Genomic DNA, 55810 nt, shown 5'->3' with positions numbered 1-55810 from the left:
CCAGCGTGCTCTTGCCGGCGCCGTTCTCGCCCAGCAGCGCATGCACGGTGCCGGGCGCCACGTGCATCGTCACGCGGTCCATCGCGGTGAAGCTGCCGAAGCGCTTGGTCAGCTCGTAGGTGTCGAGCGCCAGCGCGCCGGTGGCGGCGGGTGTCGGGTGGACCGGTGCGATCATCGTGCGGCTCTCCGTTCTATTGGGGCGGCAGCGCGTCGAGCAGCGCCGTCGAGCTCGCATGGGCGCCGAACACGCCGCCCTGCATGGTGATCATCTTCAGTGCCGCCAGGTGGTTGCCGTGGTCGGTGGCCGCGGTGCAGTCCGACAGCAGCAGGCATTCGAAGCCGCGGTCGTTGGCGTCGCGCATCGTCGTGTGGACGCAGACGTCGGTCGTGATGCCGGCCAGGATCAGGTTCTCGATGCCGCGCGTGTGCAGCACCAGCTCGAGGTCGGTGGCATAGAAAGAGCCCTTGCCGGGCTTGTCGATCACCACCTCGCCGGCGAGCGGCGCCAGCGCCGGGATGATCTCCCAGCCCGGCTCGCCGCGCACCAGGATGCGCCCGCACGGGCCGGCGTCGCCGATGCCGACGCCGTTGGCGCCGATCTGCCGCGAGCGCCAGCGCTTGTTGGCCGGCAGGTCGGCCAGGTCGCGGCGGTGCCCTTCGCGCGTGTGGATGATGTGGAAACCCAGCGGCCTCAGGCGCGCCAGCGTGCGCGCGATCGGCTCGATCGGCGCCTGCACCAGCGACAGGTCGTAGCCCATCACGTCGACGTACCCGCCCTGGCCGCAGAAGTCGGTCTGCATGTCGATCACGATCAGCGCCGTGTTGTCGGGCCGCAGCGCGCCGTTGTACGGCCAGCGGTACGGGTCGGCGGAAACGTAGGTGGTGCTCATGCGGATGAACTCGGGTTCGACTTCCTTGGGGATCAACGCGTGGATGACAGTTCGCCCGGGCTGCCGACCGCCACGCTGCCCGGCTTGCAGGTCAGCACCAGGATCACCAGCGTGAGCACGTAGGGCACGGTGTTGAAGAGGTGATAACCCCAGCCGACGCCGATCGACTGCAGGGCCGGACCGATCGCGCCGGCGCCGCCGAACAGCAGCGCCGCGCCGATGCAGCGCAGCGGGCTCCAGCGCGCGAAGATCACCAGCGCCACCGCGATCAGGCCCTGCCCGCTCGAGATGCCCTCGTTCCAGCTGCCCGGATAGAACAACGTGAGCGAGGCGCCGCCGAGCCCGGCGATGAAGCCGCCGGCGGTGGTGGCCGCGATGCGCAGGCCGGCCACCGAGTAGCCGAGCGCGCGCGTCGCGTTGGCTGAATCGCCCGCCATGCGCACCAGCAGGCCGGCGCGCGTGCGCGCGAAGCCCCACCACAGGAACACCGCCAACACGATGCCGACCGGCACCAGCGCGTTGACCTGCAGCGCCGATCGGATGACCGGGTTGTCGCTCCAGTTGCCCAGCGGGATCGCCGGCAGCTGCGGCGCCTGCGGCTGGATCAGCGGCTTGCCCAGGTAGAAGGCGAGGCCGGTGCCGAACAGCATCAGCGCGATGCCGGTGGCGACGTCGTTTACGCGGTCGAGCGAGCACAGGAGCCCATGCAGCAGCGCCAGCAGCGCGCCCGCGGCGCCGCCGATCAGCACGCCGAGCCAGGCCGAGCCGGTGAGCCAGGCGCCGCCGAAGGAGGCCATGGCCGAGAGCACCAGCACGCCTTCGAGGCCGAGGTTGATGCGGCCCGACTTTTCGGTCAGGCATTCGCCGAGGCTCACGAAAAGAAAGGGCGCGCCGACGCGCAGCGCGCCGCCGACGATCCCCGCCACGAGCGCGATCCACTGGTCGGCGGTCATGGCGCAAGCTCCGCGCCGCGCGCTGCGGTATGCGACTTGGGAGCGGCCCGATGTCTCATGCAACCTCCTTCGTCAGACTCGGCTGCACCGCGCGTGGCATGCGGTTCTTCAGCAGCGTCTTCCAGTCGATCATGCGCAGGCCCTCGCTCGCGAGGATCAGCACGAATGCCATGCCCTGCAGCACCAGTACCGAGGCGTCCGGCAGCCCCAGACGGCGTTGCAGCAGGCTGCCCGCGGCGCCGAAGCCGCCGAAAAGAATCGCCACCGGGATCACCGCCACCGGGTTGTGGCGGGCGATGAAGGACACCAGGATGCCGGCATAGCCGTAGCCCGCAATCAGCGAGGCATTGGCATTGGTGTGCACCGCCGCCACCTCCACCGCGCCGGCCACGCCCGCGCAGGCGCCGCCGATCCCGCAGGCGGCCAGGATCAGCCTGCTGGCCGGCAGGCCCACCAGCTGGGCGGTGCGCGGATTGCCGCCGACCACGCGGACCGAGAAGCCCGAGGCGGTGGCACGCAGCCAGAGGCCCGAGACCAGGCAGGCGACGATCCCGATCACCAGGCCCCAGTGGACGTCGGAGCCGCCGATGCCGCCGATCCCGAGCCCTTCGGCGATCGAGCGCGTGGCCGGCTTGTTGAGGCTCGCCGGGTCGCGCAGCACGCCTTCGACCAGGTGCTTGAAGAGCCCGATCGCGATGTAGGCCAGCAGCAGGCTGCTGATGGTCTCGTTGATGCCGCGGTACTGCCGCAGCCAGCCCGCCAGTGCGATCCAGGCGGCGCCGGCGATGGCGCCGGCCACGCACAGCGCGACAGAGCCCACGAGGTTCGCCGGCAGCGGCAGCGCATAGGGCAGCGCCGCTGCGGCCAGCCCGCCGAGCACCAGCGCGCCCTCGCCGCCGATGATCACCAGCCCGGCGCGCGCCGGAATCGCGACGCACAGCGCGGTCAGCATCAGCGGCGCGGCGCGCTGCAGCGTGTTCTGCCACGAGAACCAGTCACCGAAGGCCCCCTTGAAGAGGATGACCCAGACCTCCAGCGGACTCACGCCGGCGAACCAGACGAAGACGCCGAAGAGAAGCAATGCCGCCGCAATGGCGAACACCGGCAATCCGACTTCCCGAAGGATGTTCCGCATCGTCATATCCCTTCACAAGTCCGCGGATTCCGCCGACCGGCGCAGCCCGGCCCGTTGGTGAAACACCGTGGAACCGGCTTCGCCGGGCCACCGGTGTTGCCCCCGGCAGGGGGCTGAGGGGCCGCGGCTCCAAGCCTGCCTGCGCAGGCTTGGACGGCCCCGAAGAGCCGCTGCCTCTGGCAGCGACTCGAGGCGCCCGGACACGAAGTGCCGGGCAACCTGGGGGCGAGTCACCCAACACTTCCGACGACGCCTTCGACCAGGTAGTTCATCTTCTCGAGTTCGAGGTCGGTCTGCTTGAGCGCCTTGCCGGCCGGGATCACGACCGTGCCCTTGTTGTCCTTGAGCCCGCCGACGAAGATGTCGAAGCTGCCCGCCAGCATCTTGGCCTTGACCTCGTCGGCGTTTTTCTTCGCGGCGTCGGTGACCATCGGGCCGTAGGGCGACATCTTCACGTAGCCTTCCTTGAGGCCGCCGCGCAGGAAGTTCGGATGTGGCTTGCCGGCCTGGGCGGCATCGACGATCGTCTTGTAGGCCGTGACCCAGTTCCACTCGGCGCCGGTCAGGTAGGCATTGGGCGCCAGCTTGGCCTGGCTCGCGTGGTAGCCGCAGACCATCTTGCCGCGCTTGGCCGCGGTCTCGACCACCACCTTGGGGCCGTCGACGTGCATCGTGAAGACGTCGCAGCCCTGGTCGGCCAGGCTGTTGGTGGCCTCGGCCTCCTTCACGGCCATCGACCAGTCGCCCGTGAAGATCACGCTGCAGGTGATGTTCGGCTTGACCGAGCGCGCACCCAGCGTGAAGGCATTGATGTTGCGCAGCACCTGCGGGATCGGCTTGGCGGCGACGAAGGCGATCTTGTTGCTCTTCGTCATGTGGCCGGCGATGACCCCGTTGAGGAACTGGCACTCGTCGATGTAGCCGAAGAAGCTGCCGACGTTCTTGGGATGCTTGCCCTCGGTCCACAGGCCGCCGCAATGCGAGAAACGGACGTCGGGGTTCTTCGGCGCCACCGCCAGGATGTGCGGGTCGAAGTAGCCGAAGGAGGTCGGGAACAGCAGCTTGGCGCCGTCCTGCGAGATCATCCCGGTCATGGTCTTCTGTACCGCCGCGGTCTCGGGCACGTTCTCTTCCTCGACCACCTTGAGGCCCGGCATCTTCTTGAGTTCGGCCGCGGCCAGCGCGTGCGACTGGTTGTAGCCATAGTCGTCGCGCGGGCCGACATAGATGACGCCGACGGTCAGCGGCTTCTGCGCGCTGGCCAGCGCGCTCCAGCCGCCCAGGGTGGTGGCGGAGGCCAGGGCGGCCAGGGACTTGAGGGAATCGCGACGGTTGAACTGGCTCATGGTGCTTACTCCAGGTGATTGAGGAATCAGGGGGGCCGGGATGTCCTGTCTTGGATACAAGATGGTGTGCATAAACCGTACCAGCGCTTTGGCGGCCAAATCCGCCCGCGGCGCGCCAGCGTTGTGCGGGACGCGCGCCGCGTTCGCGCGGGCGCCCCGTCTTTGTGCTTTTCAGGCGCCGTCGCACATCAGACCAGCGGAGCCACGGGCGAATGCACCGCGCCCGCGGATTCGAGCGCTGCAGCCACCCGCAGCACCAGGTCCTCGCGCCACGGCGCCGCGATCACCTGGACGCCGATCGGCAGCGCCGGATGGGCACCCCAGACCGGCACCGCGCACACCGGCAGGCCGACGCACGAGATCGGCTGCGTCAGCAAGCCCATGTTGGGCCGCACCGGCAACCGGTGGCCATTGATCTCGAAGGACTCGGCACCGATCGGCGTCGCCGCCGAGGGCGTCGCGGCTGCCAGCAGGATGTCGAAGCGCTCGAACACTTGCGCCACCTGCTCCGCATAGAGTCGCCGCACGCGCTGCGCCCGCGCCACCCAGGCGGCCGGCAGCAGCGCGCCGGCCAGGAAGCGGTCGCGCGACAGCGGTTCGAAGTCCTGCGCGCGGCGGCGCAGGTCGGGCAGGTGCAGCGCGGCACCTTCGGAGTTGGTGACCAGGAAGGCCGCGGCCCGGCCGGCCTCGACCATCGGCAGTTCGACCGTGCGGCTGGCGCCCAGCGCCTGCGCCACGGCGTCGACCGCGGTCAGCGCCTCGGGCTGGGCATGCTGGCGGAAGTAGCCGCCGAGCACGCCGATGCGCAGCCCCTGCGCGCCCAGCGCCAGTGCTGCGCTGACCGGCTCGACCGCGCGCTGCGCGCAGCCGGGGTCGTGCGGGCCGCGGCCCTCGGGGCCCTGCATCGCGTCGTAGGCCAGCGCCAGGTCGCGCGCCGAGCGCGCGAACGGGCCCAGGTGGTCGAGGCTCGACACGAAGGGATAACTGCCGGTGCGCGGCAGCCGTCCGAAAGTCGGCTTGAGACCGAACACGCCGCACAGCGACGAGGGCACGCGGATCGAGCCGTTGGTGTCGGAGCCCAGCGTCAACGGCACCTGGCCGGCCGCGACCGCGGCGCCCGAGCCGCCCGAGGAACCGCCCGCGATCCGCGCCAGGTCGTGCGGGTTGCGGGTCGGGCCGGCGTGGCTGTTCTCGGTGGTGAAGCCGTAGGCGTACTCGTCCATGTTGAGCGCACCGACCAGCACCGCGCCCGCGCTCTCCAGCCGCCGCACCAGCGCCGCGTCGTCGCGCGGCGGCGTGCTCCCGCGCTCGATCTTCGAGCCCGCGAGGGTCGCGAGGCCGGCGATGTCGAACAGGTTCTTGACCGCGAAAGGCACGCCCAGCAGCGGCAGTTCGCGGGTGCGTGCGCCGTGGGCCGAGGCGAGCGAGGCATCGACCTGCGCGGCCCGCCGCAGCGCGCGCTCGCGCAGCACCGCGGTGAAGGCGTTGACGCGGCCGTCGGTGGCACCGATGCGGTCCAGGCTGGCCTGCACCAGCGCCACCGCGCTGACCGCGTTGCCGCGCACGGCATCGACCATCGCGGATGCGTCCTGCGCGAGCAGGGCAGCGGCGCTCATTCTTCCTTCTCCCTGGGCGACACCGGCGAGAAGCTCAGCGCCGGTTCATCGCGATCGCCGAGCGGCACCGCATCCACCAGCGCGGCGAACTCCGCCGCCAGCGTGAAGTAGCGCAGCACGCCCGGCCGCTGGTCGGCCCTGAGCCTCAGGCCGAGCACGGCCGCCGATGCATCGACATAGGCTTCGATCTCCGAAGGCGTCATGGTTGCGGCTCCTAGCGGCGCACTTCGCGCTGGAAGATCTCCAGGCTCAGCTTCTTCATGGCCACGAAGCTGGCCGAGCTCAGCGTCTCGAGCGTGCGCGGCCGCTCGTCGCGGTAGTCGAGGATCTCGGCCACCTTGGTCGGCCGCTTGGTCAAGAGCAGCACCTGGTCGGCGAGGTACACCGCCTCCTCGAGGTCGTGCGACACCAGCAGCATCGTGGTGCCGGTCTTCATGAACACCTCCTGCAGTTTCTCGCGGATGAACAGCGTCATCTCGAAGTCGAGCGCCGAGAACGGCTCGTCGAGGAACAGCACCTCGGGGTTCGGCGCCAGCGCCCGCATGATCGACGCCGTCTGCTGCTGGCCGCCCGACAACTCGTAGGGATAGCGCTTCAAGTCGAACTTGACATCGAAGGAGGCCACCAGTTCCTCCATGCGCCGGTCCACCTCGGCCTTCGATCGGCCTTCGAGCTTCAGCGGGTAGGCGATGTTGTCGATGGTCCGCATCCAAGGGAACATCGCTTCGCGGTAGTTCTGGAACACGTAGCCGATCTTGGTGTCGGCGAGCGACTTGCCATCGAACAGGATCTCGCCCGCGTCGATCGGGATCAGGCCCGCGATCATGTTGATCAGGGTCGACTTGCCGCAGCCGTTGGGGCCGAACACCGAGACGATCTTGTGCTTCGGGATGTCGAGGTCGAAGTTCTCGTACAGCGGCCAGCCCGCGAAGTACTTGGTCAAGCCGCGGATCGTGATGTGGGTGCCGGCCGGCCCCGGGGTGAAGACCGGCTTCGGCACGTCGGCATACACCGGGCCGTCGATGACTTTTTCCACGGTGGCTCTCATCTTCCGCTCCAGTGCACGATGCGGCGCTCGGCCACGAGGAAAAGAATGTTCAGCGCATAGCCCAGCGCACCGGCGGCGAGGATCGAGGCGTACATGTCCTTGACGTTCATCACCTGCTGCGAGTTGATGATGCGGTGGCCGAGCCCGCTGTCGGAGCCGATGAACATCTCGGCCACGATGACGATCACCAGCGCCATCGAGACCGCCGAGCGCAGGCCGACGAAGGTCGGCTGCAGGCTCTCCCAGACCAGCACGTCGCGAAAGATCTGCCAGCGCGAAGCCCCCATCACCTTGGCCGCCATGACGCGCTGCTTGCGCGCGTTCATCACGCCGTAGGCGCTGTTGAAGACCACGATCAGCAGGGCACCGAAGGCCGCGATCGCGACCTTGTTGACGTCCGAGACGCCGAAGATCATGAGGAACAGCGGGATCAGGGCCGAAGACGGCGTCGAGCGGAAGAAGTCGATCAGGAACTCGACGCTGCGGTAGGCCTTTTCGTTGCTGCCGAGCAGCACCCCGAGCGGCACGCCCACGATGGCCGCGATCAGGAAGGCCTGCAGCGTGCGCCAGACCGTGACCGCGAAGTCGCCGAGCAGTGCGCCGCCGGCCAGGCCCGACAGCAGCGTGAGCAGCGTGTCGCCCGGCATCGGCAGCAGGATGGCCTTGATCAGGCCGAAGCGCACCACCAGGTCCCAGACGATGAACAGCACCACCGGGCCGATGAAGGGCAGCGCCTTGACCCAGTGCGATTCGCGCGGCGGCGCGGAGGCGGATGCGTTGGCGGCAGGCGGCGACCAGGGCGCCGTGGGCGTGGGGGTGCTCATGGCCTCAGCCCTTGTAGAGCATCGAGTCGACCATCAGGCGCGACGAGAAGATGCCCTTGTCCGAGAACAGGTCGAAGAACTTCTGGAAGTAGGCGATGTCGCCGGGCGTGAACTCGTTGTACATCGTGTAGGCCGCCAGCGGCACCTCGCCGGTCAGCGGGCCCTCGATCGCGGTGTAGCCCTTGAGGTACTGGCGCGCTTCGGCCGGCTTGCTGCGCACGAAGGCCACGCCCTGCCCGTAGGCGGTGATGAACTTCTTCGCCGCCTCGGGATTCTTCTTGATCAGCGCCGAGGTCAGCGAGGCCGAGCCGCCGAACCACGGCGCCATCGGATCGCCCAGCACGTATTTCGCGATCACGCCGGCTTCCAGCACCCGCGTGCTGCCGTTGAGCCGTCCGATGGTGCCGGTCGGCTCCAGCGTGTAGCAGCCATCGACCTGCCCCGCGGCGAGCGCCGCCACGTGCTGGCCGATCGGCAGTTCGACCACCGTCGCACCGGTAGCGCCGCCGCGTTCGAGCACCGCCTTGGCCAGCGTCACGTTCTGGATGCCGGGACCCGAGGCGACCCGCTTGCCCTTCAGGTCGGCCATCACCTTGGCGGTGCTCGCGGTCGGCACCAGCACCTGGTCGAGCACGTTCTTCACGTTGCTCGGGTTGGAGCAGAAGATCTTGAAGCTGCCGGGCGCCGCGATCTCGCCGATCGCGATGTTGGCCGAGCCGGTGCCGTTGGCGCTGCCGTCGCAGCGGTCGGCCAGCATCGCTTCCATGATCTGCTGCGCGCCGGCATAGCGCTGCACCTCGACATCGAGGCCGGCGGCCTTGAAGTAGCCCAGTTCGACCGCGGAATAGAAGGGCAGGCCGGCCGCGATCGGCCAGTAGCCGATGCGGATCTTCGGTGCGCCCTGGGCCCGCACGATGGCCGGCGCGGCGAGCACCGCCAGTCCGGCGGCACCGGCCTGCAGCAGCTGGCGCCGCGAAGCCGGGGTGGCGAGGGTCAGGGGTTTCTTGCTGGGGGCCATGGGTACTCCGGATGAAGGTGAAGAGGAGGAATCAGTTCGCGGCGGCGCTGCGCGCGGCGATGTAGGCGCGCCAGCCGCCGAGCCCGGTGATGTCGTCGGCGCCGGCCACCGCCAGCGCCTCGCAGAGGAAGCCCTGCACGCTGCGGCCGTCGGCCAGCAGCAGGCTGCCAATGCCCAGCGGCGCCGGGATCAGGGCGACGAAGCTGCCGTAGTGCGTCGTCGGCATTTCCCATATCTCGAGCGCGATCGCCGCGCCCTCGCCGGCGGCCACGCGCAGCAGCCCGGGCTTGGGCGGCACAGTGCCTGGCAGCGCATAGAGCCGGTAGTCCGGCGCGGTGTGCGTGGCGGCGATCAGGCGGGCGCCGCGCTCGGTCAGCTGGCCGTTCAGCGGCATGCCCGACAAGTGGGCGCCGACCACCGCGACCTGGACCGTCGGCACCGCGGCGATCAGCGGCAGGTCTTGCAGCGGGGGCAGCGGCTCGCGCGTGGCGCCGAGCGGCAGCCCGGTGGCATGGTGGAAGCGCTGGCCAAGCTCGGCCAGCTGGAAGTCGCTGCCGGCACGGCCGATCAGCGTGATGCCGAAGGGCAGCCCGTCGGCGCGCAGGCTGGCGGGCACCGAGATCGCCGCGTAGTCGAGCAGGTTCACGAAGTTCGTGTACTCGCCAAGGTTGCGGTTGAGCGCCACCGGATCGGCCTGCATCGCCTCGATCGTGTAGTGGGCCGGCGCGGTGGGCACCAGCAGCACGTCGATGTCGCTCCACATCGCGGCGGCGCGCTGGCCCAGCGCGTGCAGCCGGGTGCGGGCATCGACGAAGTCGGCGGCGCTGTAGCCGCGGCCCTGCGCCAGGATGCCGCGCACCGGCGCCACCACCTCGGCTTCGTGGGCGTCGAAGAACGCGCGCACCGCGGCGTAGCGTTCGGCGACCAGCGCACTGTCGTAGAGCAGCGCGGCTGCATTGGCGAGCGGCGCGTAGTCGATCTCGACCGGCGTGCCGCCCAGGGCGCGCAGCTGCTCGATCGCGCGCTCGAAGGCGGCCTGCGACTGCGCGTCGCCGAAGAAGTTCAACGCCGAAGGCAGGCCGAAGCGGAAGGCCGCGGGCAGCGGCCGGGTCGCGAGCGCCAGCTTGCGGCCGTAGGGGTCCTCCGGGTCGTAGCCCATCGCCGCGTGCAGCACGCGGGCCGCGACCGCGACCGTGCGCGCGAAGATCGAGACGCAGTCGACGCTCTGCGCCGCCGGCACCACGCCGCGCGCGCTCAGCAGCCCGCGCGAGGGCTTGATGCCGACGATGTTGTTGAGCCCGGCCGGCACCCGGCCCGAGCCCGCGGTGTCGGTGCCGAGCGCGAAGTCGGCCTGCGCAGTCGCCACCACATAAGCCGAACCCGAGCTCGAGCCACCCGACACGTAGCGCGGATCGAAGCTGTTGGGCACCGCGCCATAAGGGGAGCGGGTGCCGTTCAGTCCGCAGGCGAACTGGTCGAGGTTGGTCTTGCCCAGCAGCGCCGCACCGGCATCGAGCAGACGCTGCACCACGTGGGCGTGCGCCGCGGGCGTCCGGGCGAAGGCGGGACAGGCCGCCGTGGTGGGCACGCCGGCGACGTCGATGTTGTCCTTGGCGGCGAAGCCCAGGCCGGCCAGCGGCCCGGCTGCGGCACCGGCCAGGGGCGCCGCGAGCCGCGTGATCCACGCCGCGGCGGCCCGGCCTTCCAACTGTGGCTTGGCATCGCCCGGACGCTCTACCTGTTCATGCACCATCATCAAGCATCCTGTCTTGTGTACAAGATGCCTTGCAAAGGATGTGCCAGCTGCGCCGCCGGCATCGGTGGCGCATGCGGGAATAATGCAGGGCCTCAACCTCCCGCACCGAATGTCCGCACCGCAGGCTGCCGAAGCCCCCCCGTCCCTGCCCTGGCGCGACGCGCTCAAGGTCTATCTCGAACCCGCCTCGCTGCGCATGCTGGCGCTCGGCTTCTCGGCCGGCCTGCCGCTGCTGCTGGTGCTGGGCACGCTGAGCTTCCGCCTGCGCGAGGCCGGCATCGACCGATCCACCATCGGCTTCCTGAGCTGGGTCGGCCTCGCCTATGGCTTCAAATGGGTCTGGGCGCCGCTGGTCGACCGCCTGCCGGTGCCGCCGCTGACCACCCTGCTCGGCCGCCGCCGCGGCTGGCTGCTGCTGGCCCAGATGGCGGTGATCGCCGGGCTGGCCGGCATGGCCTTCAACGATCCGCGCGACGGCCTGCCGCCGCTGGTCTGGTGCGCGCTGCTGGTGGCCTTCGGCTCGGCGACACAGGACATCGCGCTGGACGCCTTCCGCATCGAGTCGGCTGCCACCCGCAAGCAGGCCGCGCTGGCCGCCTGCTACCAGACCGGTTATCGCCTGGCGATGATCTGGGCCGGGGCCGGCGTGCTGTGGGTCGCCGCCTGGGCCGAACTGCCCGGTGTCGCCGGCTACCAGAACGGCGCCTGGAAGACCGCCTACCTGGTGATGGCGGGCTCGATGGCGATCGGCATCCTGACGGTGCTGCTGTCGCCCGAACCGGTGCGCGTCACGCTGCCGCAGCCCCGGGGGGCCCGCGAATGGCTGCAAAGCGTGCTGGTCGAGCCCTTCGCCGACTTCATCCGCCGCTACCGCTGGCAGGCGGTGCTGATCCTGTCGCTGATCGCGGTCTACCGCATCAGCGACGTGGTGATGGGCATCATGGCCAACCCCTTCTATGTCGACATGGGCTTCACCAAGGACGAGGTCGCCACGGTCAGCAAGATCTACGGCGTGGTGATGACGCTGGCCGGCGCCTTCGTCGGCGGCGTGCTGTCGATGAAGCTGGGCGTGATGCGGGTGCTGATGCTCGGCGCGGTGCTCAGCGCCGCCAGCAACCTGCTGTTCGCCGGCCTGGCCTCGCGCGGGCACGACCTTTCGGCGCTGGTGCTGGTGGTGTCGGCCGACAACCTGGCCGGCGGCATCGCCTCGGCGGCATTCATCGCCTACCTGTCGAGCCTGACCAACATCAACTATTCGGCCACCCAGTACGCGCTGTTCAGCTCGCTGATGCTGCTGCTGCCGAAGTTCATCGCCGGCTATTCCGGCGTCTTCGTGGACAACTTCGGCTACAGCGCCTTCTTCATCGGCACCGCGGTGCTGGGGGTGCCGGTGCTGCTGCTGGTGGCGCTGGCGTCGCGGGCGGCCGGGAACGGCAACGGCAACGGCAAGGCCACCGGCCCGGCACCCGCGCAGGAGGCCGCGCCAGGCTCGCCGCGGCCGCGCAAGCCCACCTGAGCGCCCTGCCCTGCGCGTTCGGGGCCGCAAGGTCGCGGCTTCGGCCGACCCGAAGGGTATCGCCCAACTGGTAGGCTGTCGTGTTTTAGACATCTCACCCTGCCCAACGTGACACCTTCACGCATTCCCCCCCTGCAGATCAGCGCCTACACCGCGACCTCGGCCGTCGGTGTGGGCAAGGCCGCCCTCAGCGACGCGCTCGAACAATCGCGCAGCGGCCTGCGCGCCAACAACTTCGGCGCCTCGCCGCTGCCAACCTGGATCGGCCGTGTCGACGGCCTCGAGTCGCTCCGGCTGCCCGAGGAACTCGCGCCCTGGGATTGCCGCAACAACCGGCTGGCCTGGCTGGGCCTGCAGGCCGACGGCTTCATGGAAGCGGTCGCCGCCGCGCGCAAGCGCTACGGCCCGACCCGCATCGCGCTGATCCTCGGCACCTCGACCTCCAGCATCGGCGAGACCGAGGATGCCTACACCCAGCTGGTCGATGGCGCCTTCCCGGCCGACCAGCAGCGCCCGAAGGTGCACACGCCGCATTCGCTCGCCCTCTTCGTGCAACAGGCGCTGGGCCTCGAAGGCCCGGCCGAGACCATCTCCACGGCCTGCTCGTCGAGCGCCAAGGTGTTCGCCTCGGCCGAACGGCTGATCCGCCTCGGCCTGGTCGATGCGGCCGTGGTGGGCGGCGTCGACACGCTGTGCGGCAGCGTGCTGTTCGGCTTCAACTCGCTCGAACTGGTGTCGCCCGAGCCTTGCCGGCCCTTCGATGCCGCCCGCAACGGCATCAGCCTCGGCGAAGCGGCGGGCTTCGCGCTGGTCGAACGCGGCCGCGGCCCGCTCGAGCTGCTGGGCTACGGCGAGGCCAGCGACGCCCACCACATGTCCACCCCGCACCCCCAGGGCCTGGGCGCCGAGAAGGCGCTCGACGACGCACTGGCCCGCGCCGGCCTCGGCGCCGACGCCATCGACTACATCAACATGCACGGCACCGCCAGCACCAAGAACGACGAAGTCGAAGGCGCGATGGTGGCGCGGCGCTTCCCCGACACCACGCACGCCAGCTCGACCAAGGGCTTCACCGGCCACACGCTGGGCGCGGCCGGCATCGTCGAGGCCGTGATCAGCCTGCTGGCGATCGAGACCGGCCTGAAGCCGGGCAACGTCAACACCACCACGCTCGATGCCGGGTGCGGCCCGCAGATCCAGCTGCGGCCCGCGCGCGGCGAGGTGCGCTACGCGCTGAGCAATTCGTTCGGATTCGGCGGCAACAACTGCTCGCTGGTCTTCGGCAAGGGAGCCGCAGCATGAGCGCCGCCCGGCCGCCCGAAGGCGCTCGCACCGCAGTGCGAAGCACGAAGGTACCCCAATGAGCACCGCCCCCAAGACCCCCACCCTCTACATCGAAGGACCGGCCTTCTGGTCGGCGACGCTGCCGGGCTGGGAGACCGCCAGCGCGGTCTTCCGCGGCGAGGCCGCGCCAGCCGACCCGCCGGCCAAGCGGCCCTCGCCCCAGCTGCTGGCGCCGGCCGAACGCCGGCGCGCACCCGACACGGTGGCATTGGCGCTCGAAGTGGCGGCCGCGGCCGTGGCCGCTTCCGGCCGCAATGGCGCCGACCTGCCCTGCGTCTTCGCTTCGGCGCACGGCGACCTCGGCATCAACGACTACATGTGCGGCACGCTGGCCACCGACCCGCTGCTGCTGTCGCCGATCAAGTTCCACAACTCGGTGCACAACGCCGCGGTCGGCTACTGGACCATCGGCACCGGCTGCATGGCGGCCAGCAACTCGCTCGCGGCCTACGAGAGCAGCTTCGCATCCGGCCTGCTGGAAGCGGCCGCGCAGTGCGCCGCCGACCAGCGCGCCGTGCTGCTGGCCGGCTACGACATGCCGGCGGTCGGCGCGCTGGCCTCGGTCACCACCAGCCGCGAGATGCTGGCCGTGGCCCTGGTGCTGTCGCCCACGCGCACCGCCCGCACCGTGGCCGCCTTCGAATGGACGCTGGCGGACGGCGCCCCGCCGGCCACGCGCGCCCGCTCCGAGGCGGCCCGCGCGCTGGAGGTCAACGCGATGGCCGATGCCCTGCCGCTGTTCGAGGCGCTGGCGCGCGGCGAACCGGAGTCGCTGAGTCTCCCGCTCTCGGCCACGCTGTCGCTGCAGCTGCAGCTGCAGCCCGACGTGCAGCTCGAAGCGCAAGGCTGAGGACCGACGGAGGCCCGCCGCCACGCCGGCAGCCGCTGCTGCGCGCCCCGTCACCAAGGTTTACCCATCTTTACGAAGCGTTCAACCCTGCGCGACCGCGCGGGAGGAAGCTCGGGCCCTGAGCACAACCACCGTGGCACGCCGCACGCAGACACACCGATGAGCACTCCGCAACTCCTGATGATCGAAGACGACATCCGCCTGGCGCAGATGGTGGGCGAGTACCTGACGCAATCGGGTTTCGGCTTCGCGCACGCGGCCGACGGCGCCAGCGGGCTCGCGATGCTGCAGCAGCGCTCGCCCGACCTCGTGATCCTCGACCTGATGCTGCCCGACACCGACGGCCTCGACATCTGCCGCCGGATCCGCGCGCTGCCCAACGGGCTCGCCAAGGTGTCGGTGCTCATGCTCACCGCCAAGGGCGACCCGATGGACCGCATCATCGGCCTCGAGATCGGCGCCGACGACTACCTGCCCAAGCCCTTCGAGCCGCGCGAATTGCTGGCGCGCATCCGCGCCGTGCTGCGCCGCCGCGGCGAGACCGCCGGCGAGGCCGAGGGGCCCGCCGTGATGCGCTTCGGCTCGCTGGACATCGACCGCAATGCGCGCTGCGTCACGGTCGGCGGCGAGCCTGCCGACCTCACCTCCTACCAGTTCGACCTGCTGGTCGCGATGGCCGAGCGCGCCGGGCGCGTGCTCACGCGCGACCAGATCATGGAAGCCGTGCGCGGCCGCGAGCTCGAGGCCTTCGACCGCTCGATCGACGTCCACATGGGCCGCATCCGCGCCGCCATCGAGGTCGACGCCAAGAACCCGAAGCGCATCCTCACGGTGCGCGGCGTCGGCTACGTCTTCGCCAAGCAGCAAGACTAGAAGATGGCCCCCACGCTCCTCACTTCGTGKACTCGCTGCCCCCCGAGGGGGCCGCGTCCGCCTTGGGGCGGCCCGGCGGCGGACATGGCCCCCACGCTCCTCACTTCGTGGACTCGCTGCCCCCCGAGGGGGCCSMGTCCGCCTTGGGGCGGCCCGGCGGCGGACTGACATGCTCCTCAAACTCTACCGCCGGCACCTCTACGTCCGCATCTGGCTGGCGGTGGTGGCCGGCGTCTTCATCCTCACGCTCACGGCCAACTGGATCGTGCGCGAGGCCGCCGAGAGCGAGCGCGAACGGCTGGCGCCGGTGCCGCGCGAGGTCGTGGTGCTCGATTCGGACGACAAGCCGATCGGCGCCGGCAAGGCGCTGCGCGTGCCGGGCCAGGGCCTGGAGTTCGACGTCACGCTGGGCGACGGCCGGGCGATCACGCTGCGGGTGGCGCCGCGCGAGCGTTTCCCCGGCGGCCCGCCGCCGATGTCGCCGTGGCGCACCCCCTTCGGGCTCGGCTGGATGGTGGCGCTGGTCGGCGTCATCGTGGCACTGGGCGTCTACCCGATCGTTCGCCGGCTCACCAAGCGGCTCGAAGTGCTGCAGCGCGGCGTGCAGCGCTGGGGCGAGGGCGACCTGTCGGTGCGCGTGGCCGAGGAAGGCCAGGACGAGGTGGCCGACCTCTCCAACGGCTTCAATGCCGCGGCGGCCCGCATCGAGCAGCTGGTGCGTTCGCACAAGTCGTTGTTGGCCAATGCGTCGCACGAGCTGCGCTCGCCGTTGACGCGCATCCGCATGAGCCTCGAGCTGATGGGCGAGCGGCCCAACCCGGCGGCACGCGAGGAAATCTCGCGCAACATCGCCGAGCTGGACCAGCTGATCGACGAGATCCTGCTGGCCAGCCGGCTCGACGCCAAGGAAGCCGACATGGGCACGATCGAGGCCGTCGACCTGACCGGCCTCGCGGCCGAGGAGTGCGCCCGCGTCGATGCCGACCTCGAAGTCCGGGAAGGCACCGACAGCAACGCCCTCACGGTGCGCGGCGTGCCGCGCCTGCTGCGCCGCGCCATCCGCAACCTGCTCGAGAACGCCGGCCGCTACGGTGCCGGCGAGATCAACCTGCAGATCGGCAGCCATGCCGGCCAGGCCGAGATCCGGGTCAACGACCGCGGCCCGGGCGTGCCGGCGGCGCAGCGCGAACGCATCTTCGAGCCCTTCTACCGGCTGCCGGGCGCCAGCGAGCGCCACGGCGGCGTCGGGCTCGGCCTGGCGCTGGTGAAATCGATCACCGAGCGCCACGGCGGCAGCGTGCGCTGCGAGGATCGCCCAGGCGGCGGCGCCAGTTTCGTCATTTCGTTGCCGCACTGAGGCCGCCTCGGGCGGCCTCCTAAAATCCGCCCCTATGCAGAGATCGCACATCGTTCGGCCCGCGGCCATGTTCTGGGGTCTGACGGTGTTCATGCCGGTCGGCGTGACCTACCTCTCGGCCCTGCTGCTGATGGTCGCGCTGCTGGTCGCCGGCGGCTGGCGCGAGCGGGCAGTCCGGCTGCGCCGCAACCCGATGTGGTGGCCGGTGGTGGCCTACGTGGTCTGGACCCTGGTCATCCTGGCGACCGGACCCCACTACCCCGAGACCGCGTCGAACCTGGTGCACGGGCTGCGCATCGCGGCCACCGTGCTGATGGCGCTGGCGCTCACGCGCGAGGAGGCGATCTGGGCCGTGCGCGGCTTCTGGATCACCGGGCTCGTGAACATCGTGATGATCGCGCTCTACTACACCGTCGGTTTCCCGATGCTGGAGCCCTGGCGCGGCGTGCTGATCCTGGTCGGCAACAAGTCGATCAGCAATGCGCTGCTGTTCACGATCATGGCCGCCACGGCCGCGGTGTACGGGCTCAAGGCGCTGGTCGCGCATCGGCCCTGGCGCGCCGCCGCGGCCTTCGCGCTGGTGCCGGCGGTGATGGTGATCATCACCTTCACCCTGCCTTCGCGCACCTCGCTGCTGGCCCTGCTGCTGGTGATCCCGGCCGCCTGCGTGCACCAGTGGCGGCGGCAGCTCAAGGTGCTGGCGCTGGTGCTGATGGTCGTCGGCGCGATCGGCATCGGCGCCCTGTGGAACACGCCGGTGGTGCAGCAGAAGTTCGCGGTCGGCATCCAGGAGATCGAGGCCGCGCAGGCCGGCGAGATTTCCGAAGCCAGCTGGGTCGTGCGCTACTACATGTACCGCGACACGGCCCGCATGATCATCGACCGGCCCCTCACCGGCTGGGGCATCGGCGGCTGGACCGAGCAGTGGCACCTGCGCGGGCCCAAGCTGCTCGACTACAAGAACATGCCCCACAACGACTTCCTGTGGATGGGCGCGCAAAGCGGAGTTCCGGGCGCGCTGAGCCTGCTGGTGATCATGCTGGTCGCGGTCTGGATCGCCTGGCGCCGCGACGACCTGGCCGGGCGCCAGGCCTTCGTCGCGACGCTGATCATGCTGATCGCCACCAGCGTCAACTCGGCCCTGCGCGATGCGCAGATCGGTCTGGCGCTGCTGTGGGTCGCGATGGTCTACCTGCGGCTGGCGCAGGAGCCGGGAGAGTCCTGGCGCGGGCTGCTGCCGCCGCGGTGGAATGGGGCTGCACCGGCCGGAGCACTTGCGTCGCTCTGAATTGAAGATCAGATTACGGTCTGACGATCATTTCGGAGAATCGGATGGAACACCCGTCTCGTGCCGCACCGCAGCGCTTCGTGATCAGCCACTGGAACGAGGCCGACTTCAAGACCGGGGGCTTGCGAGCCTACTCGTCCTACCGCGATCTGGGCGTCGCGGCTGCGACCAACGGCTTGGCCAAGGCCCATGTGATCCGCATGATTGCGCCGTTCCGCACCGAACTCAGCGTACGACATCACCACGATGTGCAATTCCAGCTTGTCTATTGCCTCAAGGGCTGGTTCGAGACCGACTTCGAGGGCGTGGGACCGCAGCGGCTGGTCGCCGGGTCGTGCTGGGTCCAGCCGCCCGGCATTCGCCACACGGTCGTCGGCTGGTCGGACGACTGCGAGCTCCTCGAGATCCTCATGCCGGCTGAACACGAGACCGTCAACGACGCATAGCGTCCAGCGGCCCCAGCTCAGCCCTCGCGCCCCCGCTCATAGCCCACGAACGGGCCGAAGAACACCATCTCGCGCTCGAGACCGGCAGCGATCTCGTCCTGCGTCGGAAGCTCGCCGATGAATTCGGGCCACGACTGCGCGACGTGGCGCGACCATTCCCGCGGGTCGAGCCGGCTGACCGGTCCCTGGGTGGCCAGGAACTCGAAGCCCTTCGAGCTCAGCTTCCTGACCGCGAGCCGCGTGGCGGACTCGGGATCCGTCGCCGTGGCATAGGCCGACACATAGGCGCCGGCAAGGGTCGACGGCAGGGTGCCGTTCGAGCCCCGTCCCACCTTGACGTTGACAAGGTACAAGTCGCGCACGGGAACCCCGGAAGGCTCAGTGGTGGTGGCCCGCCGCCTCGCCGGCCTTGAGCCTGTAGACCGTGCCGCAGTACGGACACTTGGCCTCGCCGGTGCGGGCGACATCGAGGTAGACCTTGGGGTGGGCGCTCCAGAGCTGCATGTCGGCCTTGGGATTGGGGCAGAACACGCCGCCCTGGTCGTTCAGGTCCTTGGCGAGGAGTTCGATGGTGCTCTTGGGGGTGGACATCGTCTTCAGACCTTGGTGAGCCAGTGGGCGTACTTGGGATTGCGGCCGTTCACGATGTCGAAGAAGGCGCTCTGGATCTTCTCGGTGACCGGGCCGCGCGAGCCGATGCCGATCTCGACGCGGTCGAGTTCGCGGATCGGCGTGACTTCGGCCGCGGTGCCGGTGAAGAAGGCTTCCTCGGCGATGTAGACCTCGTCGCGCGTGATGCGCTTCTGCACCACCTCGATGCCGAGGTCCCTGCAGATCTGCAGGACGGTGTTGCGCGTGATGCCGTTGAGCGCGCCGGCCGACAGGTCGGGCGTGTAGACCACGCCGCCCTTGACCACGAAGATGTTCTCGCCCGCGCCTTCGGAGACGAAGCCGCTGGCGTCGAGCAGCAGCGCCTCGTCGTAGCCGTCGTCGAGCGCCTCCATGTTGGCCAGGATCGAGTTGCTGTAGTTGCTGACCGCCTTCGCCTGCGTCATCGTGATGTTGACGTGATGGCGCGTGTAGCTCGAGGTCTTGACGCGGATGCCGCGCTTCATGCCCTCTTCGCCCAGGTAGGCGCCCCAGGCCCAGGCCGCGACCATGGCGTGGATCCTGTTGCCCTTGGGGCTGACGCCAAGCTTCTCGGAGCCGATCCAGACCAGCGGGCGCAGGTAGCAGCTGTCGAGCTTGTTCTCGCGTACCACCTGTTTCTGGGCCTCGTTGACCTGCTCCTGGCTGAACGGGATCTTCATGCGCAGGATCTTGGCGCTGTTGAACAGCCGCTCGGTGTGCTCGGCCAGCCGGAAGATCGCGGTGCCGTTGACCGTGTTGTAGGCGCGCACGCCCTCGAAGACACCGCAGCCGTAGTGCAGCGTGTGGCTCAGCACGTGGATCTTGGCTTCGCGCCAGTCCACGAGTTCGCCGTCCATCCAGATCTTGCCGTCACGGTCGTCCAGTGCGGGGGGCAGTGCGCTCATGTCTTTGTCCTTCAACCGGGGGGTATGTCGCAAAAGCTTTCGATTTTACGGCCGCGGGCCGGATGCGTCGGACCGACAATGGCCGGTTTTGCCAACCCGCCAGAGAAAAGGATTTCAGTGTCCGTCTTCAAGAACGTCATCGTCTACCGCATCGAAGCCACCTGGTCGCAGTCGCTCGACCAGGTCGAGCAAGGGCTGGCCACGCAGCGCTTCGTCCCCTGCAGCCCGTCGCAGGAGAAATCCGCCGGCTGGGCCGAGCCCCGTGGCCAGGCGCACGGCCCGCTGGCCGAATCCGTCGCCGGCCAGTGGCTGCTCGACTACATGATCGAGACCAAGACCCTGCCCGCCTCCGTCGTGCGCCGCAAGGTCGAGGAGCGCGCCGCGCAGATCGAGGCCAGCACCGGCCGCAAGCCCGGCAAGAAGGAAAAGAAGGAACTCAAGGAAGACGTCACCCACGAGCTGCTGCCGCTGGCCTTCACACGCCATGCGCGGGTGGCGGTCTGGATCGACCCGAAGGCCCGCCGACTGGTGGTGAACTCGAGCAATGCCTCGCGCGCCGACGAAGTGGTCACCAGCCTCGTCAAGTCGCTCGACGGCTTCGCGGTGGCGCTGGTCAACTCGCAGGTCGAGCCGGCGGCGGCGATGTCCGAGTGGCTGTCGAGCCAGGAACCGCCTGCCGGCTTCACGATCGACCGCGAATGCGAGCTCAAGGCCACCGACGAATCGAAGGCCGTGGTGCGCTACGCCAAGCACCCGCTGGACATCGACGAGGTGCGCGAGCACATCGCCGCCGGCAAGCGCCCGACCCGGCTCGCGATGACCTGGGACGACCGCGTCTCCTTCGAGCTGACCGAGGGGCTGCAGCTGCGCAAGATCGTGTTCCTCGAAGGCACGCTGGACGACGCTCCGGCCTCGGGCAAGGAAGACGACTTCGACGCCAACGCGGCGATCGCGACCGGCGAGCTGGGCCAGCTGGTGCCCGAGCTGCTGGAAGCGCTGGGCGGGGAGATGAAGCTGGGGACGGCGGCGGCGGATGCAGCGCCTGCGGCCTCGGCGGCGCCCAGGGCCGAGGCCGAAGCGGCGCTGGAAGACGAATCGGCGCCGTTCTAGGCCTTGTTCAGACCGGCGGCCGCAGCGCGTCCGCCGCACCGGGCTTGACTGCATCGGCGCTGGGCGCCTCGGCAATGGCCTCGTCCTCGACCACCTCGGGCCGGGTCAGCTTCCACTCGGCGAGCTTGCCGCCCACGAAGGTGCAATCGACCCACGAGCCGCCGGCATCGGTCCAGCGGAAGACCTCGGGCTGTTCGTCCTTGGGCGAACGCTGCTCGCCGAGCGCGCGGGTCATCGCGATCACGTGCAGCAGGGTGGCCTTGGGCTTGAGCTTGGCGTTGAGCATCACCGCGCTGGCCACCGTGCCGACCGGCCGGTCGGCCGCGCGCTTGAGCACCTGCATCGTGCGGTTGAAGTGCATCAGCAGGAACATGACGATGGCGCCGCCGACCAGCGCCACGCCGGCCCAGCCATAACTGCGATAGGCCACGCCGAGCAGCACCAGGCCGCCGACGGGAACGAAGATTTTGCTGAGATTCATGGACGGGGATTGTCGCCCGGGCGGGGTAGCGGCATGTCAGATGTGCAGCGCCGCCAGTGCGCCGACGATGACCCCCAGCGAAGCGACACCGAGCATGCCCCACTCCAGCCACTTCTTGCGTGTGAGCAGCGCCATGGCGGCCAGTGCGATCGACACCTGGAGCGCGGTGGTCGCCTGCGCCCAGCGATGATGCTGGTGCATCTGCTGCTCGGACTTCTCGTCCCAGTCGAGGGCGTCCTTCTCGAGCTGCTGGGCGACCAGCAGGATCTCCGCCTTCTCCTTGTCATAGCGGGCGGCCTTGTCCTGCCAGGACGGCTTTCGCTCGTCCGAAGCCATGTCTCGGGCGAACTCCGCGAGCGACTGCTTCGTGCTCTTGGCCTGGTAGAAATTCCACTGGTTCGAGGCCTCGGTCTTCTTGATGCCCGCGTTGTTCTTGTAGAGGCCCGCGTTGGCCTGGGTCAGCCCGCCCATGTAAGCGAAGATCGCCCCGACCGTGGCGATGACCGCGGTGCACACCGCGATCTGGCTGGTCATGCTCTTGCGGCTGGTGCCGTCACCGGCGTCCGAATGGTGGGTCTCGTGCGAACCGGCGTGCTCGAGCTCGTGATCGTGCGGGCCATGCACGTGAAAGCCGCTTCCTGACATAGGGGTCTCCGAATCAATTGAATAAATGGGCGCGGCGCAAGTATGCCCAGCCTGAAGCGGGGTCCTGTCAGCCGCGCGAGACCTCGATGCTGTACAGCCCCCAGGGGCACAGCGCGAAGCGCTCCTTGAGCGGCTTGTCCTTGAAGGCCGCGAGCGTGTCGGCTTCGTAGATGGCCCACTGCGGGCCCAGCCCGCCGAGCGCGAGCGGCACGCCGTCCATCTCGGTGGCGACGATCATGCGGAAGCTGCGTGCATCGGCCATGCGCAGCGGCACGACATAGCCGTCCACGGCACGAAGGCCGAGCATCGCATCGCCGGCCACGCCCACCGACTCCAGCACGCTGCTGAGCAACGGGCCGGAAAGCGCATGCATCCTGGCGTCGTACTCGAGCGTCGCCTTGATGCGGACGACCGGCAGGCGGCGCAGGGCTTCGGCGTCGAGCACGTACGCCTTGTCGAACTTGACGCCGTGCTTGGTCATCAACTGATCGAGCGAGGGATCGACCGGACCGCGGTTGGTCTTGCCGACCCCCCCGCTGACGGTCAGCAGACCCGGGCCCTTCGGGACCGGGTCGGCCGCGAGGGCGCGCGTGGCAGGCAGCAGCCCGGCAAGGGTTGCGGTACCGAGAAAGCGTCGTTTGTTCATCGGGCGATTGTGGGGGGATGGGCGCGCCTCAGGCCCGTTTGCGCAGGAACACATGCGTGGCCCGCTCGCCGGCGACGCTCTCCGCGCACGTGTAGCCCAAGGCAGGCAGGTCGAGACCCTGGAAGAGCGGCTCCCCGGCCCCGAGCAGCACGGGCCGCACGGCCAGGTGCAGCTCGTCGATCAGCCCCGCGCTCAGGTACTGCCGCACCGTGGACACGCCGCCGCCGAGGCGAACATCGAGGCCGCCCGCCGCGGCCTTCGCCTGCGCCAGCGCCGCGTGGATGCCTTCGGTGACGAAGCGGAACTCCGTGCCGCCGGCCATCGCGAGCGGCGCGCGCGCATGGTGCGTGAGCACGAACACCGGCGTGTGATACGGCGGCTCGTCGCCCCACCAGCCCTTCCAGCTGTCGTCCGGCCAGGGTCCGCGCACCGGGCCGAACATGTTGCGCCCGAGGATCCACGCGCCGATGCCGTCGAAGCCCTGCTCCGCGATGCGGTTGTCGATGCCGTGCTCGCCATCGGCCTCGCCCTGCATCCGGCGCCACAGGCGGGTGGGAAAGAACCACTCCATCAACTCGGGGCCGCGCAGGCCGAGCGGGTTCTGCAGGTCCTGGCCCGGGCCGGCGCCGTAGCCGTCGAGGGAGATGGCGAAACTCTGGACGCGGAGTCTGGGCATGGGGGTTCCTTGAACTTCAGCAGGCGGAGACCCATTTTCCATTGCCGGCGCCTGGCGCGCCGCACCAATCCGGCGACCCATGCGCCACAACGGCGCGCCGCGCCCTCCCTTGCCGACCGATCGAGCCTGATTCCGAGCCGAAAGCCCTCCGAGCGCCCGGCACGGTTGTTGCTTGACACCTTCCACTGTTCCGCCGGCACCGCTGCCGCGGATTTTTGCAGTGCCTCCGCTAATGACGGCGGGATTCGAGCGAACCGAGAGCGACGACGCTGGCGGTTCGCCTGTTCCAACCCAATTCGCATCCGTTCCACGCGGGGGCCCACTGCAGGCTGTCTTTCCGACAGCCTTTCCTGTGGTCTGCACCCCGTCAGGAGACCGGCTGCGTGCAGGATCCGACATGAAGATCGCAGTGATTGGCCACGGCATGGTGGGCCACAAGTTCCTCGAGCAACTCCACGAGCTCGACCTCGCCGGTGCACAGGTCACCGTGCTGTGCGAGGAGCCGCGCCCGGCCTACGACCGGGTGCACCTGTCCGAATTCTTCGCCGGCAAGACGGCCGAAGACCTGTCGCTGGTCGAACCCGGCTTCTTCGAGCGCAGCGGCTTCACGCTGCGCCTGGCCGCCCGGGCCGTGGCCATCGAGCGGCGCAACAACACCCTCACCACCGCCGACGGCGAGCTGGTGCACTACGACAAGCTGGTGCTGGCCACCGGCTCGTCGCCCTTCGTGCCGGCGGTGCCCGGCCGCGACCGGCCCCACTGCTTCGTCTACCGCACCATCGAGGACCTCGAAGCCATGAAGGCCTGCGGCGCCCGCTCGAAAAGCGGCGTGGTCGTGGGCGGCGGCCTGCTGGGCCTCGAGTGCGCCAAGGCGCTGCGCGACATGGGCCTCGAAACCCACGTCGTCGAATTCGCGCCGCGGCTGATGGCCGTGCAGGTCGACGAAGGCGGCGGGCGGGCGCTGCGCAACAGCATCGAGGCCCTGGGCGTGCACGTGCACACCGGCCGCAACACGGTGGAGATCACCGACGGCGCGGCCGCGCGGCACCGCATGGTGTTCGCCGACGGCACCCACCTCGAGACCGACATGATCGTGTTCTCCGCCGGCATCCGCCCGCGCGACGAACTCGCGCGACAGTGCGTGCTGGCGGTCGGCCCTCGCGGCGGCGTGGCGATCGACAGCCACTGCCGCACCAGCGACCGCGACGTCTATGCGATCGGCGAATGCGCCTCGTGGAACGAACAGACCTTCGGCCTCGTCGCGCCGGGCTACGAGATGGCCCGCGTGGCCGCAAAGCACATCGCCGGGCAGGACGACGCCGCCTTCACCGGCGCCGACATGAGCACCAAGCTCAAGCTGATGGGCGTGGACGTGGCCAGCATCGGCGACGCGCACGGCAAGACGCCGAAGTCGCGCGCCTACCAGTACATCAACGAGCACAAGCAGATCTACAAGAAGATCGTGGTCAGCGAGGACGGCAAGCAGCTGCTGGGCGCGGTGCTGGTCGGCGATGCGGCCGAGTACGGCACCTTGCTGCAGATGGCGCTCAACGGCATCGCGCTGCCGGCCGATCCGGAGTTCCTGATCCTGCCGTCGAGCGACGGCAAGGCCAGGCCCGGGCTCGGCGTCGACTCGCTGCCCGACAGCGCCCAGATCTGCTCGTGCAACAGCGTCACCAAGGGACAGATCTGCGCGGCGGTCGGCGATGGCGCGTGCACCACGGCCGAACTGAAGGCCTGCACCAAGGCCGGCGCCACCTGCGGCGGCTGCGTGCCGCTGGTCACGCAGGTGATGAAGGCCGAGATGGGCAAGCGCGGCCTGGCCGTCAACAACCACCTCTGCGAGCACTTCCCCTACTCGCGCCAGGAGCTGTACCACCTGGTGCGCGTCGGCGAGATCCGCAGCTTCGAGGACCTGCTCGCGAAGCACGGCAAGGGCCTGGGCTGCCACATCTGCAAGCCCACCGCCGCCAGCATCTTCGCGTCGTGCTGGAACGAGTTCGTGCTCAAGAAAGACCTGGCCGCGCTGCAGGACAGCAACGACTACTTCCTCGGCAACATCCAGAAGGACGGCAGCTACTCCGTGGTGCCGCGCATGCCCGGCGGCGAGGTCACGCCCGAGGGGCTGATCGCGGTCGGCCAGGTGGCGAAGAAATACGGCCTCTACACCAAGATCACCGGCGGCCAGCGCGTGGACCTGTTCGGCGCCCGCGTCGAGCAGCTGCCGGCGATCTGGGAAGAGCTGATCGCCGCCGGCTTCGAATCCGGCCATGCGTACGGCAAGTCGCTGCGCACCGTGAAGAGCTGCGTCGGCTCGACCTGGTGCCGCTTCGGCGTGGCCGACAGCGTGGGCCTGGCGGTCGAGCTGGAGAACCGCTACAAGGGCCTGCGCGCACCGCACAAGATCAAGTTCGGCGTCTCGGGCTGCACCCGCGAATGCGCCGAAGCACAGGGCAAGGACGTCGGCATCATCGCCACCGACCGCGGCTGGAACCTCTACGTGTGCGGCAACGGCGGCATGAAGCCGCGCCACGCCGAGCTGATCGCCTCGGACCTCGGCAAGGAAGAGATGATCCGGCTGATCGACCGCTTCCTGATGTTCTACGTGCGCACGGCCGACCGCCTGCAGCGCACCAGCACCTGGCGCGACAACCTCGAAGGCGGCCTGGACTACCTGAAGGGCGTGCTCATCGAGGACACGCTCGGACTCGGCGCCGAGCTCGAAGCCCAGATGCAGCACGTGGTCGACACCTACCAGTGCGAGTGGAAGACCGCGGTGAACGACCCGGCGACGCGCCAGCGCTTCCGCTCCTTCGTCAACAGCGAGAAGCCCGACGAGCACATCGTCTTCGTGCAGGAGCGCGGCCAGATCCGGCCCGCCCGCGTGGAAGAACGGGACGTGGCCAGCACCGACGACGTCGCCACCGCCTGAAGGCCCGAAAAGGAGATCCAAGATGACCACCACCACCACCGAATCCCTGCACTGGACCGCTGTCTGCGCCGCCGGCGACATCCTGCCCGACACCGGCGTCTGCGCCCTGGTCGAGGGCGTGCATGTCGCGATCTTTCGCGTCGGCCGGCTACAGGCGCTCTACGCCATCGACAACGTCGACCCCAAGGCGGGGGCCAGCGTGCTCTCGCGCGGGCTGGTGGGCAGCATCGGCGAGCGCATCGTCGTCGCCTCGCCGCTCTACAAGAACCACTTCGACCTGCGCAGCGGCGAATGCCTGGAAGCGCCCGAGCACTCGGTGCGGGCCCATGCGGTACGCGTCCACGAAGGCCGCGTGCTGGTCGCGCTGGCCTGATCCGCGCCGCTCTCGCGGCTTCACGTCTTTTCAAGATCCCAAGGAATCCCCATGGCCTACCTAGTCCCTGCCGAGTTCGTGACCAAGATGGTCGACGCCGGCGAATCCAAGCTCCTGATGTCGACCCGCGACACGCTCATCCGCTCCTACATGGCCGGCGCCATCCTGGCGCTGGCGGCGGCGTTCGCCGTCACCGTCTCGGTCAATACCGGCAATGCGCTGGTCGGCGCGATGCTGTTCCCGGTCGGCTTCATCATGCTGTACCTGATGGGCTTCGACCTGCTCACCGGCGTCTTCACGCTGGTGCCACTGGCCGTGCTCGACAAGCGCCCCGGTGCCACCTGGCGCGGGTGCCTGCGCAACTGGGGGCTGGTGTTCGTCGGCAACTTCGCGGGCGCGCTGACAGTCGCGGTGTTCATGGCGATCATCTTCACCTTCGGTTTCAGCGAGGCGCCCAACGCCGTCGGCGAGAAGCTCGGCCATATCGGCGAAGGCCGCACGCTGGGCTATGCCGCGCACGGCGCCGCCGGCATGCTGACCTTGTTCATCCGGGGCGTGATGTGCAACTGGATGGTGTCCACCGGCGTGGTCGCCGCGATGATGTCCACCACGGTGTCCGGCAAGGCCATTGGCATGTGGATGCCCGTGATGATCTTCTTCTACATGGGCTTCGAGCATTCGATCGTCAACATGTTCCTGTTCCCCACCGGCCTGATGCTGGGCGGCAAGTTCACGCTGATGGACTACTTCATCTGGAACGAGCTCCCGACGGTGCTGGGCAACCTGGTCGGCGGCCTGACCTTCGTCGGCGCGACCCTGTACGCGACCCACTACAAGACCGCGCCGAAGCGCGTCCTGAGCTGAGCGCCACGCTCCGATGGGCAGCGCATTGCGCGTGACGCTCGGCCAGCACTCGCTGGCCGGGCCCCATTCGCTGAACCAGGATTTCCACGGCGCCATGCTGCCGGAGGGATCGCTGCGCATCTCCAAGGGCATCGCGGTCGCGCTGGCCGACGGCATCGGCTCCAGCCGCGTCAGCCAGGTGGCGAGCGCGGCGGCGGTGCGCGGCTTTCTCGACGACTACTACGCGACCTCGGATGCCTGGTCGGTGCGTCGCTCGGCCCAGCGGGTGCTGAGCGCCACCAACTCGTGGCTGCATGCGCAGACCATGCGCAGCGAGGCGCGCTTCGACAAGGACAGCGGCTACGTCTGCACCTTCAGCGCGCTGATCCTCAAGGGCCGCGACCTGCACCTGCTGCATGTCGGCGATGCGCGCATCCATCGCCTGCATCCGCATGCGCTGGAGCAGCTCACCGAAGACCACCGCATTCACGTGTCGTCGGTCGAGTCGTACCTGGGGCGCGCGCTGGGCGCGGCCCCCAACGTCGAGATCGACTACCGCTGCTGGCCGGCGGAAGTCGGCGAGGTCTACCTGCTGGCCACCGACGGCGCCTACGCGCACATCGATGCCGAGGCGGTGCACCACGCGCTCGCCCGGTGCGGCGACGATCTCGACGAGGCGGCCCGCCTGCTCGCGTCGGCGGCACAGGCGAAGGGCGGCGACGACGACAGCACGGTGCAGCTGCTGCGCATCGAGGAACTCCCGCTGGCCGATGCCGCGCAGCTGCAGTGGCAGCGCGAGGGCCTGGCGATCCCGCCGCCTCTGGCGCCGCGGGCAAGCTTCGAGGGATTCACGCTGGTGCGCGAACTTCACCTCAGTTCGCGCAGCCATGTGCACCTGGCGGTGGACGAGGCGACCGGCCGGCAGGTGGTGCTGAAGCTGCCTTCGGTCGACCTGCGCGACAACCCGGACTACCTCGACCGCTTCGTGCTCGAAGAATGGGTGGCGCGCCGCATCGACAGCCCCCACGTGCTGAAGGCCAGCGCGATCGATCGGCCGCGCGGCCACCTGTATGTCGCCATGGAGTACGTCGACGGCCAGACGCTGGCGCAATGGATGGTCGACCACCCCCGCCCCCCGCTGGACGACGTGCGCGGCATCGTCGAGCAGCTGGCCAAGGGCCTGCAGGCGCTGCATGGCAAGGAGATGCTGCACCAGGACCTTCGCCCCGAGAACGTGATGATCGACCGCACCGGCACCGTCAAGATCATCGACCTGGCGACGACCCACGTGGCGGGCCTGGCCGACAGCGCGCGAGACTCCCGGGCGCTCGCCATCGAAGGGAGCCTGCAGTACACCGCGCCGGAGTATTTCATCGGCCATGGCGGCAGCACGCGATCGGACCTGTTCTCGCTGGCGGTCCTCGCCTACCAGATGCTGACGGCGCAGTTGCCGTATGGTCTGCACGTCTCGCGGGTGCGGACCCGCGCCGACGCGAGCCGGCTGCGCTATGTGCCGGTGCGCCACTTCCGGCCCGACCTGCCCGCGTGGGTCGATGCGGTGCTGCAGAAGGCCCTGCACCCGGACCCGGCCAAGCGCCAGCAGGCGGTGTCCGAACTGGCGCACGACCTCAGGGCGCCGGGCCAGGAGTTCCTGCGCCCGCGGCCGGCGGCCCTGATCGAGCGGAACCCGGTGCGCTTCTGGCAGTGCACCACCGTGCTGCTGGCCGCTGCCGTGCTCGTTCTGCTGGGGCTGCGGATGGCCGGGCAGTGAGGCAGCAGCAGGCCCGGTCGTCGTGATCGTCGTGGCCGTGGCCGTTGCCGTCGCGGCGGTCGTCATGGCGGTCCTTGCCGCCAGCCTGGAACGGGCGTCAGGGTGCGTAGCTCACGCCGGGCTCGCTGCTTGCGCCGGACGGGGCCGTGGCGGTGTCGGTCTTGCTGGCGGTGCCGGTGGTCGTGGCGCCGGCGGTACCGGTCGCGCCGGTGGCCTCGCCGAGGCCGCCGCTGCCGCTGCCGCCACCGCAGGCGGTCAGGGCACAGGCCAGGAGCGACAGCGCGAGCGGCGCGCGAAAGATGGACCAGGAATACATAGAGGGAACACTCCATTGCTTGGAATCGTGGGGACTCGACGAGCGTCGAGGCCTTCCAAGACTAGGCAGCGGCCGTGACGTCGCGATGAAGCGACGATGACATCGCGCGCGACGCGCCGGGGTGTTCCTCGTGGTGCCGCGAACGCATCGATCGATAATTCGACGCGCTGCCGCGCCCTTCGCCCTTTGCCCTCCTTCCAACCCGAGCCCCTCATTCGTGACCCAGCAGAATTCCTCCGGCCGTTCGGCGCGCCGCGGCAGCGGCGGCATGACCCTCAGCGACGTCTCCAAGGTCGCGGGCGTGTCGACCATCACCGTCTCGCGGGCGCTCAACACGCCCGAGCTGGTGTCGCCGCAGACGCGCGAAAAGGTCCGCGCGGCGGTGGAGCGCACCGGCTACGTGCCCAACCGGCTGGCCGGCGGACTGGCGTCCAACCGCAGCCGGCTGGTCGCGGCGCTGGTGCCGACCATCGCCGGTCCGGTCTTCCTCGAAACCATCCAGGCCCTGACGGAGGCCCTCGACGAGAGCGGCTACCAGCTCATGCTCGGCCAGAGCGGCTACCACCACTCCCGCGAGGACGCGCTGATCGACGCCATCATCGGCCGCCGCCCCGACGGCATCGTGCTGACCGGCATCATGCGTTCGGCCGACGGCCGCCGCCGGCTGCTCGCCTCGGGCATCCCGGTGGTCGAGACCTGGGACCTGACGCCGACGCCGGTCGACATGCTGGTCGGCTTTTCCCATGAGAAGGCCGGCGCGGCCATCGCGGGTTTCCTGCATGCCAAGGGCTACCGCCACCCCGCCGTGGTGACCGGCGACGACCAGCGCGCCGACCTGCGGCGCGCGGGCTTCACCGCCGCCATGGCCGGCCTGGGCGTGGCGCAGGTGCCGGTGCACACCGTCCCGGCGCCCACCACGCTGGGCAGCGGCCGGGCCGCACTGGACGCGCTGCTGGCGGCCGCCCCGCAGACCGACGTGGTGGTCTGCAGCTCCGACGCGCTGGCCCACGGCGTGATCACCGAGGCGCATGCGCGCGGCATTCGCGTGCCGGCCGAACTCGGCGTGATGGGCTTCGGCGACCTGGCCTTCGCGCGGCATGCGTACCCCGCGATCTCGACCGTGCGCATCGACGGCACCGCGATCGGCCGCCAAGCCGCGCGCTTCATCGTCGATCGCGCCAAGGGCATCGAGGTCGCGCAGAAGATCGTCGACATCGGCTTTTCACTGATCGAACGCGACAGCGTCTGAGGCGCAGCACGCCTGCCCGCGGTGCGGCCGCGAGTCGAGGCATTCCGGCGGCCTCCGCCGGCCCTGACAGCGGAAACATTCAGATTCGTATTTCATGAATTTACCGAAGGTAAACCCTGGGTTCGAATTGAAATGACAGCGCTAACATCCGCATCTGACGAGCCGACGACCAACGACGCCCCTATGACCGACACCACGCCGCCCGCCCCGACCCCACCCGCGCCCCGCCGCAAGCAGCCCGAAGACCTCCGCTCCCACCGCTGGTACGGCGTCAAGGACCTGCGCAGCTTCGGCCACCGCTCGCGCACCGCGCAGATGGGCTTCAGCCGCGCCGACTACCTCGGCAAGCCGGTCATCGCCATCCTCAACACCTGGAGCGACATGAACTCCTGCCACACGCACTTCAAGCAGCGCGTGGAGGAGGTCAAGCGCGGCGTCTGGCAGGCCGGCGGCTTTCCGGTCGAGATCCCGGCGATGAGCCTGGGCGAGGCCTTCCAGAAGCCGACCACCATGCTCTACCGCAACCTGCTGGCGATGGAGGCCGAGGAGCTGATCCGCTCCTACCCCGCCGACGGCGTGGTGCTCATGGGCGGCTGCGACAAGACCACGCCCGGGCTGGTCATGGGCGCGCTGGCGATGAACCTGCCGACCCTCTTCATGCCCGCCGGCCCGATGCTGCGCGGCGACTACCGGGGCCAGGTGCTGGGCTCGGGCTCCGACAGCTGGAAGTACTGGGCCGAGCTGCGCGCCGGCAACATCAGCGAGAGCGACTGGCAGGAAGTCGAGGACGGCATCGCCCGCTCGGCCGGCACCTGCATGACGATGGGCACCGCCAGCACCATGACCAGCGCCGCCGAGGTGCTGGGCCTCACGCTGCCGGGCGCCTCGTCCATCCCCGCGGTCGACTCGCGCCACGCCATGATGGCCACGCACACCGGCCGCCGCATCGTCGACATGGTGTGGGAAGACCTCAAGCCGCTGGACTTCCTCACGCCAGGCTCCTTCGACAACGCGGTGACCGCCGTGCTGGGCCTGGGCGGCTCGACCAACGCCATCGTCCACCTGATCGCGATGGCGCGCCGCGCCGGCGTGCAACTCGACCTGGCGCGCTTCGACGAACTGGCGCGCGAGACGCCGGTCATCGCCAACCTGCGGCCCGGCGGCAAGTACCTGATGGAGGACTTCTATTACGCCGGCGGCCTGCGCGCCTTCCTGAAGGAGATGGGCGCGCTGATCGACGGCAGCCAGCGCACCTGCAACGGCCGCACGCTGGGCCAGAACATCGAAGGCGCCCAGACCTTCAACGCCGACGTGATCCGGCCGCGCAGCGAAGCGCTGCTCGAGGGCGGCGGCCTCGCGGTGCTGTACGGCAACCTCGCACCGGCCGGCGCGGTCATCAAGCCGGCCGCCATGGCGCCCCACCTGCGCAAGCACACCGGCCCGGCCCTGGTCTTCAGCAACTACGACGACCTGGCCGCGCGCATCGACGCACCCGACCTGCCGGTCACCAAGGACAGCGTGATCGTGCTGCAGAGCGCCGGCCCGCAGGGCGCACCCGGCATGCCCGAGTGGGGCCAGCTGCCGATCCCGCAGAAGCTGCTGAAGCAAGGCGTGCGCGACATGGTGCGCATCAGCGATGCCCGCATGAGCGGCACCAGCTACGGCGCCTGCGTGCTGCATGTCACGCCCGAGTCGCACGTGGGCGGACCGCTGGCGCTGGTGCGCGACGGCGACCTCGTCACGCTCGATGTCGAGGCGCGCCGCATCGACATGGCCGTGAGCGACGAGGAGCTCGCCCGCCGCCGGGCCGACTGGCGCAAGCCCATTCCGAAGTTCAGCCGCGGCTACGGCGTGATGTTCCTGAAGCACGTGCAACAGGCCGACACCGGCTGCGACTTCGATTTCCTCGCCCCCGACTACGCAGGCGACGCAGCCGGTGCCGGCAAGGGCGAGCCCGAGATCCACTGAAGACATCCAGAGACCAAGGAATGAAGCCCATGGAGACAACCCCCACCCCCTGCCGGTCCCCGCGCCGCTCCCTCGGCGGCATCGCCGCGGGCATCGCGCTGGCCGCCGCGCCGCTGCTGCTGCCGACGGCCGCCAGCGCGCAGGCACCGGCGCCCTGGCCGACCCGGCCGGTCACCTTCGTCGTGCCCTTCGCGCCCGGCGGCGGCACCGACATCGCGGCGCGCCTGCTGGCCGTGCGGCTGGGCCAGAAGTGGGGCCAGTCGGTGCTGGTGGACAACCGCACCGGCGCCGGCGGCCTGGTCGGTGCCGAGCTCGTGGCCAAGGCCAGGCCCGACGGCTACACGCTGCTGATCGGCAACGTGGGCACGCAGTCGATCAACCCCTCGCTCTACAAGATGCCCTACGACGCCGACCGCGCCTTCACGCCGGTGTCGCTGTTCGCCGAGCTGCCCTTCGCCTTCGTCGTCAACCCGGGCGTGCCGGCCAGGACGCCGAAGGAGCTGATCGCGCTGGCCCAGGCCGCGCCGGGCAAGTTCACCTACGCCAGCTCGGGCAGCGGCGGCTCGCCGCATCTCACGGCCGAGATCTTCCAGCAGGCCGCGGGCGTGAGCTTCGTCCACGTGCCCTACAAGGGCGGCGGCCCGGCCATGTCCGACCTGATGGCGGGCCATGTCGACATGCTGTTCGCATCGATCCTCGAAACCTCGGGCTACGTGAAGACCGGCAAGCTGCGCGCACTGGCCGTGACCAGCACTCAGCGCTCGCCCGCGATGCCCGAAGTGCCCACGCTGGCCGAGCTGGGCGTGCCCAATGCCGAGTCGGGCTCGTGGGTCGCGCTGCTGGCGCCGGCCGGCACGCCGCAGGCCCTGGTCGACCGGATCTCGGCCGACGTGAAGGAAGCCGTGGCCACCGAGGACATGCGCCGCGCCCTGATCGCCCAGGGCGCCACGCCGCGCGGCAGCACGCCGGCCGAACTGCAAAAGACCATCGACGCGGACAAGCAGCGCTATGGCCAAGTCATCAAGAGCCGCGGAGTCAAGGTCGAATGAACACCAAGCAACAACACCCACGCGCCCTGCTCGCCCGCCGCGCCATGCTGCGCGCCGGCGCGGCCTCGATGCTGCTCGCCGCGCCGCTGCTCGCCATGGCGCAGGGCGATGCCTGGCCCAGCAGGCCGATCACCTATGTCGTGCCCTTCACGCCCGGCGGCTCGACCGATGTCATCGGCCGCGTGATCGCGCAGAAGCTCGGCGAGGTGCTCGGCCAGCCGGTGGTGGTCGACAACAAGCCGGGCGCCGCAGGCGCGGTCGGCGCCGGCTACGTCGCCAAGGCCAGGCCCGACGGCTACACGCTCTTCGGCGGCACCATCAGCACGCACGCCATCAACGCCAGCCTCTACAAGAACCTGCCCTACGACCCGGTGAAGGACTTCGACCCGATCGCGCTGGTGGCCTTCCTGCCGAACGTGCTGATCGTCGACCCGGCGCTCGGGGTCAACTCGGTGGCCGAGCTGGTGGCGCTGCTCAAGAAAGATCCGTCGAAGCGCACCTTCGCATCGTCCGGCGCCGGCACTTCGACCCACCTGGCGGGCGAGATGCTGGGCGACATGATCGGCGTGAAGCTCACGCACATCCCTTACAAGGGCACGCCGCCCGCGATGCTCGACGTTTCGTCGGGCCAGGTCACCTTCATGTTCGACCAGATCACCGCGGCGCTGCCGCTGGTGCAGGGCGGCAAGCTCAAGCTGCTGGCCGTGACGAGCGCCAAGCGCATGGCGCTGGCGCCAACGCTGCCGACCATGCAGGAGGCCGGCGTGCCGGGCTTCGAGATGGCGTCGTGGCAGGCGGTGTATGCGCCCAAGGGCCTGCCCGCGCCGATCGCGCAGCGGCTCTCGACCGAGATCAGCAAGATCCTGCGCACCCCCGAGGTGAAAGACAAGCTGACCAACCAGCTCGGCATGGAAGTGGCCGCGGGCTCGCCGGCCGAACTCGCCGCCCTGATGCAAAAGGAAATCCCGCGCTGGGCCGAACTGGTCCGCAAGTCCGGCGCCAGCGCGAACTGACCCTCTCTTCATCCCCTGACCGAACATGCCCGACACCCCCACGCCCCTCTCCGACGAAGCCCGCGAACGCCTGCGCCACGTGAGCGTCGCCACGCTGTGCACGCAGCTCTTCAAGCGCGGCTTGCGCAACGTCTATCTGCAGCACGTGAAGCGCCTGACAAAGCCCACGGGCGGCAACCTGGTCGGCCCGGCCTTCACGATGCGCAACATCCCGGCGCGCGAGGACATCGACCAGATCAGCGCCTTCGACGACCCGAACCATCCGCAGCGCAAGGGCATCGAGAGCGTGCCGCCCGGCCACGTGCTGGTGATCGACTGCCGCGGCGAGACGCGCGTGGCCTCGGGCGGCCAGATCCTCACGACGCGGCTCAAGGTGCGCGGCGCCGCGGGCCTGGTGTCCGACGGACCGGTGCGCGACAGCGGCCCGATCTCGCAGATGGACTTCCCGGTGTACTGCGCCGGCGGCAGCGCGCCGCTGAACCTGATCCACCATCACGCCATCGACCTCGACGTGCCGATCGGCTGCGGCGGCGTGCCGGTGTACCCGGGCGACGTGATGGTCGGCGACGACGAAGGCGTGGTCGTGATTCCGCACCACCTCGCGGAAGAAGTCTCGCGCGACGCCGTCGAGCAGGAAAAGATGGAGGAATTCATCCTGCAGCGCGTGGAGGGCGGCGCCAAGCTGGCCGGCACCTACCCGCCGAACGCCGAGACGCGCGCCGCCTATGAGGCCTGGCGCAAAGCGCAGGACGCCGCCGGGCGCTGAGTCGCACGAAGCACAAGGAGACCCCATGCACCGCAGAACCTTCGCCGCCACCGCGGCCCTGCTCGCGCTCGCCGGCGCACTGCCGGCCCTGCCGGCGCTGGCGCAGAACTTCCCGACCAAGTCGATCACCATCGTCGTGCCTGCCTCGCCCGGCGGCGCCATCGACCTGGCGGCGCGCCTGATCGGGCAGAAGCTCACCGAGGCGTGGGGCCAGCCGGTGGTCATCGACAACCGGGCCGGCGCGACCGGCATCATCGGCACCGACCTGGTGGCCAAGAGCCCGCCCGACGGCCACATGCTGGCGCTGGTCGCCAGCAGCCACGCGATCAACCCGAGCATGGTGAGCAAGCTGCCCTTCGACACCGTGAAGAGCTTCGAGCCGGTGGCGTTGACGCACGTGGTGCCGCTGGTGCTGATCGTCTCGCCCGAGTTGCCCGTGAAGTCGGTCAAGGAACTGATCGCCTACGGCAAGGCCAACCCGGGCAAGCTGACCTTTGCCTCGAGCGGCAACGGCGGCGCGCCGCACTTCTCGGGCGAACTCTTCAAGTCGATGGCCGGCATCCAGATGACGCACATCCCGTACAAGGGCAGCACGCTGGCGCACCCCGACCTGATCAGCGGGCGCACCTCGCTGATGTTCGACACTGTGGCGGCGGCCAACGTGCAGATCAAGGCCGGGCGCCTGCGCCCGCTGGCAGTGACCACCGCGAAGCGCTCGTCGGTGCTGCCCGAGGTGCCCACCCTGCAGGAGGCCGGCGTGCCCGGCTACGAGACCAGCACCTGGGGCGGCCTGCTCGCGCCGGCCGGCACGCCCAAGGCGACGGTCGCCAAGCTCAACGCCGAGGTCAACAAGATCCTGGCGCTGCCCGACGTGCGCAAGACGCTGCAGGACAACGGCATCGAGCCCGGCAGCGGCACGCCCCAGCAGTTCGGCGACTTCATCGGCACCGAGATGGTGAAGTGGTCGAAGGTCGCCAAGGATGCGGGCATCCAGCCCGAATGAAGGCTTCGATGACTGTTCCACGCATTCTCCAGAACGGCCCGCTGCTGCCCGCGCTCGAGGCGCGCCTGGCCGCGACCTACGACGTCCATCCGCTGCACAGGGAGGCCGACGCCAAGGCCTTCCTGGCCGCGCACGGCGGCGACTTCGTCGGCCTCGCCACCTCGGCCCGCTTCGGCGCCGATGCGGCGTTGATCGCCGCGCTGCCGGATCTGAAGGTGATCTCCAGCTTCGGCGTCGGCCTCGACGCCATCGACATCGACGCGGCGCGCGCCCGCGGCATCGCGGTCGGCTACACGCCGGACGTGCTCAACGACTGCGTGGCCGACACCGCCTTCGCGCTGGTGATGGACGTGGCGCGGCGCTTCACTTCTTCCGACCGCTTCGTGCGCAGCGGCGCCTGGCTGAAGGGCCAGTTCCCGCTGGCCACCAAGGTGTCGGGCAAGCGCCTGGGCATCCTCGGCATGGGGCGCATCGGCCGCGTCATCGCGCGCCGCGCCTCGGGCTTCGACATGGCGGTGCGCTATCACAACCGCAAGCCGCTGAGCGATGTCGACCACGGGTACGCCGCAACGTTGAAGGAGCTCGCCGAGTGGGCCGACTTCCTGGTGATCGCGAGCGCGGGCGGCGCCGAGACGCGCGGCCTGGTGTCGCGAGAGATCCTCGATGCGCTCGGCCCGCAGGGCTACCTGGTCAACATCTCGCGCGGCTCGGTGGTCGACGAGAAGGCGCTGGTCGATGCGCTCGCCAGCGGCCGCATCGCGGGTGCGGGCCTCGATGTGTTCGAGGACGAACCCCGGGTGCCCGAGGTCTTGTTCGCGCTCGACAACGTCGTGCTGCTGCCGCACCTGGCGAGCAACACGCACGAGACGCGCGCGGCGATGGGAGAGCGGGTGGCGGACAACCTGGCGGCCTTCTTTGCGGGGCGGCCGCTGGTGAGCGCCGCGCTCTGAGCGCTACGGCGCCGGAGGTCTTCGGCGCACTCGCCTGCATCAGGCCTTGACGCCGATGCTCAGCTCGCCATAGCCGATCAACTGCAATCGCCACGCGCCTATTCCAGCACGAGCCCTGCTTTCAAGCAGGTCCGGGCCACGACGGCGCGCCGAAGTTCCGGGCAGGGTTTCACGGAATTTCGTGTTGCTTTGCAATGAAACGCCACGTGCTTTTCCCTCGACGGTGAATCGCCCCAGCCAGCCGGGGACATATAACCCCACATCCCCGGGCTTTGGGTGCGTCAATAAAATCCGTGCCGGCGCCCCCGCCAAGATTTGCTCACTTCGCCCAACCCGAATTCCCCAATGTCCGAGATTGATTTGTCCGCGCAGAAAGCGGCCGTTCGCAGCGTTCTTGCCACCCATGGGATTCGCCCGGCGTTGGCGCTGCTCAATGACAGGACACAGTACCGGTACACGGCCATCTACAAGTTGAGCGGCGACGCGATGCGCGCGGAGCACGTCTTCGACCGCGCCGCTGAATACCGCACCTGGTTGCAAGCCGTTCCTCTGGACAAGAGCTTTTGCCAGCACGCGATCGAGCAGGGCGAATTCGTGACCGGCCACGTCTCCAAGGACGAGGCCCTGATGAGCTACCGCCCCTATGTCGGTCTCGTCGAGTCGTATTACGGGCGGCTGCTGACACGCGAGTGCGGAGCGCCCTATGGCACGTTCATCCATTTCGATCTGGAACCCCGAAGCATCGCCGCGAAGGAGATTTCGTTTCTCCAGGAAGTGACGCCGCTGTTTCTCGACTACCTGGACTGACTGGCGCATTCATGGGGCCATGCGCCAGTTCGCCCCGCAACCCGGCGTCGAGCCGCGACAGCAAGGCCTGAATCCGCTCCAGAATTCAACGGCACCGTCCGATCTGTTTGGCGCAGAATATCCGCCCGTCCGGCGAACAAGACCCTGCGCGCGGATGCATCACCTTGAGACGAGGAGACGATCATGGCATTCAACGGTTCGGCCGTCGCGACATTGCTGGACGGCGCCGTATCGAAGGGCATCCTGCACGGCGTTGCGGCGATGGTCGTCGACCGCAACGGTCCGCTTTTCCACCATGCGGTCGGCGAAGCGGGCGAACGCACCTTGTTCCGCAACGCGTCGATGACCAAGGCAGTCGCCACGACGGCGGCACTGCAGCTCGTGGAGCAGGGGCGGCTGAGCCTCGATGCCACCGTCGAATCGATCCTGCCGGAGTTCGGCCGCATGTCCGTGCTGGACGGCTTCGACGGCGACAAGCCGCGCCTTCGGCCGCCTGCCAGCAAGGCCACGGTGCGCCAGCTCATGACGCACACGGCCGGCCTGGGGTACTTCTTCCTCAACGAAAAGCTGCTCCGGTACCACGCACTGACGGGGGAGCCCAACCCGCTGTCGGGCCTGAAGCGCAGCCTGTCGGTACCGCTGGTCAACGACCCGGGCACCGCGTGGGAGTACGGCGTCAACACCGACTGGCTGGGGCTCATCGTCGAGAAGATTTCGGGGCAGAGCCTCGGCAGCTACCTGCGGCAATTCGTCTACGGGCCATTGGGTATGAACGACTCGACCTTCGCGCCCAGCGCCGAACAGCGCGAACGGCTGCTGCGCGTGATGCAACGTCAAGCCGATGGCACGCTCGCGCCATCGCCGCACGACCTGCCGCCCACCTCGGAGTGGGACGCCGCCGGCCACGGCTCCTACGGAACGGTGCAGGACTATGGCCGCTTCATGCAGGCCTGGCTGAACGACGGCGCCGGCATCCTGAAGCCCGCCACAGTGCAGATGGCGCTGCAAGACCACCTTGGCCAGATCCAGCTGCCGACGCTGATGAAGTCGACGGTGCCCGAGCTGTCGAACGACGTGCCCGCACTTCCGGTTCCGCAGTCCTGGGGCCTGGGCTTTCATCTCACGCTGGCCGATCTGCCGGGCATGCGAAGCAACGGAACCGGCGACTGGGCGGGCGTCTTCAACTCGTACTACTGGATCGACCGCTCGAAAGGCATCGGCGGGGTACTGATGACGCAGCTGCTGCCCTTCTTCGACATGCCGGTCGTCGAGACGCTCATGGGTTTCGAGATGGCGGTGTACCAGCAGGTGGGCGCGGCCGTACCCGCGGCTTGAGCTGCAACACCGAAGACGCACGGCACCGGGGTAGGCCGCGGGTACCCACGACAATCGCCACCTGGCGGCAGCGGTCGCCGCTTCGCCGGCGAAGCCAGTCCACATTTCTTCTCTTTCAGCGATCCATGTTCACCCTGACCCGCCTGACCTTCCAACGCGCCAGGAAAGAGCGCTTGCCCCAGGTCGCCGGGAGCCTGACCTTCACGACCTTGCTGTCCATCGTGCCCTTGCTGGCCGCAAGCTTCGCGCTGTTCACGCGGTTCCCGGTCTTCAGGCGGTTCAAGGACGCGCTGCAGGAGATCTTGCTGAGCAGGCTGCTTCCGGCGGACATTGCACGCACGGTCCTGAAGTACCTGACCCAGTTCGCCGCGAACGCCAGCGGCCTGACGGGGGTCGGCTCGCTCTTCCTGCTGGGCGCAGCCATCGCGATGCTGCTGACCGTCGAGAACGCACTGAACCAGATGTGGCAGGTCCGGAAGAATCGGCCGTTGCTCAGGAGGGTCGGCCTGTACCTGCTGATGCTGGCCGTCGGGCCACCCGTTCTGGGCCTGAGCCTGTGGGCCACGTCGTATGTGCTGGGCAGTTCCGTGGGCCTGATCGGCGCGCTGCCGCGATCGCTCGCATTCGTGCTCGACCTCGGGCCGTTCGTGCTCGGCGTGCTTGCACTGACGAGCATGTTCTACCTCGTTCCGAACACCCATGTACGGCTGCGCGACGCCGTCGCGGGCGGCTTGATCGCCAGCGTGGCCTTCGAACTCGGCAAGCGCGGCTTCACCGCCTACCTCGTCAAGGTGCCGACGTACAAGGCACTGTATGGGGCGTTCGCCGCGCTCCCCATGTTCTTGCTGTGGGTGTACTTCTCGTGGCTGGTCACGCTGGTCGCGGCCATGATGACGGCCAACCTGGCGCTCACCCGACGGCGAACGGGGGGCAAGCCCGCCCGGGCGTAGCAGCCCAGCCGTGGCCGGTTTGCCGATCGGACGCGCATCGCACCGGGGGCGCTACGGTGCTCCGGCGCAGCACGTCGGCTCGTGCGCAAGGCGCTGCTTTAGTTTCACGCTTCGTGACCAAATACGCGCAGCGCAGCGCCGCTCAGGGATTACCCGCGTCGGCATGGCTTTCGCAGTGAATAGCATGGGCAACGCCAATTACCTTTAGATACAAATGCCGAAGATCAATCGCTGCAACTCGCCATTTTCCAACCAGCTCGTGCCCCGCGCGAACGGAGAAGTCCTGCGGCGTCGCGACTTCGCCGCCTGGCTGGCTGCCGCGACGGCAAGCGTTGCCGTGGCCGGCCCGGCGTGGTCCCAGGCGGGACCGTCCAATCCTGCGGGCAATGCCCCCCTTGCTCGGTTGCGCATCGTGATTCCAGCCAACGAAGGTGGCGGCTGGGACCAAACCGGCCGGGCATTGGGTGCTGCGATGCAGGCGGCGGGCGTGGCGAGCGCCATCGACTACGAAAACATCGGCGGCAAGGGCGGCACCATCGGGCTGGCGAAGTACGTGGAGAAGTACGATGCGGACCCGAATGCGCTTCTGATCAGCGGCATGGTCATGGTGGGCGCTGTCGCGCTGCAGAAGCCCGCCGTCGACATGAGCCGCATTCAGCCGATTGCGCGGCTGACGAGTGACTACGAGGTGGTGGCGGTGAAGGCCGACTCGCCCATCGCCACCGTGAAGGACTTGATCGGCAGGCTTCGCTCCAACCCGGACACGACGGCCATCGCGGGCGGCTCCTCGGGCGGGGTCGACCACATGTTTGCCGGCATGCTCGCGCGACTTGCCGGCAGCACCGTCAATCTGGTCTATCTTCCCAACGCAGGCGGCGCGCAGGTCGTGGAGGCGCTCGAGTCCGGCAAGGCCGTGGCCGGCATCTCGGGCTACAGCGAATTCAGCGAAAGCATCGCCAGCGGCAAGCTGCGCGCCATCGGCGTGTCCGCGAAACGTCCCTTCCTCGGGATTCCGTCCGCGCGCGAGCAGGGCGTCGACGCCGATCTCGCCAATTGGCGCGGCATCTTCACCGGGAAGGCGGTGCCACCCAAACGCCAGCAGGAATTGGTCGCTGCGGCACGCCGCGCAGTTCAGACCGATGCCTGGCAGAAGACGCTCAAGCGCCAGAACTGGGACGCTTCCTGGATGGAAGGCAAGGACTTCCAGGGATACCTGGAACTCGATTCCGCCATGGCCGGCGTGATGACGATGATCCTGAAGCTGAAGACAGGCTGAGCAACGGGACGTGGTCAACAAGGCCATCGCCCCACTGAAGAGACACTGAGCTCCGTGTGCCGCCGCCGGCGAGGCGACCGCCGTCAAAGCGCGAGAGCGCCCGCAGGCTCGAGGTCGGCTCCGGTGTCGGGCTCCGGAACCCGCTCGAGGATCGCGTGCCGCGCAGCGTCGCGCAGCGCGACCGCTGCAGCCCAGTCATGCTGCGACGCGACGATCGGCACGCCAACCTCGATCACGACCTCCGTGCGGCGCGGCAACCATTGTCCGGCGCGCAGCAGCGACCGCGTACCGATCAGCGCAACCGGGATCACCGGCGTCGCGGTATGTGCGGCAACAACAAAAGCGCCAAGCTTGAACGGCAGCAGCCCGGGCGCCCGCCTGAACGTTCCCTCGGGGAAGACGACCAGCAGCTCGCCGGCGCGCGCATGCGATTCGAGCACCGCCGTGTCTTCGACAGCGCCGGCGGCATCGGAACGCTCGACGAACACCGCACCAAGCCGCTTGAGCATCACGCCGAGCACCATTGCGGCGGCCAGCTCGCGTTTGGCGACATAGCCGAAGCGCGGCGGCAGCGCGGCCGTCAGGATGATCGAATCGGCATAACTCGCATGGTTCGCGACCAGCAGGGCAGCGCTCGAAGCCGGCAGCCGCTCGATCCCTTCGATGCGCACCTGGACACCGGCCAGCCGGGCCGCCGATCGCGCCCAGGTGCGCGCTGCGCGCCGGCGCAGCGCCATGTCCGGCAGCACCATCGTCGTCAGCCAGGCGCCGATGCCGGCGAGCGAAAAAACCGTCCCGGCCCAGCAGGCCCAGGCAAGCCTCACGGCGCTGCGCGTGCTTCGCTGCGCCTGCGCGGCCGCAGCGCCGGCGACGAGTCGAACGAGTTGGCGCCAGGGCGCGCGCTGCGAACGCCCGAGCGCGCCTTGCTCGTACAGCGCGCGCGCGGTGGCGCGGCGGATCTTGCCGCTCGAGGTCTTCAGCACCGTTCCCGGCGGTGCAATGACGATGTCGTCGGGCGGCATGCCGATCTGGTCGACCGCGGCTGCCGTGATCGCGGCCCTGATCTGCCGGTGCGCCTGCGCGTCGGTGTCGCGCACCTCGGCCAGCACGACGAGACGCTCGCTGCCGCTCCGTGCATCGGTCGCCGGGAACACCGCAACGCCGCCTTTGCGGACCCCCGGCAGGCTTGCGAGCGCGGATTCGAGGTCGGCGGGGTGGATGTTGGCGCCGCGGCGGACGATCACGTCCTTGGCGCGACCGGTCAGGTACAGCTCGCCGGCAGCGAAGTAGCCGAGGTCTCCGGTGTTGAGCCATTCGCCGTCGATGAGCGCAGCGTTCGCCGCCGGGTTGCGGTAGTAGCCGCTGGTCGCCGACGGCCCGCGGAACTGGACCCGGCCTTGCTCACGTTCGGGCAGTTCCTGCGCGGCCTCGCCGACGATACGCACCTCGATCCCGGGCAGCGGCAATCCGCAAGAAACGACTTGCAGCGCCTTCGCGTCACCGGCAGCGGCGGGCCTGGCGACGCCGCGCTCGAGCAGCGCGCGGCGGTCGACGCGATCGACGAGCGGACCGCGGCCGACCGGCGGGAACGTGACGCCGAGAACGCCTTCGGCCAGCCCGTAGACGGTGAACATCGCTTCGCGCCGGAATCCGCAGCGTGCGAAGCGCGACGCGAAGCGCTCGATCGTGTCCGCGCTCACCGGCTCGGCGCCATTGAAAGCGAGCCGCCAGCAGCTCAGGTCGAGGCCTTCGAGGTCGGTGTCGACGAGCTTGTTCAGGCACAGCTCATAAGCGAAATTGGGCGCTGCCGAGACGCTGGCGCGATGGCGGTGGATGGCCCACAGCCAGCGCGCCGGCCGCGCCAGGAACTCCAGCGGCGACATCAGCACGAGCCGGTAGCCGACGTACAGGCTGCCGATGCAGGCGCCGATCAGCCCGAGGTCGTGGTACAGCGGCAGCCACGACAAAAAGATGTCGCTGCTCGTGATTCGCGCCGCGCGCTGCATCGCCCGCACGTTGGCGAGCAGGTGGGCATGGCTGACCACGACGCCCTTGGGGCTGCCGGTGCTGCCCGAGGTGTATTGAAGGAACGCCGTGGCATCGGAGCGGATCGCAGGCCGCACGAAAGACGCTGCGGGCGCGCCGGCAGTGACCAGCTCGGCGACCGTCACCACCTGCCTGAGCGTTTCGCAATGTGCGTTCAGCAGCCGCGCGAGCGGCTTCGCCTGCGCGACCGTGATCAGCAGTGTGGCCTCGGCGTTGCGCAGGATGCCGAAGAGGCGCTGCAGATGATCCTCGAGTTGCGACAGCCGCGCCGGCGGGTACAGCGGCACCGGAACGCAGCCGGCGTACAGCGCGCCGTAGAAGGCAGCGAAGAAGTCGCTGCCGGTCGGCAACATCACGGCCACCGCGTCGCCGGCGCCGAAGCCTTGCTCGGCCAGCCAGGCGGCGACCGCGCGTGCGTCGATCTGCAGTCGGGCGTAGCTGAGCTGGGTGATCGCCCCGTGATCGGATTCGATCGTCACGAGCAGCCGGTCACCATGGTGTTCGGCATGCCAGTCGAGCACGTCGACCAGGGTCGCGATGGAGTCCGGCGGGCAGCGGATCTCGGTCGCTTCGGCGGCAGGCTCGGGTAGGGCGACGAATGCGCCGTCGGCAGCGGGCGCGAGGGCCAGCGCGCGCAACAGATCGCGCGGCGTCTCGGCTTCGGTGAACGCTGCCTCGGCGAACGCAGTGCCGAACTCGCGCTCGATCCGCATCTGCAACTCGGCGCGCGCCAGGCTGTCGAGCCCGTAGTCGCGCGCGAGCGAATGGTCAAGGCCGAGGCTTTTCGCGAACCCGCTGCCGCGATGCAACTCTTCGGCCAGGCTGCGCACCAGTTGCAACAGTTGGCCCGAGCGATCCGGGAGCACCGGCGCTTCGGTGGAGGAAGGGTCGCCTGCCATGGCGTTGCAGTTGATCGGTCGCCGCCGGACGCGGGCGCGGCAGCGCCGTTTCCGACGGGTCGTTGACCATTGTGCTCCTGCGCGAAGCGACCTGCGGCAACGAATATGTGCCGCGCCTCACGCTGCCTTGGGCTCGGGCAGGACGGCTGTCAGGGCGAAGTCGATGAGATGGAGCCAGGTCACTTCGAAGCCCATGATGCTGTGGTGGTCGGAGGCATGGATCGTCTGCACGCAGATGGGCGTTGGCCAGGCAGCGATGAGCTTCTCCGAGCGCTCCGGCAGCACGACATCGTCCCGCTCGGCCAGCAGGACCTGGGTTTTCGCTGCCACCTCCCTGCAGTGCGCCAGGGAGTTGAACTGGTGCCGCAGCAACAGGGAAAGTGGAACGAGCGGGAAGCGCTTCTTTGCCACCTCCAGCATCGAGTCGTAGGGCGTGACCAGCTGCAGGCTCGAGAAGTCTTGTCGCGCCACCAGCTGAATGGCCACGCCCGTCCCCAGACTTCGGCCGACGACGTGCAGGCGTGCGTGCGGGAAGGCTCGGCGCAAGTGATTGGCAAACTGCCTCGCGTCGTTGACGGAGGCGACCTCGGAGGGGTGCCCCTGCGAGTCGGCCACCCCCCGATAGTTGACTGCGGCGAATCCGAAGCCTTCCGGAAGCCAGTGCAGCGCCTGTGCGGTGGCGCGGACGTCCTCGCCTCGGCCCGCGAAATAGATGAACAGGTCCTGCAGCGCATCCTCGCCTTGGCGGTGATAGACATAGCCGCGGACCATCCCGCCCGGCACCGTGTGAGAGTACGTGGAAAAGTCGTCAGACAGGTGAACGACGGGGTGCTTGCGAGCGTCGAACAGGATGTGTCCTTGGCGTGTGGCCAGCAGGGTCCAGTAGGCCGCGATGCCTCCGAGGGCAGCGGCCGAAGCGGATAGTGCGACGCGGAAGACTTTGGATGCCAAGGATTGCTCCGGGGGAAGGGCCAGGGTGTGAAGCTTCGTAGTTTGAGCCATTCGGGCACGAAGTCGTGGCCCTCGTCGACCCGCACCGCCAGGTACTGGCCCGAGGGGATCATGCGGCGGCCGACGCCGTCGATGACGTTGCGCACCATCTGCTCCACCTTCGCGCCCACGGCCAGATCGTTGGCCAAACGACCGGTCATCATTTCATCGGCTGGCGAATGATGGTTTTCCACGGCAATGGCCGCTTCGACGACTTCGTCCGCGACGAAGTCCGGCTGCATGATCATCATCGTCCAGTTCCATTTCGCCTTGTCATTGGCGACGAAGACGGACATGTCATCGGCCCACCAGAGCCCTTCGAGCGGCATGACGGCATAGTCGATCGCTTGCGGCCCCTTCTTGACCATGAACTTGGCGGTGTAGGCGACGGAGAACAAAGCCTCCACGGCCTGCGCATACGCCTGCGACGTGTTGGGATCGCCCCGACCATCGACCATGAGGAACCTGAGCCTCGGAACATCGACCTGAACCACCGCCTTGGCGGAAGATTGGTAGAGATGCTTCAGTTCCTTCTTGAGATCGATCTTTTCCATGAGCGCTCCCGGCGACGGCCGGCCATCATGCCGGATCGCAGCGCCCGCCGATTCCGATGGGTTGGGCACGAACCATGCGCCCGCGCGTCGGCCGCCAGGCATGCAAGCCAGGCCTATGGCTCGTCGGTGAGGCGCAACACCACGCGACCCTCGATTTCGCCGCGCCGCATGCGATCAAGGATTCCATTGATGTTCTCGATGCGGTCTTCCGTCACGACGGTGTGAACCTTGCCCTCTCCCGCGAAGGCCAGCGCTTCCTGCAAGTCCTTGCGCGTCCCGACGATCGACCCGCGCACGGTCTTGGCATTGAGCACCACATCGAAGATCGGAAGTCCGAAATCACCGGGCGGAAGGCCTACCATCGACATCGTGCCGCGCTTGTGCAGCATGCCTATCGCCTGCGAGAAGGCTGAGCGCGAAGCTGCCGTGACCAGGACACCGTGGGCCCCGCGCAATTCGCGCTGCAGCGTCGCGGCCGGATCCGCCTGGGAGGCGTTGACGACCAACTCGGCACCCACCTCGATCGCCAACTTCAGCTTTGCGTCATCGACATCGATGGCCGCGACATGGAAGCCCATGGCTCTCGCGTACTGAACAGCGAGATGCCCGAGCCCACCGACGCCGGAGATGGCGACCCAGTCGCCCGGCTTGCAATCGAGCACCTTCAGGCCCTTGTAGACCGTGACGCCGGCGCAGAGCACAGGGGCGATCGCGGAGAATCCGACGTTCGATGGCAGGATCCCGATATAGCCGGGATCGGCCAGAACATAGTCCGCGTACCCTCCGTCGACCGAATAGCCGGTCATCTGCTGCTGATCGCAGAGGGTCTCCCATCCGGTGATGCAGTGTTCGCAATGACCGCACGCGGTGTGCAGCCAGGGCACACCCACCCGGTCTCCTTCCTTGACGTGTTTCACGCCGGCGCCAACGGCGGCGACATGACCGACGCCCTCGTGACCCGGTATGAAGGGCAGCGACGGCTTGGCAGGCCAGTCACCGTCGGCGGCATGCAGGTCGGTGTGGCATACGCCCGAAGCGGCGATCTTCACCAGCACCTGCCCTGGAACGACCTCAGGCACCGGCACCTCCTCGATCGTCAACGGCTTGCCGAATTCGCGGACCACGGCAGCCTTCATCGTCTTTGTCATCCCGGGCTCCTTTTCGTCGGTTGAAGTGGTGGCACGCACGCCGTCGCAGGGGATTGCGCTTTCGTGGGTCCGGATCCGAGCGGACGACGATCGCGCCAGTTTTCCACTGCGCTCAGGTCGAGGCGGTTCTTGCGCGCGCCGGAAAAAGCCGAGCTCATTTCCGCCGCACCGCCCACCAGCGACACGACGATGAAGCCCACGAACGCCGGGGTCATTCCGAACGCATCGGCCGCCTTCTGCACCGACTCGACGAAGACCTCGCTGACCAGCGCCACGAGCACCGTCACGCCGGCCAGGGTGGCCAGGGCCAGCCCAATGGGCCAGGGCGATTCGCCGTCGTCACCATGTGCCGTGCTGGCAAACAACTCGCGTTGAGCAGCCCGCCCGCGGCATCGCCCGTCTTGGCCGCAACGGATTCGGTGGCGTGACTCAGCAATGCGGCCAGCGGCACGATGGCGAGCACGGACAGCACGAAGAGCCATGTGTGGGCTTCGGGCTTGAGCTTTCCGGTGATGAATACCACCGGCACAAACGCCAGAAGCCACAGCAGTGGGTTTTGGCGGATTTCCAGGAAAAGTGGTTTCATCGTTCGGCACCTGAAGGAGCTTCGGAGTGTGCCCTGATGCTTGACGCACGCCCGCCGCTGCATTCAAGGCGCATTCACTTTGCTCCAGGTCGAATCCGGATTGAAGGTCTTCATTTCCCGCGCGATCGCGGCGCCGTTTGGTCCCAGGTCCTTCTGGTAGAGCACGCCCTCGTGACTGATCATGAAGCTGGTCACGCCGGTGTCCCCATACCGAATCGGCCAGGCGACCAGGGCGAAGCCGGCGCGCATGCGATTGCCGATGATGTAGTCGTAGGCGCCGCCCGGTGCATCCTTGCCCTGTGCCGTGAGGATCTTGTAGTGGTAGCCGTGATAGCCCTCACCCGGCCTCACGCCACCGAAACGCGGTCCCAGTGGACTTTCTCCCTGTGCGTCGTCGGGCCAGTACAGTCCGTCATGCTGGCCGGGTGTGCTCGCGAACTTGTGGGCGTACGAGAGCACGCCGTCGCCGTCGCGATCGCGCTGGGCATATTCCTTTTGAGCGTCGAAGTAGGCCAGCACCGCCTGCATGGTGGCCAGTTCGTTGCGGCCGATGCGCCGGGTCCGCATCTCGTCGGCGCCCGCTCGCGGATCGAACCGCCAGTTGCCGTCTTTCATGACCAGTGGAATGGGCAATGTCCAGCCGCCGTCGCCGACGGCCAGCACGGCCTTGTCCTGGCCGGTCGCCACGACCTTGTGCGCCCTGTCCCAGGCGGCGAGAAAGGCTTGCAGGTCGGCCCGCCCGATCTCGTCGGTCGGAAAGAAGCGCTTCCAGTCGGCCCCCAGTACCTTGCGAAGCGCCACGGAGTCATCGCGGGACACAGCATCGTGGAAAGTCTGGGCGGCCGCCTCGGCGCTGGGATAGGGCTGCTGCGCCCCGGCGAGTCCGGGGACGAGCAGGGGCGCAACGGCAATCAGCGCGGCGGCTGCGAGCCGTGCAGGGGTTCGGCAGTTGGGCATGTGCATGGCGTGCTCCTTTGTTCATCGGCGGCCTCCGCGGCCGCCACCGCCAGCGCGGCCCCCGCCACCGCCGTAGCCGCCGCTATATCCACCGCGGCTGCCTCCTCCGCTGTAACCGCTGCCACCATAGCCGCCGCGTCCGCCCGACTGCTGCGACATCTGCCGGCTGGCGTTGCCGCGGTCTATCTGCTGGTGCGCTTGCCCGGCATTGCCGACACCGCTGAAGGCGTTCTCACCACCTGCGCCGCCGCGCGCGCCTGCGCGCGACAGGCCATCGTTGCCGCCGAACCCTCCTTGGCCTCGTGCGGCTGCGTCGGCGCGCTGGCGGGTGGCCGGATCGTTGCGCAACTGCTCGCGTCCGGCGCCCGGGTCCATGCCGCGTTGTTGCAGCGCCGACTGCGCCTGCTGCCGCTGTGCGTCGCGCCCGCGGAAGTCGGCGCGGTTCTCCGCACCCGGCATGTTCTTGCCGAACTGCTGCTGACTTCGGCTGTCGCGGTAGGGCACGCCGCGCCGGTTCTGCGCGTTGTGCTGGAAGCGGTTCTGATTGGCGTTGAGTTGCCGGTTGGTGTTGATGCTGTTGTAGCGGTTCGTGTTGATGTTGACGTCGCCGCCGCCCCAATTGCACCCGCCCCACAGCGCCGCCGTGGCCGCGACCCCGATGCCGAAGGCGATGCCGGTGGCGAGCGCCGCGCCGGGATGGTAGCCAGGGTAATACATCGCCGGCGGGTACCAGTAGTACGGCGGGTAGGCCGGATAGGGCCAGGTGCCGTACACCACCGTGGGGTTGTAGAGGGGCACATAGACCGTCTGCGGGTTGGCCGGCTCGATGATGATCGCCTCTTGCTGGACGGTCACAGTCTGCTGCTCGGTCGTCTTCAGGTTGCCGCTGTCTCTCGCCCGGGCGCGCAGTTGCTGGGCGGAGTCGAGCACGTCCTTCGAGGACGCAAGGAAGGCGTCGCCCAGGTTCTGCACCCAGTCGGGCTTGTCGCCCATGGTCTGCAGCACCTGCGGGAAGGCCACCAGCGACTTGACGCTTGGATCCCAAGGCTGGTTCTCGACGGCGCGCACCGCGGCGTCGCCGGATTGCTGAGGATTGGCCTTCGACCACTTCGCGGCGTCAGCCACGTCGGCGGGGTAGGTCGACGCCATCAGCACCTGCGACAGCAGCGAGTCCGGATACAGGGCGATGGGCGCCATCATCTGGTCGATCTGGGCCTGATTGAATGTGCCGTCTGCCGCGGGCGCGGTGGATACCGTCGTTGCGGTGCCCGCCGGTCTCGGCGTGGTGATGGTCGTGGTGGTGGTCGTGACGGTCGCTGGTTGCTGCACCGCAACCGGCACGGGATAGGCGCAGCCAGTGAGCAGCACGACCAGCACGAGCGCGGACGGGAGAAAAGGCGCAAGGGAGCGGTGCATGCCAGAACGTGCGAATCGAGCGGCGACGGCGCGAAAGACGGAAATATCGAGGGCGTCGGATCCACTTCTCATAGCCAGATCTCCTCATCGTGGCGCTGCATCGCCGTCCCACCGGCCGTTGCCAGGAAGCGCCGCATTTATGAGAGTCGCCAGTCAAAGCTTGCGATTTCGAGAGGCGGTGGCCAAGTACCGCGTTCTACCCCTGGATTCCCTTCCCGTCGAGCCCTCGACTGCGCGGAGTACTCGGTTCAAATGGGATCGATTTGTCGCAGAGACGTCGCCGCACAGATCAGTTGTCATCATCGTCATGATCGCGCTCTCGGTCGCGCTCGCGCTCCCGCTCGTCGTTCATTCGCTGCGGCACAAAGCGCGGCAAGTCCCGATCGTCGAAAGCAAAGACGAAGAACTGGTTCGGATTGGCGACCATTCCGCGCGTGGCATCCGTCGGGAGCTTCAGCGGATCCGCGACCGTGGCCAGGAAGTCGTTGTCGTTTGCGACGAAGAGCGTGTGTCGGGTGGCGCCATTGACGGTGATGTCCGGGCCGAAGGCGATGCCTTCGATCTTCGAGGGGATCAGCCGCGGATCGGTGCCTGCGGCCGTCAGCTTGGCCACGATATCGAGGAATGGCGCCGCACTCTTGGTGACGGCGTAGGCCGACAGGTCGCCCGAGATGGCGCTCACGTCCCGCGCGCCGTCGAGATCGATCACGTAGAGCTTCTTGATCTTGGCCGCGGATGCGGTGTCGGTCAGCAAGGGCGTGTCGCCCCTGCCCGAACCATCGCGCTCGTCGACCAGGAACTCGTGGTTGTTGATGGCGAGGATTTCACTGACGCCGGAGCCGTCGGTCAGGCTGTACGCGTATTCGTGCGTGGCACCGGTGTAAGTGTCGATCGTGACGATGCGAAGGCTGCCCTTCTTGTCCTGCTCGAGGTTGGCCTGCATGAAGCCCACGAGCGTGCGGCCGTCGGGGGTGATGGCCAGTCCTTCCATGCCCTTGTTGGCGATTCTTCCAACCGGGTTGCTGGCGATTTCGACCGCTCCCTGCGCACTGAGCTTCGTGACCGCCAGGTTCGCAGGCAGTTTGAAGCTGCGCACGCGCTTGCCGGTGGCGCGCTCGAATTCGTGGACATAGGGCCCGTACTCGTCCGAGACGAACACGCGTTCACCATCGTTGGAAACGCGGATGCTCTCCGGGTCGAGGCGCGCGTCGAGGGCGTTGGTCGACGGCTGGGCCGGATCGAAGTTGTCCGAGCGCCCGGTGAAGTAATAGCGGTGGCGCCCCGTGTTGAGCGCCGGCGCGCCGGAACCGATCGGCGTCACGCCGTCGATTCGATTGCCCAGGCCGGCGCCGGTGCCATAGACCAGCGGCGTCGGGCTGGACAGCAACGTCGTCTTCCTCAAGGTCGGCGTGAGCGTGAACGGCAGCGTCGAACCGGCATCGCTCGGTGCGAGCGCGAGCCTGAAGGTCTGGAACCGCGGGATGTACGACACCGTGTCGTCGACCAGCGCGTTGTACGGCTTTGCATTCGGTCCGCGATCGGGCAACGCGAGGAACGTCATGCCGCCGGCGTAGGCCAGGCCCGAGCCCAGCCCGCCGAGACGATTGCCCGGAATGCCGTTTTCGAGCGGTGCGGACGTCTTGGTCGACAGATCTTCGTAGGCCCCGCTGATGCTGCCGATCGCGATCAGATCGACGCTGGCATGGGCGGCGGGTATGAGGGCAGCGGCAGCCAGCGCGCGCAGCAACAGCGTCTTTTTGAACATGAGCTTCTCCTATGCGCCGTGGCCGGCGTCACCGGATGCTCGTCGCTCGGCGTGACAAACGCGTGAATTTCGAGCCCTCTGCTGCCGGCACCGCGGGCTTTCCTGCCGCGGGCAACGGTACCGGCCTTGTCCTCGGTCTTGCTGCTGACGCGGCACGGCTTGGTTGACACGTGGCACAGCACCGCCATGTCGCCCAGGCATGGCCTTCGTTGTGGGCGCTGGCCATCAGCTCGGCGATGCGCTCGGCCTGCTCGCGCGGGGTCGGCAGGTCGATGACGATCGGCTCGGCGCCGTCGCGGCCGCAGCTCACGGGTGCAGCAGCGGGATGCCGTCGTCCAGAGATTGGGAAGGCCGCTCTAGCGCAGCGCCACAGGCACACCGGGCGCTCCCTGGCTCAGCACAGGAACCATCCGACCATCCAGCGCACGGAAGTTCGTCAGCAGGCCGACGATTCTTGCTTGAGTCAATATGGGGAGCGGCGCGAAGCCTGTACCGGCCACTGCCTTGTCACCGAGCAGGAACGAGCGGTAGAAGAAGTTGAGCGCGCGGCCGGCCCGTTCTACCGATGCGGGCGAACGCGGCACCAGGATGTAGGTCGCCGTGACGATCGGCCAGACCCCCGCCCCGTCGATGTCGAGCAAGGGCGCTGCTTCGAGGCTGGTCTTGAAAAGCGCACCGGCGCGACTCGCGGCGCTGAACCCTTCCACGGTCGGCTCGACCCACTCGCCGCGCTTGTTGCGGAGGCGGACCGCAATGAGCCGATCTCGCAGGACGTAGTCGGACGAGATGTAGCCGATAGCGCCCGGGGTTGCCTTGACAGCCTGAGCGAGCTTGCCGGAGCCGTCCACCGCGACAGTCGCGCCGGGCCACTTGGCCAGGTTCCCCTGGCTTTCGATCGATCCGGCAACGGTCGGTGCGGTCTGCTTGAGATAGCGCACAAACACCTCCGTTGTGCCTGATCCGTCCGCACGGACCACGCGCGAGATTCGCAAGTCAGGCAGCGAGAGACTCGGATTCAACGCGCTGATCGCCTTGTCGTTCCAGCGTGAGATCCCGCCGGCAAAGATTCCGGCCAGCACATCCGCGCTCAGTCGCAATGATCCGGATGTCAGCCCCGGCAGGTTCACAACCGGCACCACGCCGCCTACCAGCGTGGGAAATTGGAAAAGCTGGTTTTTCTCGAGATCGGCGGCGCTCAATGGAACATCCGTCGCGCCGAAATCGACGGCGCGAGCAATCATCTGCTTCACGCCCGCCGAGGAGCCGCTGGGCACATAGGTGAGGGCGATGCCCGTGTCGTGCGAATACTGTTTCGCCCATTCGGCGTACACCTCTGCCGGAAAGCTTGCTCCCGTTCCGGACACGGAGACGGCATCGGCTTGGGCCGCGAGCGGCAGACAGACGAGCGAAATGAGGAGCGCGGAAAGCCTGAAGAGGGACATGGAAACGGTGGCAAAAGGTACGACGCGTTCGAATGCAGGAGTCGTTTGGATGGAGTAGGACGGCATTTGGAGCCACGCGGTGTCGGTGCACCCATCGAAGCAGCGGCAAATTCGATGTGCTCGGATTGAACCGCTGATGTGCCTCCGCCGCCAAGGGCAGATGTCACAGTTGCCCGACAAAAGTGCCAGGGCGAAGTGCCGACGCAGCCCTTCTTCGTGATCGTCCCGCCGAGTCAAGCGTGCTGGCACAGCGCCGCGCCGAGGCCGGCCTGTGCGCGGCGGACGTGGCGCAATCGCTGAGCATTCCGGTGCGTCTGTTGCACGAGGCGCTCGCGGCGCGCGGGTGCGGCTTTGCCGCGCTGCTGCAGCACGCGCGCTCGGCAGCGGCCCGGCGGGCACGCGAACGCCCTGGGTCGACCATTGCGCAATTTCCTGGACGGCGGAACGGATTCGTGCACCGCCACGCCCAAGGCCACCCGCGCCAGGCGCTGGACTGCCAGCTGTCGAAGGCCTGGTCCCCGATCAGTGCGCTTGACCCGCCGGATCGGCTGGCGCGGGCCCGGAGTCCGGCCTTCCGCGCAGGGCCAACACCGCCGCGAGCGCACACGCGCCCAAGGCCCACACGATCACTGCGCCCGACGGCAGGTCGAACAAGGCCGAGAGCGCGAGCCCCAGCGCGTAACCGACCACGCCGATGCCATAGGCGAGCCAGAGCTGCCTCGCGCCACGGTGCCTGCGCGTGCCGAGGGCCGGAATGATGAGGCTGGAGAACACCAGGTAGACCCCGACGAGTTGCACCGAAGCCGTGACGGCCAGCGCAAACGCCGCATAGAAGCCGAAGCGGCCGAGCCGTTGCACCCAACCCAGGCCCAGTGCGAGCAGCAACACGGCCGAGACGCCACCCAGCCCCAGCAGTTGCGTCAGGTCGACCCACAGGATCTGCCCGACGAGCAGGTCCTTCAGGTGCTCGCCGCCATGGGGATTGCTTGCCAGCAGCAGGATGCCGGCGCAAGCGGCGAGCACGAACATCACGCCGATCAGCGCCTCTTGCTGCTGCGGCGCGCGCCGCTCGGTCCAGGTCAACAGCCAGGCGCCGAGCAGGGCCGCGGTCACCGCGGCCAACTGCACCGCGATGCCCCCCTCGGGCATGCCCAGCGCGTCGGCGGCAATGACCCCCAGTCCGGCAATCTGCGCGATCGCGAGGTCGATGAAGACGATGCCGCGGTCCAGCACCTGCATGCCGAGCGGCACATGGGTCGCAAGCACCAGCACGCCGGCGATCAACGCCGGGCCGAGGATGCTCCAGTCGAGTGCGTTCCAGTTCACGATTTGGTCCCGGCGCCGAGCAATCGAGCCAGCGTGTCGTCGAAGAGCCCGAACAGGTCCTTCGCGCCCTCGGTGCCGCCCACCGTGAAGGGCAGCTTCACTGCCGGGATGCCGGCGTTCTTGCTGAGCCAGTCCGACGGGCGCGAATCCTGATAGGCGGCATAGACCACCATTCGCGGCGGCGTGCCCTTCAGTTTGGCCTGGACCTCCTGCAGGTGCGATGCCGACGGTTCGACGCCGGGCTTGGGTTCGAGCACGGCCACTTCCTTCAGTCCGAGCCAATCGTAGAGATAGACGAAGGCGTTGTGCTGAGAGACCACGGACGCGCCCTTGAGCGGGGCGGCCTGCGCCGACCAGCGCGTGATGGCTTGCTGCCAGCGCGCCGCGAAATCGGCCTGGTTCCTGGCGTACTCCGCCGCGTTCGCCGCGTCGATCTGCTGCAGGCGCGTGCCGAGGGCGGCAGCCACCGTCGCGATGTTGCGCGGGTCTGTCTGGATGTGCGGATTGCCCGCAGCATGCACGTCGCCTTGCGAGCGGTCGACCTGCGTGGGGACTTCGAGCTTGCGCACGTAATCGGCAGCCGCGAAGTTGCCCGGCTGGCCGGGCTGCACCTTGGCGTTGCCGGATTGCTGCAGCAGCACGGGCAGCCAGCCGATCTCGAGCTCGGCGCCGGTGCAGACGACGAGGTCGGCGCCGCGTGCGCGGGAGATCAGGCTCGGCTTGGCCT

The 55810-nt window shown here is 68.7% G+C and carries 55 protein-coding genes (2 of these 55 running past the window's edge); 24 read left to right on the top strand and 31 right to left on the bottom strand.

Translation table 11 applies throughout. The features are described 5' to 3' along the window. The 11 genes from AC1DYD_RS13265 to atzF all read right to left on the bottom strand — a co-directional run. On the bottom strand, positions 1-175 hold the 5' portion of the coding sequence (locus tag AC1DYD_RS13265) for an ABC transporter ATP-binding protein (protein WP_478173200.1). It extends 1442 nt beyond the left edge of the window; 175 of the gene's 1617 nt are visible here — the first part of the coding sequence; the start codon lies at positions 173-175; its stop codon lies off the left edge, out of view. Positions 176-191: 16 nt separating this feature from the next. After that, entirely contained in the window at positions 192-890 is a 699-nt protein-coding gene (biuH, locus tag AC1DYD_RS13260) for a biuret amidohydrolase (protein WP_478173199.1), read from the bottom strand. Positions 891-922: 32 nt separating this feature from the next. Beyond that, positions 923-1843, bottom strand: coding sequence for an ABC transporter permease (locus tag AC1DYD_RS13255; RefSeq protein ID WP_478173198.1), 921 nt, complete (start codon positions 1841-1843; stop codon positions 923-925). A gap of 55 nt (positions 1844-1898) precedes the next feature. Continuing rightward, positions 1899-2978, bottom strand: coding sequence for an ABC transporter permease (locus tag AC1DYD_RS13250; RefSeq protein ID WP_478173197.1), 1080 nt, complete (start codon positions 2976-2978; stop codon positions 1899-1901). Positions 2979-3208: 230 nt separating this feature from the next. Further along, the gene (locus AC1DYD_RS13245) at positions 3209-4324 is read right to left on the bottom strand and encodes a BMP family ABC transporter substrate-binding protein (protein WP_478173196.1); all 1116 of its coding nucleotides are present in this window, start codon (positions 4322-4324) and stop codon (positions 3209-3211) included. Between the two features lie 188 nt (positions 4325-4512). Continuing rightward, positions 4513-5940, bottom strand: coding sequence for an AtzE family amidohydrolase (locus tag AC1DYD_RS13240; protein WP_478173195.1), 1428 nt, complete (start codon positions 5938-5940; stop codon positions 4513-4515). Next, a complete protein-coding gene (locus AC1DYD_RS13235) occupies positions 5937-6143 on the bottom strand; it encodes a DUF4089 domain-containing protein (protein ID WP_478173194.1) in 207 nt (68 codons plus the stop codon). Before AC1DYD_RS13235 ends, AC1DYD_RS13240 begins: the two co-directional genes overlap by 4 nt. An 11-nt stretch (positions 6144-6154) precedes the next feature. Continuing rightward, positions 6155-6988 (bottom strand): ABC transporter ATP-binding protein, encoded by an 834-nt coding sequence (locus AC1DYD_RS13230; protein WP_478173193.1) that lies wholly within the window; start codon positions 6986-6988, stop codon positions 6155-6157. Continuing rightward, positions 6985-7812 (bottom strand): ABC transporter permease, encoded by an 828-nt coding sequence (locus AC1DYD_RS13225; RefSeq protein ID WP_478173192.1) that lies wholly within the window; start codon positions 7810-7812, stop codon positions 6985-6987. Before AC1DYD_RS13225 ends, AC1DYD_RS13230 begins: the two co-directional genes overlap by 4 nt. 4 nt (positions 7813-7816) lie before the next feature. Further along, complete coding sequence (locus AC1DYD_RS13220; protein ID WP_478173191.1) at positions 7817-8830, bottom strand: ABC transporter substrate-binding protein; 1014 nt, start codon at positions 8828-8830, stop codon at positions 7817-7819. A gap of 31 nt (positions 8831-8861) precedes the next feature. Then, positions 8862-10586, bottom strand: coding sequence for an allophanate hydrolase (atzF, locus tag AC1DYD_RS13215; protein WP_478173190.1), 1725 nt, complete (start codon positions 10584-10586; stop codon positions 8862-8864). 109 nt (positions 10587-10695) lie between these two features. On the opposite strand from atzF, the gene AC1DYD_RS13210 reads away from it, so the two are divergent. From AC1DYD_RS13210 to AC1DYD_RS13180, 7 genes are all read left to right on the top strand, one after another. Continuing rightward, entirely contained in the window at positions 10696-12102 is a 1407-nt protein-coding gene (locus AC1DYD_RS13210; RefSeq protein ID WP_478173189.1) for an AmpG family muropeptide MFS transporter, read from the top strand. Between the two features lie 108 nt (positions 12103-12210). Then, entirely contained in the window at positions 12211-13404 is a 1194-nt protein-coding gene (locus AC1DYD_RS13205; RefSeq protein WP_478173188.1) for a beta-ketoacyl-[acyl-carrier-protein] synthase family protein, read from the top strand. Positions 13405-13462: 58 nt separating this feature from the next. Then, on the top strand, positions 13463-14296 hold the full coding sequence (locus tag AC1DYD_RS13200; protein WP_478173187.1) for a beta-ketoacyl synthase chain length factor: 834 nt from the start codon (positions 13463-13465) through the stop codon (positions 14294-14296). Between the two features lie 159 nt (positions 14297-14455). Next, entirely contained in the window at positions 14456-15169 is a 714-nt protein-coding gene (locus AC1DYD_RS13195; RefSeq protein WP_478173186.1) for a response regulator, read from the top strand. 169 nt (positions 15170-15338) lie between these two features. Then, positions 15339-16526: a HAMP domain-containing sensor histidine kinase gene (locus AC1DYD_RS13190; protein ID WP_478173185.1), complete on the top strand. Its 1188-nt coding sequence runs from the start codon at positions 15339-15341 to the stop codon at positions 16524-16526. A gap of 34 nt (positions 16527-16560) precedes the next feature. Beyond that, complete coding sequence (locus AC1DYD_RS13185) at positions 16561-17814, top strand: O-antigen ligase family protein (protein WP_478173184.1); 1254 nt, start codon at positions 16561-16563, stop codon at positions 17812-17814. A 44-nt stretch (positions 17815-17858) separates the two neighbouring features. After that, on the top strand, positions 17859-18260 hold the full coding sequence (locus tag AC1DYD_RS13180; RefSeq protein ID WP_478173183.1) for a cupin domain-containing protein: 402 nt from the start codon (positions 17859-17861) through the stop codon (positions 18258-18260). Between the two features lie 17 nt (positions 18261-18277). Here the strand turns inward: AC1DYD_RS13180 and AC1DYD_RS13175 are convergent, their stop codons facing one another. From AC1DYD_RS13175 to AC1DYD_RS13165, 3 genes are read right to left on the bottom strand one after another with little or no spacing between them, the layout of a single operon-like run. Then, complete coding sequence (locus tag AC1DYD_RS13175; RefSeq protein WP_478173182.1) at positions 18278-18622, bottom strand: hypothetical protein; 345 nt, start codon at positions 18620-18622, stop codon at positions 18278-18280. Positions 18623-18638: 16 nt separating this feature from the next. Continuing rightward, on the bottom strand, positions 18639-18851 hold the full coding sequence (locus AC1DYD_RS13170) for a zinc-finger domain-containing protein (RefSeq protein WP_478107436.1): 213 nt from the start codon (positions 18849-18851) through the stop codon (positions 18639-18641). 5 nt (positions 18852-18856) lie between these two features. Continuing rightward, positions 18857-19795, bottom strand: a complete 939-nt coding sequence (locus AC1DYD_RS13165; RefSeq protein ID WP_478173181.1) for a branched-chain amino acid transaminase — start codon at positions 19793-19795, stop codon at positions 18857-18859. Between the two features lie 117 nt (positions 19796-19912). On the opposite strand from AC1DYD_RS13165, the gene AC1DYD_RS13160 reads away from it, so the two are divergent. Continuing rightward, positions 19913-20905 (top strand): recombination-associated protein RdgC, encoded by a 993-nt coding sequence (locus AC1DYD_RS13160; RefSeq protein WP_478173180.1) that lies wholly within the window; start codon positions 19913-19915, stop codon positions 20903-20905. 7 nt (positions 20906-20912) lie between these two features. Here the strand turns inward: AC1DYD_RS13160 and AC1DYD_RS13155 are convergent, their stop codons facing one another. The 4 genes from AC1DYD_RS13155 to AC1DYD_RS13140 all read right to left on the bottom strand — a co-directional run bounded on the left by AC1DYD_RS13155 (position 20913) and on the right by AC1DYD_RS13140 (position 23353). Continuing rightward, the gene (locus AC1DYD_RS13155; protein ID WP_478173179.1) at positions 20913-21386 is read right to left on the bottom strand and encodes a glycerate kinase; all 474 of its coding nucleotides are present in this window, start codon (positions 21384-21386) and stop codon (positions 20913-20915) included. A gap of 36 nt (positions 21387-21422) precedes the next feature. After that, the gene (locus tag AC1DYD_RS13150; protein WP_478173178.1) at positions 21423-22031 is read right to left on the bottom strand and encodes a DUF4337 domain-containing protein; all 609 of its coding nucleotides are present in this window, start codon (positions 22029-22031) and stop codon (positions 21423-21425) included. Positions 22032-22098: 67 nt separating this feature from the next. Then, positions 22099-22677, bottom strand: coding sequence for a putative pterin-binding protein (locus tag AC1DYD_RS13145; RefSeq protein WP_478173177.1), 579 nt, complete (start codon positions 22675-22677; stop codon positions 22099-22101). Between the two features lie 28 nt (positions 22678-22705). After that, the gene (locus AC1DYD_RS13140; protein WP_478173176.1) at positions 22706-23353 is read right to left on the bottom strand and encodes a dihydrofolate reductase family protein; all 648 of its coding nucleotides are present in this window, start codon (positions 23351-23353) and stop codon (positions 22706-22708) included. Between the two features lie 397 nt (positions 23354-23750). On the opposite strand from AC1DYD_RS13140, the gene nirB reads away from it, so the two are divergent. The 4 genes from nirB to AC1DYD_RS13120 are packed head-to-tail and all read left to right on the top strand — an operon-like array spanning position 23751 to position 29272. Then, positions 23751-26285 carry a nitrite reductase large subunit NirB gene (gene nirB, locus AC1DYD_RS13135; RefSeq protein ID WP_478173175.1) on the top strand — a complete coding sequence of 845 codons (2535 nt, stop codon included), beginning with the start codon at positions 23751-23753 and terminating at the stop codon, positions 26283-26285. Positions 26286-26307: 22 nt separating this feature from the next. Next, complete coding sequence (gene nirD / locus AC1DYD_RS13130; protein ID WP_478173174.1) at positions 26308-26658, top strand: nitrite reductase small subunit NirD; 351 nt, start codon at positions 26308-26310, stop codon at positions 26656-26658. 51 nt (positions 26659-26709) lie between these two features. Beyond that, positions 26710-27522, top strand: coding sequence for a formate/nitrite transporter family protein (locus AC1DYD_RS13125; RefSeq protein WP_478173173.1), 813 nt, complete (start codon positions 26710-26712; stop codon positions 27520-27522). A gap of 13 nt (positions 27523-27535) precedes the next feature. Continuing rightward, entirely contained in the window at positions 27536-29272 is a 1737-nt protein-coding gene (locus AC1DYD_RS13120) for a bifunctional protein-serine/threonine kinase/phosphatase (protein ID WP_478173172.1), read from the top strand. A 97-nt stretch (positions 29273-29369) separates the two neighbouring features. Here AC1DYD_RS13120 and AC1DYD_RS13115 read toward each other — a convergent pair whose 3' ends face one another. Continuing rightward, positions 29370-29588 carry a hypothetical protein gene (locus AC1DYD_RS13115; RefSeq protein ID WP_478173171.1) on the bottom strand — a complete coding sequence of 73 codons (219 nt, stop codon included), beginning with the start codon at positions 29586-29588 and terminating at the stop codon, positions 29370-29372. Between the two features lie 217 nt (positions 29589-29805). On the opposite strand from AC1DYD_RS13115, the gene AC1DYD_RS13110 reads away from it, so the two are divergent. The 7 genes from AC1DYD_RS13110 to AC1DYD_RS13080 all read left to right on the top strand — a co-directional run bounded on the left by AC1DYD_RS13110 (position 29806) and on the right by AC1DYD_RS13080 (position 37586). Continuing rightward, complete coding sequence (locus AC1DYD_RS13110; protein ID WP_478173170.1) at positions 29806-30837, top strand: LacI family DNA-binding transcriptional regulator; 1032 nt, start codon at positions 29806-29808, stop codon at positions 30835-30837. A gap of 183 nt (positions 30838-31020) precedes the next feature. Next, a complete protein-coding gene (gene araD / locus AC1DYD_RS13105; protein WP_478173169.1) occupies positions 31021-32805 on the top strand; it encodes an L-arabinonate dehydratase in 1785 nt (594 codons plus the stop codon). 29 nt (positions 32806-32834) lie between these two features. Continuing rightward, positions 32835-33854, top strand: a complete 1020-nt coding sequence (locus tag AC1DYD_RS13100) for a Bug family tripartite tricarboxylate transporter substrate binding protein (protein ID WP_478173168.1) — start codon at positions 32835-32837, stop codon at positions 33852-33854. 44 nt (positions 33855-33898) lie between these two features. Next, positions 33899-34867, top strand: a complete 969-nt coding sequence (locus AC1DYD_RS13095; protein WP_478173240.1) for a Bug family tripartite tricarboxylate transporter substrate binding protein — start codon at positions 33899-33901, stop codon at positions 34865-34867. Positions 34868-34892: 25 nt separating this feature from the next. Next, positions 34893-35633: a ribonuclease activity regulator RraA gene (locus AC1DYD_RS13090; protein ID WP_478173167.1), complete on the top strand. Its 741-nt coding sequence runs from the start codon at positions 34893-34895 to the stop codon at positions 35631-35633. Between the two features lie 25 nt (positions 35634-35658). Beyond that, positions 35659-36636, top strand: coding sequence for a tripartite tricarboxylate transporter substrate binding protein (locus AC1DYD_RS13085; protein ID WP_478173166.1), 978 nt, complete (start codon positions 35659-35661; stop codon positions 36634-36636). An 8-nt stretch (positions 36637-36644) separates the two neighbouring features. Then, a complete protein-coding gene (locus tag AC1DYD_RS13080; protein ID WP_478173165.1) occupies positions 36645-37586 on the top strand; it encodes a 2-hydroxyacid dehydrogenase in 942 nt (313 codons plus the stop codon). A gap of 39 nt (positions 37587-37625) precedes the next feature. Here the strand turns inward: AC1DYD_RS13080 and AC1DYD_RS13075 are convergent, their stop codons facing one another. Then, on the bottom strand, positions 37626-37781 hold the full coding sequence (locus AC1DYD_RS13075; protein WP_478173164.1) for a hypothetical protein: 156 nt from the start codon (positions 37779-37781) through the stop codon (positions 37626-37628). 150 nt (positions 37782-37931) lie between these two features. On the opposite strand from AC1DYD_RS13075, the gene AC1DYD_RS13070 reads away from it, so the two are divergent. The 4 genes from AC1DYD_RS13070 (at position 37932) to AC1DYD_RS13055 (ending at position 41954) form a co-directional block, all read left to right on the top strand. Then, positions 37932-38393: a hypothetical protein gene (locus tag AC1DYD_RS13070; protein WP_478173163.1), complete on the top strand. Its 462-nt coding sequence runs from the start codon at positions 37932-37934 to the stop codon at positions 38391-38393. Positions 38394-38576: 183 nt separating this feature from the next. Next, on the top strand, positions 38577-39728 hold the full coding sequence (locus AC1DYD_RS13065) for a serine hydrolase domain-containing protein (protein WP_478173162.1): 1152 nt from the start codon (positions 38577-38579) through the stop codon (positions 39726-39728). A gap of 125 nt (positions 39729-39853) precedes the next feature. After that, complete coding sequence (locus tag AC1DYD_RS13060; protein WP_478173161.1) at positions 39854-40678, top strand: YihY family inner membrane protein; 825 nt, start codon at positions 39854-39856, stop codon at positions 40676-40678. A gap of 214 nt (positions 40679-40892) precedes the next feature. Continuing rightward, positions 40893-41954: a Bug family tripartite tricarboxylate transporter substrate binding protein gene (locus tag AC1DYD_RS13055; RefSeq protein WP_478173160.1), complete on the top strand. Its 1062-nt coding sequence runs from the start codon at positions 40893-40895 to the stop codon at positions 41952-41954. Positions 41955-42037: 83 nt separating this feature from the next. On the opposite strand, the gene AC1DYD_RS13050 is transcribed toward AC1DYD_RS13055, so the two are convergent. Both AC1DYD_RS13050 and AC1DYD_RS13045 read right to left on the bottom strand, forming a co-directional pair. Continuing rightward, a complete protein-coding gene (locus tag AC1DYD_RS13050) occupies positions 42038-44899 on the bottom strand; it encodes an AMP-binding protein (RefSeq protein WP_478173159.1) in 2862 nt (953 codons plus the stop codon). A gap of 117 nt (positions 44900-45016) precedes the next feature. Then, a complete protein-coding gene (locus AC1DYD_RS13045) occupies positions 45017-45850 on the bottom strand; it encodes an alpha/beta hydrolase (RefSeq protein WP_478173158.1) in 834 nt (277 codons plus the stop codon). A 65-nt stretch (positions 45851-45915) separates the two neighbouring features. On the opposite strand from AC1DYD_RS13045, the gene AC1DYD_RS13040 reads away from it, so the two are divergent. Beyond that, the gene (locus tag AC1DYD_RS13040) at positions 45916-46668 is read left to right on the top strand and encodes a hypothetical protein (protein WP_478173157.1); all 753 of its coding nucleotides are present in this window, start codon (positions 45916-45918) and stop codon (positions 46666-46668) included. Here the strand turns inward: AC1DYD_RS13040 and adhP are convergent. From adhP to AC1DYD_RS12995, 9 genes are all read right to left on the bottom strand, one after another. Beyond that, complete coding sequence (adhP, locus tag AC1DYD_RS13035) at positions 46557-47591, bottom strand: alcohol dehydrogenase AdhP (RefSeq protein WP_478173156.1); 1035 nt, start codon at positions 47589-47591, stop codon at positions 46557-46559. The two genes, AC1DYD_RS13040 and adhP, sit on opposite strands and share 112 nt — an antisense overlap. Continuing rightward, positions 47588-47878 (bottom strand): hypothetical protein, encoded by a 291-nt coding sequence (locus tag AC1DYD_RS13030; protein ID WP_478173155.1) that lies wholly within the window; start codon positions 47876-47878, stop codon positions 47588-47590. The genes adhP and AC1DYD_RS13030 overlap by 4 nt, the downstream gene beginning before the upstream one ends. Then, entirely contained in the window at positions 47875-48177 is a 303-nt protein-coding gene (locus AC1DYD_RS13025) for a hypothetical protein (protein ID WP_478173154.1), read from the bottom strand. Before AC1DYD_RS13025 ends, AC1DYD_RS13030 begins: the two co-directional genes overlap by 4 nt. 63 nt (positions 48178-48240) lie before the next feature. Beyond that, positions 48241-49140 carry a DUF2950 domain-containing protein gene (locus tag AC1DYD_RS13020; RefSeq protein WP_478173153.1) on the bottom strand — a complete coding sequence of 300 codons (900 nt, stop codon included), beginning with the start codon at positions 49138-49140 and terminating at the stop codon, positions 48241-48243. A 15-nt stretch (positions 49141-49155) separates the two neighbouring features. After that, positions 49156-50550 carry a DUF3300 domain-containing protein gene (locus tag AC1DYD_RS13015; RefSeq protein ID WP_478173152.1) on the bottom strand — a complete coding sequence of 465 codons (1395 nt, stop codon included), beginning with the start codon at positions 50548-50550 and terminating at the stop codon, positions 49156-49158. A gap of 289 nt (positions 50551-50839) precedes the next feature. Beyond that, complete coding sequence (locus tag AC1DYD_RS13010) at positions 50840-52315, bottom strand: esterase-like activity of phytase family protein (protein WP_478173151.1); 1476 nt, start codon at positions 52313-52315, stop codon at positions 50840-50842. A 356-nt stretch (positions 52316-52671) separates the two neighbouring features. Then, entirely contained in the window at positions 52672-53823 is a 1152-nt protein-coding gene (gene pstS / locus AC1DYD_RS13005; RefSeq protein ID WP_478173150.1) for a phosphate ABC transporter substrate-binding protein PstS, read from the bottom strand. A 456-nt stretch (positions 53824-54279) separates the two neighbouring features. Next, on the bottom strand, positions 54280-55083 hold the full coding sequence (locus AC1DYD_RS13000) for a metal ABC transporter permease (protein ID WP_478173149.1): 804 nt from the start codon (positions 55081-55083) through the stop codon (positions 54280-54282). Then, on the bottom strand, positions 55080-55810 hold the 3' portion of the coding sequence (locus tag AC1DYD_RS12995) for a metal ABC transporter substrate-binding protein (protein ID WP_478173148.1). Its footprint extends 187 nt past the window's final position; only the last 731 of its 918 coding nucleotides appear in the window; its start codon lies beyond the right edge, outside the window; it ends in the stop codon at positions 55080-55082. The genes AC1DYD_RS13000 and AC1DYD_RS12995 overlap by 4 nt, the downstream gene beginning before the upstream one ends.

Source organism: Variovorax sp. P4_B11, from assembly GCF_056402355.1.
This window is presented reverse-complemented; position numbering and strand designations above follow the sequence as displayed.

Excerpts from the sequence above, each read along its gene's own strand:
- AC1DYD_RS13125 (WP_478173173.1), top strand. The coding sequence starts at position 26,710 with ATGGCCTACCTAGTCCCTGCCGAGTTCGTGACCAAGATGGTCGACGCC.
- adhP (WP_478173156.1), bottom strand. The coding sequence starts at position 47,591 with ATGACAAAGACGATGAAGGCTGCCGTGGTCCGCGAATTCGGCAAGCCG.
- AC1DYD_RS13180 (WP_478173183.1), top strand. The coding sequence starts at position 17,859 with ATGGAACACCCGTCTCGTGCCGCACCGCAGCGCTTCGTGATCAGCCAC.
- AC1DYD_RS13195 (WP_478173186.1), top strand. The coding sequence starts at position 14,456 with ATGAGCACTCCGCAACTCCTGATGATCGAAGACGACATCCGCCTGGCG.
- AC1DYD_RS13055 (WP_478173160.1), top strand. The coding sequence starts at position 40,893 with ATGCCGAAGATCAATCGCTGCAACTCGCCATTTTCCAACCAGCTCGTG.
- AC1DYD_RS13230 (WP_478173193.1), bottom strand. The coding sequence starts at position 6,988 with ATGAGAGCCACCGTGGAAAAAGTCATCGACGGCCCGGTGTATGCCGAC.
- AC1DYD_RS13080 (WP_478173165.1), top strand. The coding sequence starts at position 36,645 with ATGACTGTTCCACGCATTCTCCAGAACGGCCCGCTGCTGCCCGCGCTC.
- nirD (WP_478173174.1), top strand. The coding sequence starts at position 26,308 with ATGACCACCACCACCACCGAATCCCTGCACTGGACCGCTGTCTGCGCC.
- AC1DYD_RS13010 (WP_478173151.1), bottom strand. The coding sequence starts at position 52,315 with ATGTTCAAAAAGACGCTGTTGCTGCGCGCGCTGGCTGCCGCTGCCCTC.
- AC1DYD_RS13140 (WP_478173176.1), bottom strand. The coding sequence starts at position 23,353 with ATGCCCAGACTCCGCGTCCAGAGTTTCGCCATCTCCCTCGACGGCTAC.
- AC1DYD_RS13020 (WP_478173153.1), bottom strand. The coding sequence starts at position 49,140 with ATGCACATGCCCAACTGCCGAACCCCTGCACGGCTCGCAGCCGCCGCG.
- AC1DYD_RS13120 (WP_478173172.1), top strand. The coding sequence starts at position 27,536 with ATGGGCAGCGCATTGCGCGTGACGCTCGGCCAGCACTCGCTGGCCGGG.
- AC1DYD_RS13100 (WP_478173168.1), top strand. The coding sequence starts at position 32,835 with ATGGAGACAACCCCCACCCCCTGCCGGTCCCCGCGCCGCTCCCTCGGC.
- AC1DYD_RS13060 (WP_478173161.1), top strand. The coding sequence starts at position 39,854 with ATGTTCACCCTGACCCGCCTGACCTTCCAACGCGCCAGGAAAGAGCGC.
- AC1DYD_RS13225 (WP_478173192.1), bottom strand. The coding sequence starts at position 7,812 with ATGAGCACCCCCACGCCCACGGCGCCCTGGTCGCCGCCTGCCGCCAAC.
- AC1DYD_RS13235 (WP_478173194.1), bottom strand. The coding sequence starts at position 6,143 with ATGACGCCTTCGGAGATCGAAGCCTATGTCGATGCATCGGCGGCCGTG.
- AC1DYD_RS13145 (WP_478173177.1), bottom strand. The coding sequence starts at position 22,677 with ATGAACAAACGACGCTTTCTCGGTACCGCAACCCTTGCCGGGCTGCTG.
- AC1DYD_RS13245 (WP_478173196.1), bottom strand. The coding sequence starts at position 4,324 with ATGAGCCAGTTCAACCGTCGCGATTCCCTCAAGTCCCTGGCCGCCCTG.
- atzF (WP_478173190.1), bottom strand. The coding sequence starts at position 10,586 with ATGATGGTGCATGAACAGGTAGAGCGTCCGGGCGATGCCAAGCCACAG.
- AC1DYD_RS13255 (WP_478173198.1), bottom strand. The coding sequence starts at position 1,843 with ATGACCGCCGACCAGTGGATCGCGCTCGTGGCGGGGATCGTCGGCGGC.
- AC1DYD_RS13015 (WP_478173152.1), bottom strand. The coding sequence starts at position 50,550 with ATGCACCGCTCCCTTGCGCCTTTTCTCCCGTCCGCGCTCGTGCTGGTC.
- pstS (WP_478173150.1), bottom strand. The coding sequence starts at position 53,823 with ATGCCGTCCTACTCCATCCAAACGACTCCTGCATTCGAACGCGTCGTA.
- AC1DYD_RS13065 (WP_478173162.1), top strand. The coding sequence starts at position 38,577 with ATGGCATTCAACGGTTCGGCCGTCGCGACATTGCTGGACGGCGCCGTA.
- AC1DYD_RS13220 (WP_478173191.1), bottom strand. The coding sequence starts at position 8,830 with ATGGCCCCCAGCAAGAAACCCCTGACCCTCGCCACCCCGGCTTCGCGG.
- AC1DYD_RS13095 (WP_478173240.1), top strand. The coding sequence starts at position 33,899 with ATGCTGCGCGCCGGCGCGGCCTCGATGCTGCTCGCCGCGCCGCTGCTC.
- AC1DYD_RS13155 (WP_478173179.1), bottom strand. The coding sequence starts at position 21,386 with ATGAATCTCAGCAAAATCTTCGTTCCCGTCGGCGGCCTGGTGCTGCTC.
- AC1DYD_RS13250 (WP_478173197.1), bottom strand. The coding sequence starts at position 2,978 with ATGCGGAACATCCTTCGGGAAGTCGGATTGCCGGTGTTCGCCATTGCG.
- AC1DYD_RS13050 (WP_478173159.1), bottom strand. The coding sequence starts at position 44,899 with ATGGCAGGCGACCCTTCCTCCACCGAAGCGCCGGTGCTCCCGGATCGC.
- AC1DYD_RS13070 (WP_478173163.1), top strand. The coding sequence starts at position 37,932 with ATGTCCGAGATTGATTTGTCCGCGCAGAAAGCGGCCGTTCGCAGCGTT.
- AC1DYD_RS13190 (WP_478173185.1), top strand. The coding sequence starts at position 15,339 with ATGCTCCTCAAACTCTACCGCCGGCACCTCTACGTCCGCATCTGGCTG.
- araD (WP_478173169.1), top strand. The coding sequence starts at position 31,021 with ATGACCGACACCACGCCGCCCGCCCCGACCCCACCCGCGCCCCGCCGC.
- AC1DYD_RS13165 (WP_478173181.1), bottom strand. The coding sequence starts at position 19,795 with ATGAGCGCACTGCCCCCCGCACTGGACGACCGTGACGGCAAGATCTGG.
- biuH (WP_478173199.1), bottom strand. The coding sequence starts at position 890 with ATGAGCACCACCTACGTTTCCGCCGACCCGTACCGCTGGCCGTACAAC.
- AC1DYD_RS13170 (WP_478107436.1), bottom strand. The coding sequence starts at position 18,851 with ATGTCCACCCCCAAGAGCACCATCGAACTCCTCGCCAAGGACCTGAAC.
- AC1DYD_RS13150 (WP_478173178.1), bottom strand. The coding sequence starts at position 22,031 with ATGTCAGGAAGCGGCTTTCACGTGCATGGCCCGCACGATCACGAGCTC.
- AC1DYD_RS13090 (WP_478173167.1), top strand. The coding sequence starts at position 34,893 with ATGCCCGACACCCCCACGCCCCTCTCCGACGAAGCCCGCGAACGCCTG.
- AC1DYD_RS13085 (WP_478173166.1), top strand. The coding sequence starts at position 35,659 with ATGCACCGCAGAACCTTCGCCGCCACCGCGGCCCTGCTCGCGCTCGCC.
- AC1DYD_RS13240 (WP_478173195.1), bottom strand. The coding sequence starts at position 5,940 with ATGAGCGCCGCTGCCCTGCTCGCGCAGGACGCATCCGCGATGGTCGAT.
- nirB (WP_478173175.1), top strand. The coding sequence starts at position 23,751 with ATGAAGATCGCAGTGATTGGCCACGGCATGGTGGGCCACAAGTTCCTC.
- AC1DYD_RS13210 (WP_478173189.1), top strand. The coding sequence starts at position 10,696 with ATGTCCGCACCGCAGGCTGCCGAAGCCCCCCCGTCCCTGCCCTGGCGC.
- AC1DYD_RS13115 (WP_478173171.1), bottom strand. The coding sequence starts at position 29,588 with ATGTATTCCTGGTCCATCTTTCGCGCGCCGCTCGCGCTGTCGCTCCTG.
- AC1DYD_RS13025 (WP_478173154.1), bottom strand. The coding sequence starts at position 48,177 with ATGAAACCACTTTTCCTGGAAATCCGCCAAAACCCACTGCTGTGGCTT.
- AC1DYD_RS13200 (WP_478173187.1), top strand. The coding sequence starts at position 13,463 with ATGAGCACCGCCCCCAAGACCCCCACCCTCTACATCGAAGGACCGGCC.
- AC1DYD_RS13185 (WP_478173184.1), top strand. The coding sequence starts at position 16,561 with ATGCAGAGATCGCACATCGTTCGGCCCGCGGCCATGTTCTGGGGTCTG.